Here is a 57,671-nt window from a genome sequence, read left to right on the forward strand (position 1 = left end):
ACTCGGGCCACAAATGAAATTGTGTGCCTGATTGGGATTTAATAAGCAGACCCTATTTATATTCACGTCATCACAGACCGAGTATATAAAAAAGCCCATGCACTTTGTTACCTGATGACCGCTGAGGCTCTCTCCATCTTCTTTCTGATCTCTTCCGTACAGAGATTGCCGACACTGCCGGCGTGGGTATGGTGTATTTCTTTCGGGGCACGGAAAGAACCGGCCTGTACTTCTTTACCTACCTGCTGATAAGCTTCTCTGAACGGAATACCCTGTAATACACGGTTGTTCACTTCTTCTACGGTAAAGAGATATTCATATCGTGGGTCGGAGAGAATGTCTTTGTTAACCGAAATATTTTCCAGCATAAAACATGTCATCTGTAAAAGCCTGTGAAGGGTTTCTAACGCCGGAAAGAGTACTTCCTTCAGCAACTGGTAGTCTCGATGATAGCCGTGCGGCATATTGGTGGTCATCAATGCAATTTCATTGGGCAGGCTCTGCAGTCGGTTACTGTGACCCCGGATCAGTTCCCACACGTCGGGATTCTTTTTGTGTGGCATAATACTCGATCCTGTGGTCAGCTCGTCGGGATAGGAAATAAATCCATAGTTTCCCGAAAGATACATACAGTTATCTGCGGCCAGCTTGTTGAGTGTGGAAGCAATATTCGACATGCTTTGGGCCAGGACCCGTTCAGTCTTGCCACGTCCCATCTGGGCAGCAACGACGTTGTAGCTCATAGTTGCGAATCCCAGTTCGCGGGTGGTCATCTCCCGATCCAATGGGAAAGAACTGCCATAACCGGCGGCCGATCCCAATGGATTCTGATCGGCTACCTGCCATGCTGCCGCAAGCGTATGCATGTCGTCTACCAACGATTCTGCATAGGCACCGAACCACAACCCGAAAGAAGAGGGCATCGCAATCTGTCCGTGCGTGTAACCGGGCAGCAATACCTCTTTATGTTGTTCGCTGAGTGACTGCAGCAAATTGAACAGTTGAATTACCTCCTCCTTGATCTGCAGGATTTCCTCTCTGAGATAAAGCTTGATATCGACCAATACCTGGTCGTTACGGGAACGGCCTGAATGGATCTTTTTGCCCATTTCTCCCAGCCTCTCGGTCAGCATCGCTTCTACCTGCGAGTGGATGTCCTCGGCATCGTTGTCGAGCCTGAAATTTCCCTGTGCCACCTCTGCCAGGATATTTTGCAGTTCGGTTCGTAGTACCTTCTCCTCTTCCGCCTCCAGAAGGCCGACTTTTACCAGCATTTTGATATGCGACATCGAGCCCAGGATATCATATTTTGCCAAACGCAGGTCGAGTTCACGGTCGTTTCCTACGGTAAAATCTTCCACTCTCTGATTGGCATCAAAGCCTTTATCCCATATTTTTGCCATATCTTTTTTATGTTTTGTTACTTCATTAAATTCTTTATAAAACGGATGTATCCTTCGATACCCTGTTTCAGTTCATCTATCAATACGAACTCATCAGGGCGGTGGGAACGTGCTGATTCCCCAGGCCCCATTTTCAGGGCAGGGCAGGTGACCCTCATCCAGTCCGATGTGGTCGGGGAGGTATAGCTTTCAATACCGAGTTGTTGTACGCATTGCATTAACAGGTGATCAGTCGGTGTAGCTGAGCTCCGATTGGTAAGCGAACGTGCTTTCAGTTCGCTTTTTACTTTCGGTTGCAGGATCTCCATGATCTCGCTGTTGGTATACATTTCCGTCGGACGGATATCCACCACAAAACTGCACCGGTCCGGAACCACATTGTGTTGTGTGCCGGCATTGATCTGCGTGACGGTTAGTTTTACCTCTCCCATCGTGGGTGATATTTTGTCGAACTTCATCGATCTTAGGACGGCGATATCGTCCAGTGCAATATAGAGTGCGTTTACTCCCTCGTTACGGGCTGCATGACCGCTTACCCCCTTCGCTTCCCCGTCGATCACCAGTAATCCTCTTTCGGCTATGGCTGCTCTCATACCGGTTGGTTCCCCGATAATAGCCATATCCACTTCGCCCGAGAGTTTCTGCCAAAGCAACGTCATTCCATTCGGACCTGAGTTTTCCTCTTCCGCGGACAAAGCCAGTAAGAGATTAACAGGTAGTTCCCTTTCGTAGAAATATAAGAATGCCTGCAGCAGAGTAACCACACTGGCTCCCGCATCATTGCTTCCCAACCCGTAAACATGTGAATTGGAGTGGGGTGGGCTAAACGGATCGAAAGTATATCCGGTATTCGGTCGAACAGTATCGAGATGCGAATTCATCATCAGCGTCGGTTTCGATACATCGTGATGGGGTTGACGGACAATCAGGTTATTGCCGATACGCTCTGTGGAAATCCCTTTTTCATTGAAATATTCCGTCAGAAAATTGCTCCGCAGATGCTCCTCTCCGGAAAATGATTGGATAGAAACCAGTTTCCTTAACAGTTCAACCGCGTTTTGTGTAAAAGTATCCATAAGAAATTACCAATTACAAATTACCAATTACCAATTAAATCTGACGTTTCAATCTTACTCAATCTTACTCAATCTCATTCAATCTCGTTATCCCGGTATATTGAGATACATCACTACCTGTCACGACTTGACGGAATCAACACATCATCACATCAACACATCATCCTAAGGTCGTCCCTTTTCCGGATAATAAGTTTTTCGCATGTAAAATCACCACTTTCGACACGCCATTCTCTATTGCTCTGAAAGAATTGTCCAGTTTTGGGATCATACCGTCGACGATAATGCCCTTTTGTTTGTATGTTTCATACTCTTCCCGGGTCATCATCGGAATCATACTGGCCGGATCGTTCACATCCATCATTACCCCTTCTTTCTCGAAGCAGTAATAGATCGTAACAAGATACTTTTCTGAAAGTGCTGTTGCTAATGTATAGGCGATGGTATCGGCGTTTGTGTTCAGTAATGAACCGCTACCGTCGTGCGTGATGGCACAAAACACTGGAGTGATGCCACTCTCTATCAGTTGAGAGATAAAATCCGTGTTGGTTTTATCCGGATCAGGATCGCCGGCAAAACCAAAATCAATCGGTACAGGAGAGCGACGTATTGCCGGAATGGTGTTGGCATCGGCACCTGAGAGCCCGATGGCATTGCATCCTGTTTTTTGTAGTAATGCCACTATATTTTTGTTTCCCCATCCTGCATATACCATGGTAACCAATTTCAGCGTTTCTTCGTCGGTGATGCGGCGGCCATGTATCATTTTGGTCTCGATCCCAAGTTGTTTTGCCATCTTAGATGCCATCACCCCCCCGCCGTGTACCAAGAGTTTATGCCCTTCGAGTTGATGAAAGTCATTCAGGAATGATTCCAACGCCTGCGGATTATCTACTATATTTCCCCCGATCTTTACAATTGAAAGGGCTGCTTTTTTGCTCTCTGTCATATTTATATAGATTGATTCAGATTGGATAGGATTGAAGAAGATTGATTAGTGACTTACGGATATGTTTGATTAGCAAATTATAATTACCAATTAATGATTATCATATCATCCTTCCCGCTTTTCCACCGTTCCATTTTACAATCCCAGTAATATCTCTTTCAGTACCACTTGTGCTGAAACCACACGGTTAGCCGCTTCTGGGATCACAATCGATTGTGGGCTTTCGATCACCTCGTCGCTAACGATCATGTTACGGCGTACCGGCAGACAATGCATAAAATAAGCGTTATTAGTCAGGGCCATTTTTTCGGTGTCTACAGTCCATGCACGGTCGGTACTCAAAATTTTTCCATAGTTCGGATCCTGGTATGCCGCCCAGTTTTTGGCATAAATAAAGTCGGCTCCTTTGTAAGCTTTCTCTTTGTCATATTCTACCACGGCCTTACCGACAAACTCGTCGTCCAGTTCATATCCTTTGGGATGGGTGATCACGAATTCATAGCCGGCAGCGTTCATCCACTCGGCAAATGAGTTGGGAACCGCCTGGGGTAACGCGCGTGGATGGGGTGCCCAGGTGAGTACCACTTTCGGCTTCTCTGTTTTTTTATATTCTTCAATAGTGATCAGGTCGGCAAAACTTTGCAATGGATGACGTGTAGCTGCCTCCATACTGAAGACCGGTTTACCCGAATATTGTATAAACTGATTCAGTATGACTTCATTATAATCAGAAGCCTTGTTTTCGAACTGGGCAAAAGAGCGTACCCCGATCACATCGCAGTAAGAGCCCATCACGGGGATCGCTTCCAGGATATGTTCCGGTTTATCTCCATCCATAATGACTCCTTTTTCGGTCTCTAATTTCCAGGCGCCCTGATTAATGTCGAGTACAATTACGTTCATGCCGAGGTTCAATGCCGCTTTCTGCGTACTTAGGCGGGTACGCAGGCTCGAATTGAAAAAGATCATTAACAAGGTTTTATTCTTACCCAGATCCTGATCAGCAAATGGGTTTTCTTTGACCTGTCTGGCCTTAATGAGTGCACTTTTCAGGTCTCCGATGTCATGTACAGATGTGAAGTTTCTCATATCAATTTCTCTTTAAGTTGTGTGATAAAAGTATCGATTTCTGCTTTCGCTATTGAGAGTGGAGGTAACAGACGCATCACATTGTTTTTTGCCCCGCCGGTAAAAATATGGCTTTCAAAAAGAAGCCGGTTGCGAACGGCACCAAATTCCGGAAGGAATTCGATACCGAGCATCAATCCCCGTCCACGGATCTCCGTGATACCATTTATTTCCGATAGCTCCTGTTTCAGATAATTACCCATATCCGCTGCATTTTCCACCAGCGACTCTGCTTTCAATACATCGAGAACCGCAATGGCAGCTGCACAAGCCAAATGATTGCCTCCGAAAGTGGTTCCGAGTATTCCCTTTTTTGCTTCGAATTTGGATGAGATGAGTAAACCTCCGATCGGAAAGCCGTTACCCATCCCTTTGGCCATCGTAATTAAGTCGGGTCGTATGCCGGCTGATTGATGAGCAAAGAATTGTCCACTGCGACCGTAACCCGATTGTATCTCGTCGAGGATCAATATTACGTCGTTTTGCCTACAGAGAAGTGCCAGTTGTTGCAAGAATAAAGTTTCCGGAGTAAAAATACCGGCAACACCGAGGATACCTTCGATAATAACTGCCGCTACATCACCTTTCAGGATTTCAGCTTTCACTGCTTCTATATCATTGAGTGGCACAAAGGTGACCTCATGCCCTGTGTTGAAAGGAGCTTGAATGGCCGGATTCTCCGTAACAGCGACCGCACCGGAGGTGCGTCCGTGGAAAGCCCCGTGGAACGCGATCACACGTTTCTTTCCGGTATGGAACGATGCCAGTTTCAATGCATTTTCATTGGCTTCGGCACCGGAGTTACAGAGAAAAAGCGAATAGTCGGCATAACCGGATTGTTCTCCCAGTTTATCGGCCAGTTCCTGCTGTAAAGAATTTTGTACCGAGTTGGAGTAGAAGCCGATCTTCTCCACCTGATCCTGCACCGCTTTTACATAATGGGGATGGGAGTGTCCGATGGAGATCACTGCATGTCCGCCGTAAAGGTCGAGATACTTCGTTCCTTCATTATCCCATACATGGCAACCCTGTGCCCGTACCGGTTCAATCTCCCATAAACTATATACGTCGAATAGATTCATCTTATAGAACTAAGAATTTAGAACTAACAACTAAGAACTGGGAAGTAATAGGAATTCCTGCCACATTGGTAATTAGTAATTAGTAATTGGTAATTAAAAGAACACATCAAAAAGCGCTTCCTTTCAGTTTCAGTCCTGTCGTTTCATCCAGTCCGAACATCAGGTTCATATTTTGTACTGCCTGTCCTGACGCACCTTTTACGAGGTTATCGGTAATCGAGGTAATGTGGATATAGCCGTTATGAAACTCGATATGTAATAATCCCTTGTTGGTATTCACCACCTCTTTCAGGCTGATGGGCTGTTTGGAAACAAACACGAACGGAGATGACCGGTAATACTCTTCGTAGAGATCGATCACAGCCGATTCCGACATGCTCTTATCCCATCTTGTATATACGCTGGCGAAAATACCTCGTGTGAAATCACCCCGCATTGGTACGAAGTTGATCTGCGGTAGATCGCTGTTACCCGCACTCGTCAATGTGTTGGCGATCTCTTCCAGATGCTGATGTGTGAATGGCTTATATACGGAGATATTATTATCGCGATAACTGAAGTGAGTTGTATCGGCTGGCCGCTTCCCTGCACCCGTTGAACCTGTAATGGCGTGTATATGTATTTCGTCTGTCAATAAATTCCGGGATGCCAGCGGCAATAATGCCAGCATGATGGTCGTGGCAAAACAGCCCGGATTGGCCACACTGTCTGCCGTGCGGATCTGTTCGCGATTTTGTTCGCACAGTCCGAACACAAAATTCCTGTCGTTAAATACCGGATTATTGCGGAAATCATTTCCAAGATCGATGATCTTGCATGAGGTAGGAATATCGTTGTCATTCAGAAATGCACGCGACAGTCCATGTCCCAGGCAAAGGAATAGCACATCGGGTTGACGAAAAGTGTCGCTAAAGACCAGATCGGTCTCACCCAACAGATCACGGTGCATCTCCGCTACGGGCATCCCCACCGAGGTGGTGCTGATGACCGATTCTATATTGACTTCAGGATGGCGGAGCAGGATACGAAGCAGTTCGCCTGCCGTATAGCCGGTTCCGCCTGCTATACTTACGTTAATCATTGTCGTGAATGGTATAATAAATTTTCAACGGGTTAGCGATCACTTTTGTGAATCCTACCACATCCTGTCCGGAGAACGATTTGTTAGTCTCTCCGTATTCGCCGAATTTAGAGTTCATCAGGTCGTATTCGCTGGAACATCCCAATACCGCGAAATGATAGGGGCGCAGTTCAATTTCCACTTCACCGGTGACGAACTGCTGGGTGTCATCGAGGAATGTCTCGATATTACGCATTACCGGTTCAAGGTACTGCGCTTCGTGCATGAGTTGTCCATACCAGTTGGAGAGCTGGTCTTTCCAGTAGAGTTGCTGTTTGGTCAGTACATGTTTTTCCAACAGATGATGTGCCTTGACGATGATCAGTGGAGCAGGCGCTTCAAAAGCAACACGCCCTTTGGTGCCGATGATAGTATCACCTACGTGAACATCACGGCCGATACCGTATTTCGAGGCGATCTTGTGCAACCTATGGATCAGCGCCACGGGTGGCATCTTTTCACCGTTCAGTGAGACCGGTTCACCTTTTTCAAATCCTAAAGTGATCCGCTCAGTACCCCAGTCGGTCACCTGCGATGGATATGCCTCTTCGGGAAGGACACCCGATGATTTCAACGTTTCCACACCGCCTACGCTGGTGCCCCAGATCCCCTGGTTGATAGAATATTTCGATTTCTCCCACGAGAAGTCGAAACCTTTCTCTTTCAGGTAGTCGATCTCCTGCTGACGGGAGAGACTCAGCTCGCGGATCGGTGCAAGGATTTGTACCTCCGGTGCCAGCACTTCAAATACAAGATCGAAACGTACCTGGTCGTTTCCGGCTCCCGTACTCCCATGAGCCACAAAATCGGCGCCGATCTTTTTTACATGATCCAGCACCGCCATTGCCTGAAAAAAACGCTCGGAACTGACCGACAACGGATAGGTGTTGTTCTTTAATATGTTGCCGTAGATCAGGTATCTGATACCTTTCTTATAATAATCTTCAACAGCATTGATACAGGTGTGCGTGGTAGCCCCCAGTTTCAGCGCCCGTTTTTCAATCGATTTTGCTTCTTCATCGGAAAAGCCACCGGTATTCACAATCACGGTGTGTACTTCCAGTCCTTTCTCATTGATCAGCCAGGGTACACAGAAGGAGGTATCGAGGCCGCCACTAAATGCTAATACTACTTTTTTCTTCATCTTTTATGCAATTTATTGGTTTTCTTTATTTTGATGACCGGTTTAACCACCTTCTTCGCGAAGGGACTGGCCTGCTGTACCGGATGAGCTTTGGGGTCGTAAAGCAACCCTGTACATAAGCACATTTTATAATTATTACGTTGCAGTATATCGAAATTCCGGCATCCCTGACATCCTTTCCAGAACTCCTCGTCGTCGGTCAGTTCTGAAAAAGTGACCGGCTTGAATCCCAGTTCCGTGTTCATTTTCATTACGGCCAGACCGGTAGTGATACTGAATATCTTGGCGTTCGGATAGAGTTTGCGGGAGAGATCGAAAATTTTTCGTTTGATTTTCTTGGCTAATCCCTGATTGCGGTAATCAGGATGTACCACCAGTCCCGAGTTAGCCACAAAACGGTTATGACTGAAAGTTTCAATATAGGCAAAGCCCACGAGTTTATCGCCATCTAGGGCGATTACCGCTTTGCCGGCCTCGATCTTTTCAGCAATATACTCAGCACTGCGCTTGGCAATACCAGTACCGCGTGCTTGTGCCGACTCGTAAATCAAATCGCAAATCTCTTGCGCATAACCTACGTAGCCGCTATTGGCTATATGAATAATAACATTCATCCTAAAACAATAAAAAATTAATGGGTTGTTGGTAGAGTGATGCCCGAAGGCGAAAAAAGATAAAAGGGGAAATGATACGGAAACCGGAGCCTCCGTATAAGTCAAAAGCATCGTCGGACTAAAACTGTTGCTTTGGGGTAGTGTGTATGTGAAAAATATATTCTCATCAGGCTGCAAAAGTAATCATTATATTTGTATTTATCGATACTTTGATGAGAAATATTGCTTTTTTCTTCAAAAATAGGCAAACTGATTTTTTATTTCCCCAAAAAATACAAAAATGTATTAATTCGGTTGTCTTTTTGATACTTTTGTCTTATTTTTGTTTATCTCGAACTGCAATCTAAACCCTCATTTCCCGATACTCGGGTTCTTATTCACTTCCTGTAGTTCACCAAATAAAACATAATTCAATTGATATGGAAAATAAAAAGTATAGAAATTTCATTTTGCGTAACTATAATGATCTGCCCCAACTGAGTGCCCTGTCCGATCAGGAACGGGAGGCCATTGGAGTGGTGGGTCGGGTACTGCCTTTTAAGGCAAACAACTATGTGGTGGAAGAGTTGATCGACTGGAGTAATGTACCGGAAGATCCTATCTTCACGCTGACTTTTCCCCGGGAAGAGATGCTATCGAAAACCCATTATGCGCAGGTGAAAAAATTGATCGATGCAAATGATGAGGCAGGATTGAAGCAGAAAGTTTATGATATCAGGATGAAGCTGAATCCCAATCCGGCGGGGCAGGAACATAATGTGCCGATGGTAGATGGGATAAAATTGCATGGTATGCAACATAAATACCGTGAGACGGTACTCTTCTTTCCCAGTCAGGGGCAGACATGTCACGCTTATTGTACTTTCTGTTTCCGCTGGCCGCAGTTCTCCGGCATGAATGAGCTGAAATTTGCGATGAAAGAGGCAGATCTGCTCCATAAATATCTGTTAAAGCATCCCAAGGTGTCGGATGTCCTTTTTACAGGGGGCGATCCGCTTACAGCGAAAGCAAGTATCATGTCGGCCTATATCGAGCCGCTATTGACGAAGGAATTTTCACATATCCGTAATATCCGTATAGGGTCTAAGACATTGGCTTACTGGCCTTACCGGTTCCTGACGGACAAAGATGCGGATGACATGTTACGCTTATTCGAGAAGGTAAAGAAAGCAGGAAAGCACCTTGCTTTTCAGGGACATTTCAATCATCCGGTAGAGCTCTCTACCGATGCGGTGAAACAGGCTATCGAGAGGATACTTAATACCGGTGCGCAGATCAGAACCCAATCACCTTTGTTGCGTCATATTAACGATGATCCGAAGGTGTGGGCAAATATGTGGAAAGAGCAGGTCAGGCAGGGACTGATCCCTTATTATATGTTTGTTGCACGGGATACAGGTTCCAAAACTTTTTTCGAAGTGCCGCTTGAGAAAGCATGGAATGTTTTCAGGAAGGCTTATCGTAATGTAAGCGGTATCTGCCGGACTGTCCGCGGCCCCAGTATGAGCGCTAATCCCGGAAAAATACAGGTGTTGGGTGTGACAGAAGTGAGAGGGGAGAAGGTGTTTGTGCTTCGCTTCCTTCAGTGCCGTAATCCCAATTTAGTGGATATCCCTTTCTTTGCCCAATACGATAAAAAGGCGACCTGGTTCGATGAACTCAAGCCGGCTTTCGGAGAAGAAGAGTTTTTCTTTCAGAAAGATAACCTATTGGGTAAATACGAAAAAGATATCGATTTTATATGGGAATAGATACCCGGTTTCCTGTATGGATTGTCTTGATTTCCCCTATTTATCAACAAAAAAAACAATGTTTTAAATAATTAACATAGAGTTAACTGATTTATTACTTATTTTGTTGCCTGTAAATAGAATAATATGGGAAGAATCATTGCTCTGGCAAATCAGAAGGGAGGGGTGGGCAAGACCACGACCACGATTAATCTTGCGGCATCACTTGCCGCGTTGGAAAAAAAGGTGTTGGTGGTAGATGCCGACCCGCAGGCGAACGCATCCTCCGGTTTGGGTATTGATATTAAAAAAGCTGCAAATACTATTTATGAAGGGTTGATCGGTAAATGTACCCCCGCAGAGGCGGTGCAAAATACTCCATTTGAAAATATCGATATTATCTCATCCCATATCAACCTGGTAGGTGCGGAATTGGAGATGGTGCAGATGGAGAACAGGGAGAAAAGGCTCAGGGATCTTTTGTATCCGGTAAGAGGCCAGTATGATTTTATCCTGATCGATTGCTCGCCTTCGTTGGGTATCATTACGGTCAATGCGCTTGCTGCTGCCGATTCGGTATTGATACCCGTACAATGCGAATATTTTGCCCTTGAAGGGTTGAGTAAACTGCTGAATACGATAAAAATCATCAAATCGAAACTGAATACCAAGCTTGAGATAGAGGGTTTTGTACTCACTATGTATGACTCTCGTCTGCGTCTTCATAATCAGATATATGAAGAAGTGAAACATCATTTCAAAGAGTTGGTGTTTACTACAGTTATTCAGCGCAATATTACACTCAGCGAATCACAGAGCCATGCCAAGCCGGCGCTTATGTACGATGCCGGTTCCCGCGGGGCGACAAATCATATACAACTGGCACAAGAGTTGATCGAAAAAGTTCACTAACTTTGTACCCTTTATGGTATAGACTATGGCGAAAAAGAATGCATTAGGACGAGGACTGGATGCGTTGATCACCTTTAACGACGGTGAAACACAAGGCTCTTCTTCCATTAGTGAGGTGGAACTCGATAAGATTGTCCCCAACCCTGACCAACCGCGTAGGGCATTCGATGAAGAGGGATTGAGGGAGTTGTCCGCCTCCATTAAATCAATTGGTGTTATCCAACCTGTCACATTAAGGAAGCTGGAAGACGACACTTATCAGATTATTGCAGGTGAGCGTCGTTACCGTGCCTCTCAAATGGCGGGATTGTCTACTATCCCGGCTTATATTAAAACGGCTGACAACGATGAGATGATGGAAATGGCGCTGATTGAAAATATTCAGCGTGAAGATCTCAACTCTATAGAAATCGCCCTGGCATACCAGAATCTCATCGATGCCCTTTCCCTAACACAGGAACAGTTGAGCGAAAGAGTGGGTAAGAAGCGTGCGACTGTCACCAATTACCTGCGCCTGTTGAAGCTTCCGGCGGAAGTACAGATGGGAGTGAAAAACAAAAAAATTGACATGGGACATGCGCGTGCATTGATCACCATGAATGATCCGGTAGCGCAACTCTCCCTCTACAACCTGATCCTCGAAGAAGGGCTGTCGGTGCGGAAAGTGGAGTCAATGGTGAAAGATTATGACGAAGGAGCGCCTATCCAGCAACTAAAAGATGGCGGTAGCCGTAAGCCCAAAACTGGGAAATCAACTTCGAGACAACAATCGCCAGACGATTTTGATGCGTTAAAACAACATCTTTCTGCCTATTTCCAGACCGATGTGCAGTTCAGTTATAACAAACGTGGCAAAGGTAAGATTACAATCCCTTTCGATTCTCCGGAAGACCTGGAACGTATTATTGTCATGTTTGATAAAATGCAAAAATAATTGCTGATGATGAATGTGGCTGGAATCCTTACTTGTTTGTCGATCCTTTTTTGCGCAGTGGATGTCCAGGCGCAGAATCATTCACGAGAACAGCCACTGGATAGTGTTCCCGTGTTAGTAGGAGATTCGCTTCTCCAACAGGTACCCGACTCCGTTTCCATTGATCTCAAAAATGGGAAGGAGGTAGCAGGAAAGCAGGATTCCGTCCGGGCAAGAGCAGGCAGCCCACTCATTGAAATAACTTCTGATAAATTTTTCGCACCGTCCTATATGTTTAGCCCTTCTCCACGGAAAGCGGTTATCTATTCGGCTGTCTTTCCGGGTTTGGGACAGATTTATAACCGTAAATACTGGAAATTACCTATCCTGTACGGAGGTTTCGTGGGATTGACGTATGCTATTACCTGGAATAACGGTTACTATCGGGACTATCTGGAAGCGTATCAGCACATTATGGACGATAATCCCGATACCAACCGCTGGCACAATATGCTGCCCTACGCCTACCGGGACAATCCGGAGTCAGTAGATGTGCAGTGGTTTACAAATGTATTGCAGCAACGCAAAGACCATTACCGCTATTACAGGGATTTGAGTATTATCGGTACGGTGGCTGTCTATCTGGTTGCTATTGTAGATGCGTATGTAGATGCGCAGTTGTTTGATTTTGATATGAGTCCCGATTTATCCATGCGTATGACCCCTGTTATCATCAGGGAAGAAAGGGCTCATAGCCTGGGAAGCTCCTCCTACGGAGTACAATGGAGTTTTAATTTTTAACAATTAAAGAACAAGGCTCATCCCTCCCGGATGGGCAATTTATTGGTATGAAGAGGACTATTTTAATTGGATTGATAACTGTATGGACTGTATTGGGGCTTATAGCTCAGAATACTCTGCCGGAAAATTCACCGGAGACTTTGTCTACCAGTGTGGATACCATTCAGGATAATGCAATTGTTTATCCGGAAAGTATGACGGAAAAACTAAGTGACCTGTTACGTAATTGGCAACTCGATCTGTCGAATGCAGAGATTGATTGTAAAAGGGGACAGAATGTGGTCTTTCATGACTCAGTCTATATTAAAAAACTTCATAATTTACCTTCGGAGATGGAGCTCTCATTCAATAGTGTGGTGAAGAATTACATAGAGATGTATGCCGTACGAAAAAGAGAGCAGGTGAGTTATATGCTGGCGCTGGGCGACTACTACTTTCCGATGTTTGAGCAAGCGTTGGACAGACACGGACTTCCGTTGGAACTAAAATATCTTCCTGTAATTGAATCAGCGCTCAATCCTGTGGCTGTGTCCCGTGTCGGGGCCACGGGGTTGTGGCAGTTTATGCTACGCACAGGAAAAGGCTACGGATTGGAGGTAAACAGCCTCGTGGATGAAAGGCGCGATCCTTATAAATCGACTGATGCCGCCGTACGTTACCTCAAAGATCTGTATGCTATTTATGGGGACTGGAATTTAGTAATTGCGGCCTATAACTGCGGGCCGGGGAATGTGAACAAGGCGATTGCCCGGAGCGGAGGTAAACGCGATTATTGGGAGATCTACTATCGTCTGCCGCGAGAAACAAGAGGATATGTACCCGCCTTTATCGCTGCCAACTATATTATGAATTACTATGCAGATCATAACATCTGCCCTGCACACTCTTCATCCCTGACAGCTGCGCTCGATACGGTACAGGTGAATGAGAGGATACATCTGGAGCAAATTGCAGGAGTACTGGATATCCCATTGGGCGAGTTACAGCGGTTGAACCCCCAATTCAAACGGGATGTGATACCGGGTGATTTTAGAGCGCATGCGTTGGTACTGCCTACGGAAAAGATGTATGCATTTATTGATAAAAACGATACCATTATTAATTATGATAAGGAGCGGTATTTTACGCACAGGGCTAATACCGACGGTTTTCTGGATGGTTCGGTTTCATCGGTATCGGGAAATACAACCAATGTCTATTATCGGGTAAAAAAAGGGGATAATCTTTCGACTATTGCCAGAAGGCATGGTACGACCGTTGACTTGATCAAATCCTGGAATGGGCTTAGTTCCAACAGGCTCAATATCGGAAAACAGTTGATCGTGGGGAAAAAAGCAGTGGCACCCCAGGCAACGACAGAGAAACAGCTGGCACAAGCTGTTACTGACAATCCCGATGGAAAAACCCAGACAGTCAATCAGTATTATCGGGTCAGGAAAGGTGATACACTCGGAGATATCGCACGGAAAAACGGTATTCAGGTGGCACAGCTTCAATCATGGAACGGATTGAATTCTTCCCGGATCGGCATCGGAGATCAGTTGATTATCGGAAAAAAAGTAGTACCCATTGTCCAAGAGCCGGAGTCCGAAAAAGAGGATTACAACCGTACCGAAGTATCGGGTGGAAGCAATATTATTTCGTCTTATCTGAAAGATCAGATTGAGAAAAAAGTAGGAGAGAACAAATTGCCGGATGAACCGGAAACTGTTTCCGGAATAGAAGAAGAGATATCTGTGGAATTGGAAGATAAGTAATTAGGTCACCAATACTTTTTTTGCAGAGACAGTCCCATCAACGGTTTTAACCCGCACTATATAAACTCCTTTCGGAAGATGGGTTGACGAATAGGAGCCTCTGTTTATACTGATATCAATGGTCTCATGATGGATTTTTATCCCTGATGAATAGAAAATTTCCCATTCGACCAAATCATAGTTTGATTCGATAAATATCCGTTTCACTTCACTGGAATGGTAGACAACCAATTTGAATTGTTCTTTTTCCGGTTCTACTGAGGTGGAGGTATTACCTATAACATAGGGTGCTATCAGTAAAGTGGTATTGATGGGATTCTCAATGTTTTCCGACGATTTTACCCATCCCGAAGCATTTTTCATCCATGCCGTGGAAACGATCCCGGAACCGACCCTTCTGGCTTCTGCACTAAATGCCGAAAAACCGGCCGGTATCCCGTTGGCATCGGAATAGGAAATATAAAATGTCCTTGAAACAGATACAGGTTCATTAAAGCGGATATAATTCTCTATATTGTAGAGCATATTGCGAGAGCTGACCGGAAAGTCTGTATTATTGAAATATCTGTAGCTATAATTGTAGGGCTGTTCGTAAAGAAGCCGTTCAGGCCCATTCTCTCCGGAGTAAACCTTTATTCTGATGTTCATACTCGAAATACTGCTAACAGGGGGGGATGAGACAAACACTCCCCGCAACTCTACTCCGTCTCCGGCATAGAACTGCTCAGCAAATTCGGTGTATCCAAAAGTATTGTTAGTGGCAAATAGAGGGATCCGTTGAAATAGATAACTTACAGCCTTGTCTTCGGGTTTAAAATTGTGGCTTTTAGTGAAAGGTTGTTGTGAATAGGGAGTGAAACCTTCCAATTGCATAACTTGTGATTCCTCCGGATCAAGATAATGGCTGATCGGGTTCGGGTTGTCGAGTGATCCTTGTACATCCCAGAATTTGAAAAGAGATGCATAAGAATCCGGACCTCTGGGCGATGAACACATCGACGCCCCTCCGGTAAGCGTACCCAATACCCTTTTTTCCCTGTCGATGAGTGGCGAACCCGAGGATCCCCCTTCGGTGGCTCCGGTATCCCATGCCCCTACTTCCCAAAAGGAGTTGGGTTCAGCCTGGTAATTATTGGGAAGAGTAAACGAGCCGAGGCGTGGCCGGTCTTCGTCTATTGCTACTTTCTTGATCCCTCCGTTGGGGTGGTGCAGGCCGTGGAACGGTGCTGAAGGAGAAGAGCCGGCATTCCATCCCAGATAATAGGGTTGGTATTCTGCCGGAGGGATCTCTTTCAATCTGAGCAGGGAGATATCATGCCTTTCGCTGATCAGTACCGAATCGGCCGAAGCCATGGTCATCTGTAACGGGCCGCGGATATCGGTATCGCACAACGGTGAATTGTAATTGAAAAAGGCGACGATACTGCCGGCAACGATGTCATATCTTCTGTTGGCCAGGAAGCCGGGGTTGTAATTGCTATTCAGGCAGTGGGTGGCCGTCAGCAGGTAGGGTGTACCATCTTCTGCCGTATTATTCACAAGAGAGCCGGTACAATAGGTTGTTCCGTTGATGATCAGTCCCACTACGCCACTTCCGGGTTGGATATCCTCCGGGTAGCAAATCAGGTTGGGATGGCAATCCTGCTGCGGGTCTCTCATCTCAGTGGCCCTGAAGAAGATCCCCAGGAAATCGTGATTTACTTCACCTACCTCGACCTCACCGTTGAATACCGCATCCAGCGGTTCCTGATATTCCACGATTAATTCATCGCCCCCGACAGGCTGTACGGGAAGCATGTTTAGTTCTGTATTGTTTTTTTCGGTATATGAACCTAAGATCTCCGACTGGTCGGAGTTATACACGAACAATTGTGCCCCCGGGGGTAACCTGAATTTTGAAAAAAGAATATTCAATGAGTAAGCACCTTTTGAACGAATCCCCACACGCCACACCTTCATTTTGCCGGTAACAAAGCCAATACCTGAATTGTCGGGACGAAGGAACGGATAAAATTTGTGGGCAAACTCTAAGCTTTTGAGGTTTGTCTGATCCTGCTGGGACTGCCGTAATGCTGCCGTCACATCGAATGACGGCATCTCTACGAAGAGATCTGTGGCCGGTTCTATAGATCTTGCCCCCATCCCGGCGTGAAGCGGAAGGGGTTTACCTCCGTAACTGATCTGCCCCGAAACCGTATGGAAGAGGAAACAGAAAACAAATAGAAGACTGCTCTTCAGTATAGGCTGGAAAGAGGAGGGTACACTTCTCATGAATAGGAATTAATTTCAATGTTTTATTTCTTCTTTTGTAATTGAAGAAATAATTGCAAATGTAAGGTTTTTTAAGGAATAGGCGTAATTTTGTACTAAATTATTTGTGTAAGAAAGTGGAGTAAGTAACAGGAATGATATTTAATCGTATGAAGAGTTTTTTGGATGAGAAAGTAGATCGATATAACAATATTTCATTTATTGAAAATGATCCGATATCTGTTCCTCACCTGTTTTCCGGCAGACAAGACCGTGAAATCATGGGTTTCTTTGCTGCTATACTGGCGTGGGGTCAACGAAAAACGATTATCGCCAAATGCGGTGAACTGGTGCAACGGTTCGGAGGCGAGCCTTATCGTTTTATTATGGAGCATGGAGATGATGACCTGAGAGGTTTGTTTGGATTTACGCATCGTACCTTCAACGATACTGATTTACTCTACTTTGTGAATTTTCTGCATCGGCATTATTCACATTATCCTACATTAGAGGAGGCGTTTCTGGACGGAGGCGTTTTTCATTCGGTAGAAGACTCACTGATCCGGTTCGAACGGCTTTTTTTTGATTTTCCTGACGCACCGTATCGTACCCGCAAACATGTGGCAACTCCTCTTCGCAATTCAGCATGCAAGAGGATCAATATGTTTTTGCGTTGGATGGTGAGAAGTGATGGAAAAGGAGTGGATTTCGGTATCTGGAAACGTATTCCTCAAAGTGCGCTGATTTGTCCTATTGATCTCCATGTAGACAGGACGGCACGTCGACTGCAATTAATTACCAGAAAACAGACCGATTGGAAAACTGCGCTGGAACTGACCGAAAACCTCCGCCTCCTGGATCCTGCTGATCCGGTGAAATATGACTTTGCCCTTTTCGGGTTGTCGTTAGAAAATAAATGGGTAAAGCATGGAAACTAAAATAATAAGGATTGTGGCATACTAAAGGATGCAGCTTACTTTGCCGCTCTTTTTCGGAAAAGAATACCCCCTTTCCCGTCTTCTTTTGTAGTAATACGGGGTTGTGCAGTCGAACCGGAAATAAAGTCGTGACGATACATATTAAAGAAAAGCAATAACAAAGAGATCAGCAGCGGACCAAAAATAATCCCCCAGAATCCAAACATGGCAAGCCCCATGATCACACCAAAGAAAGTGATCAACGGATGGATATTAGCCAGCCTTTTTTGCAGTACGAACCGGAGGATGGTATCGGATCCCCCTATGATAAGTAGCCCGTAGCAAAGTAGTAATACCCCTCTTACTATATCACCTTGAGTCAGTGCTGAAATACCGATCGGTACCCATACCAGCGAAGTGCCTACCACAGGGATGATGGTGGTACAAGCTACTAAAACGGCATATACAAGCGGATTGCTTACTCCGAAGGAGAGATACCCTATATAGGCCAGTATCCCTTGTGTGATGGCAACTACCGGTATACCAATGGCATTTGCCTGGATAATAGATTTTGTCTCCTCCCGGAGAATGCGCTTGTTCTTCTCACTGAATGGGAGTATCTCATGGGTAATATTCTCCAATGATTGATAGCTTACCAGCATAAAATAAAGCAGGAAAATGGCGATGACCCCGTTGATGACCATAGCACTTAACCCTGAAACGAGTGACTGCATGATGGAAGACCCTGCACGGGGTACGAACGAAAGATTTTCGGGAGTGAACAAGGTGATCCCAATACGTTCCTCAACGATGTCAGAGAACTCTCTCATGCTTTTTATGATCTGTGCAGGATCAATACTTATTCCTGAGATAGTGTCAACAGCAAGAAACCCGAAGCCAGTGAGCGGGATCAGAATAAATATCGTGGTCCCAAGTACAATGACTGAAGCGCTCACCCCTTTTCTCCAGTTATGTTTCTCCACCAGTCTCACCATCAATCCTCTCAGGAGAATAAAAAGTGTGAAAGCACCGAAAAATCCTCCCAGATAGGGGTGTAGCTCTTTGAAAATAATAATTGACAAGAGCAGGATCAACCCTAAAAGGACAAAACGATGATATCGGTTCTTTCTGTCTGGCATTATGCTTCGTCTCCAAATTGCATTAGATAGGCTTTGATAAACTCATCCAGATCACCGTCCATTACTCCAGTCACATCTGATGTCTGGTAGTTGGTGCGGTGGTCTTTTACACGGCGATCATCGAATACATAACTGCGGATCTGGGATCCCCATTCGATCTTCTTTTTACCAGCTTCAATAGCTGCCTGTGCTGCACGGCGTTTCTCCAGTTCTATTTCGTAAAGCTGCGACTTAAGTAAACGCAGGGCATTCTCCCGATTTCCCATTTGCGAACGGCTCTCGGTATTTTCAATTACAATTTCCTGCTCTTCTCCGGTGTCAGGATCTTTATACTGGTAGTGTAGTCGTACGCCGGTTTCCACCTTATTTACATTTTGTCCACCGGCTCCGGACGAACGGAAAGTGTCCCAACTCAGGTTGGCGGGATTCACCTCTATCTCGATGGAGTCGTCAACCAATGGTACGACAAACACCGAAGCGAATGAGGTCATCCGTTTCCCCTGCGCATTGAAAGGGGATACGCGTACCAGCCTGTGCACCCCGTTCTCACTTTTCAGGAATCCGTAAGCCAGATCGCCCTCCACCTGCAGGGTCGCTGTCTTTATGCCGGCATCATCGCCATCCTGCCAATTGGTAACAGTAGTCTTGTAGTTCTTGCTTTCACACCAGCGCTGATACATACGGAAAAGCATAGAAGCCCAGTCCTGGCTCTCCGTGCCGCCTGCACCTGCATTGATCTTTAATACTGCTCCCAGTTGATCTTCCTCACGACGAAGCATATTTTTCAACTCCAGGTCTTCGATCAGTCGAAGCACATGTTTGTAGTTGGCATCTATCTCCTCTTCCGAAACAATTCCTTCTTTGGCGAAGTCGAATGCCAACTGTAGCTCCTCGGCAGCCGACTTTACCTCCTGGTAGGCATTGATCCAGTATTTCAGTTCACGCACTACCTTCATCTGCTGTTCGGCGGCTTTGGCGTCGTTCCAGAAATCGGGTGATTGAGTCCTTAATTCTTCTTCTTCTAATTGGATACGCTTTGCATCGATGTCAAAGATACCCCCTCAGCGCGTTCTCGCGCTCCAACACATCTTTTAGTTGGTCTGTCGTTATCATAATTATATTTTATTTTATACTTTTTATATTGTTGATTTCCTTGTTTTTCTTACGCTTACTCCGTATAATGGAATAATCGATTCTGTAATGAGCCACAAAAATACATAAAAGATGCCGGAATTCCATTAAGATATGGAAATTCGCACATGGCAGGGTGGCTTTATGGTGTACTGTTCAGGTTAATTGGTATGGACAAGTAGGGACTCTCCAGGTTTTAATACAGTTTTCAGGTGCGGGTTCCATACTTTCAGTTGTTCTACGGTACATCCGTATATCCGGGAGATAGAGTAGAGTGTTTCGCCCATTTGTACCGTATGGTTTTTAGTATTAGTAGGGGCGGAAATTATAGCATTCTCTTCTTCTCTCAGCACCATGTCGCTTTTTGTCCGTTGAACCTTATCTTCTCTTTGCCCTTTTCCGTTTGTTGATGTGAGGGGAGGATTTTTCAGGGGATCAGTCTGTACAAGTATAGATTCGCGGCCGGAATAATTTCCGGTCTGTATGGTCGTTATTGCGGGTTCATCTGTTTCGCGAGGTGTTATCTCCGGGATATTTGGTTGTACCGGTTCTTTATTTGTTGCTGTAAGTTGTTTTTTATTTACTTGTGGATTACGCCGTGTCACATATGATGCATTTTCCTCCAGGATTCTCCCTCCTCGTAAATAGCGCGATGCGTAATATGGTTCTGTAGAGGAGGAGATAATCACTCCGCTGGTGGTGGAAGAATGGATGAATTTAAATTGTCCGTTAGGGAATGCTTCCGTCACTATTCCTACATGTCCGACTCTCCCGTTCTTTCTGTTTCCTTCAAAAAAAACAAGATCACCCTTTCGAAGATCCTCTCGTCTGGCGATAGTGGGGATTTGGCGGTCCTGTCCGGCTGAACTGGGATCTAATCTGTATCCGAATTTTCTGAACACAAAGGAGGTATAACCTGAACAATCGAAGGAATTAGGGCCTTTCCCTGCATACCGGTAAGGTTTACCGAGGTACTGCCTTCCATATTGGATGATATCGTCCTGTAAAGTTGTAGATGTTTTGCTACTGGAGACAGTGGTTCTTCCCGCACCGCAGGAGGCCAGGATAAAAGTTATAATTGCAAGAGAAACGACTTTTAACCAGCCGTTATTCCTGTATGACATAGTAAACACGCTGTATAGTAACATATATAGACCGCAAAAATAGGTAAAATCGTTGTTGTAGCGAGTATACTTCTTATTTTTTAACAACAGGGTGTGCGGCTAGGGATACTCCAGGCAAAATATATTACAGGATAGCTCTCGCTTTCAACACTTCTTCCAAATTTACTCCATCCACTATATGAATCGTTTGGAATCCCAGCTGTTGTGCAGTCTTGATATTCGCATAATTGTCATCGATAAACAGAGATTCCCCGGCTTGTATCCCATAACGTTCCAGCAAAATGCGATAGAGTTGCGGATCGGGCTTTATTATCTTTTCCGCACCTGAAACAACCATCCCATCCAGATCCTTGAAAAAATCGTAGCGTTCCATGGCAATAGGGATCGTTTCAGCCGACCAATTGGTAAGCCCGTATACGTTATATTTCTCTTTCAGCGGTTTAATCAGTTTTACATTCTCTTCGATAATGCCTCCCAGCATCTCATCCCATCGACCGTAATACATCGCTATTTCTTTACGATACTCAGGGTATTGTTCCTGTAAGACCCTGGTGCCCTCTGCCAGGGAGCGCCCGGCATCTTGCAGCACATTCCATTCATAGCGGCACACATGTTCCAGGAAATAATTCATATCCTCTTCTTTATCAAAAATTTCCTGGTAGAGATAGATGGGATTCCAATCGATCAGTACCCCACCGAAGTCAAAGATAATGTTCTTTAATGGTTTCATTATTATTTTTTTTAATAGGATTTTTAAGCAGGGCATCTACCAATTCGGTACGATATGTACCTGTGCTCGGATCAAAAATACCGAAACTTCCATTCCATTCCCAGTATGCCCAACTGAACCCCTGTTGTTCGACCCAACGCGCCAGATATTGTGTCCATCGGATTCGTGAATCCATATCGGCTCGTGAAAACGCCCCGAATTCTCCGATAAGGACGGGAATATTTTTCTCTTTGGCTATCTGTTTTGCTAACCTGAAATCTTCCTGTATCGCCTTACGTTCTTCTTCCGTATCTCTCCAGGTAGTTCCCAGCCACGCTTCGGAGCTTTCTACCCACTCTGCAGCCTGATGGGTAAATTGGAAAGGATTATAATAATGGATAGTAAGGATAAGGTTCGGATCGTCGGGGATGTCGAGCTTTTGTAATGCATTGACTCCGCCCCATTCGGCTACACCCAATAGCACACAGCGTCTGGAATTGCTTTCACGGATCACCTGCAAGGCATCTTTCGAATAATGGTTCCATAGATCGGCTGTCAGATTATCGTGCGGTTCATTCATAATCTCGAAGAGCAAGCTGTCGGGATACTCTTTGAAATAATCGGCAATCTGTTGCCATTGCGACAGGAAACGTTCTTTCTGTCCTGCCGGATCGGCATAGAGCGCGTCATGATGGTGCATGTTGATAATGATATGCAGCCTGTTTTTCAATGCTTCATCCACAACCGATTGAATGGTTTTCATAAACTCTGGATAAATAGTATAAGGGCTGGAAGATATACTTCGGTCTTCCCTTTCCCATCGAATAGGAATTCGTACGTGGCTGAAGCCGAGATCGGCTATGCGTTGCAAATCCTGTGAGTCAAAGGGTGATTGCCATGAAGGCATTGCTTCAAAGGTATTGCCGATATTCATTCCCCGGCCCAACCGTTTGTTTATTTCATGAGCCGTCGCCCACGATGGTTCTTTTTCCGAATCGGGATTCTCCGATCCTTTAGAGTTGGCATTAATACAATTCAACAGCGCAAGTAAAAGCACCGGAAAGAGGGATAGGTAAATCTTTTTCATTTTAAAAAAATAGAATTTTAAGTTTCTTCCTGTCAGTTGTATTTATATTGGTATCCCAAAGATATTTATTTTTTTATTTCAATAATCAGAGGATGATTTGTGAGTAATAAGGACATACTATTTGCTTTATTCAATATTTTAATTGGTGAAACACCTACAGTGGGATTGTATATTTTTACCGTTTTATGTTGTTTACCGAACTTCACGGTAACACTGTCCGTTCCCCCCGCGAATCGTTCACCCCACAACACAAGGTAAAAATGTCCATCGCTTTTTTGTAATAGTAAATCATGTGTGGTCTCAGGTTGATCGGAAATAGTATAATCCAATGCACCTGATTTTGAAACAGATTTATTATCTGCTAAAATCGTTGTAAAATTATGTAAATAATGAGCAGCTTGCTTAGGTTGATTATCCAGCGTATAAAAAGCGAATGCTTCATGATCCGGTTCATTTGCCCGCCCCTTTAATAAGTAAATAGCTGTATGTTTCCAACCTCGTTTATATTGAGATAGATATAAATTTAAATACAAACGAGCTTGAATTTCTTCTGTTACTCCTTCTTTTTCATTCATGGCATATCCTGTTTCTGTAGTAACGCGAGGTAAAGTTTTTAATTTATCTTCCGGATAACCGGGAAATTTTTTTGCCCAGGTCAAACCATAATTGGCATATAATCCGTCAACAGGGCAATCTTTCGTGGGCGAAGCACTTAGCCATGTTTGATTATCGTGTAAGCCGGACCAACTCGGATGCACTATGTAATTGTGACAATTAGCATAATCGGCATATTGCGTTCCGGCAGGCATCAGTGTATTTGCACTTTCGGGAATAATTAAAAATTGTAATCCTGTATTATCCGTTTGCGCACCACTTTCACTGATTGCCCAAACAGGATAATCTTTTAAAATAGAATCTTCTTTCACGGCCTTATAAAGATCCCTGTGCAAATTGGCGATAGGTATCCATGAATTTCTTCCGCCACCTTTTTCACCCTGATAGGTTATTTCCCAATTATTTGGCTCATTCGCGCCTTCGATGGCAAGCAAAGCGCCTGCCTCTGCCAATTGCCTCGACTCTGTAATAAGTCTATCAATATTATTCCCTCCGCTGAGTAATCCAAAACTTAAAAGCACATTTGTTTGGCGGTGCAACCGGATAAAATCTTCAACCGGTACATCGTCTTCATAGCCTACACGCAACCATCTCAGTCCGGTATATTTTACATTTTCAATAGTTTCATTCAAATTTTCGCCTCTACGTGAAACAGATGAACAAGCTCCTAAGCTGTTTAAAAAATCATTGGCGCTTATTGCTTTTGTTCCTTGTGCCTCAACCTCTACACACAAAAGAACAAATAAAGAGAATAAAATGAATATTTTTCGTTTCATATGACCGGCATTATCGTCACTTCTTATTTCCAAAAATAATGGAATTATATTATTTCACAAAATTTTTCACTTTGAAAAGGCTTATGGATAGTTTTTATGAATTTATATTAAAATAACCGCAATTGTTCACATTTAGGCTTTGGAGGTTTCTTTTCTATGGTTTCCCTGAAGGAAGCAGGTATTTCTCCAACGAATCTTGACCGGGTCTTATTTTCTGTCTGGTTGAAATTTTTTCTCATTAAAGAATTTGTAATAAACAAATGGTCTTTGGCACGGGTAAGGGCTACATAAAAAAGTCTTCTTTCTTCTTCGATATCAATATTATTTCTCAGCAAAGGAGTAACCCCTTCTTCGGCTCCTGCAATGAATACAACCGGATACTCGAGCCCTTTGGAAGCGTGAAAGGTCAACAGGCTTACCGCATCGGTTTTCAGGCGTGCCACATCGGTATAGGTATCCAGTAAAATATTATGCAGAAATTGTTCCAGATCTTCTTCGTATTCCCTGGCGATATAAAGAATGGTTTCTTTCCGGATAATTCCCGTATCATCCAAGGTTTCATCAGTGATAAATTTTTCAAAAACAAATGACACAGCGTCGGTTGCTCCTTGCTTTGCGAAAACTTCTTCTCCTTGCTTTCCGAAAAGAGAAGTAAAACGCGCTTCTTCCGGATGCGATAAAAGAAATTCCTGCCTCTCTTTTTTGTGCATGTTGAAACCATGCCTGAGTATACTGTCCAATGCAATAATATCTTTTGGATAAAGATACAGCTTTATCATATCGGTGATGAGATGGAACGGATAGGTTTCCAGAAAAGAAGAAGCGTCACCAAAACGTACCGGTATGCCCGATCGTTTAAATGAGGTAAGCAAAGCCTGGCCTACGGCACGGGTACGGAACAGCACCGCCATATCAGAGAAACCGTATTGACCATCCTGATGGGTGTTATCCCCGATCAGGTTGTGGAATCCCCCGACCAGTTTTTCAATTTCTCCGGCGATAAAGGCCGCTTCTTTATATTCGTCGTCCGCACTGAAGAGGCGGATTTTCCCCTTGTCGGCTTTATGGGCAACCGGCCGGATATCCTTACGCAGCATATTGTTACGAATAAGACTACTGGCCGAATCCACAATAAAACCGGAGGAACGGTAGTTCCGCTGAAGTGAGATTTCCTTTGCACCGAAATCCTCACTGAATTGAAAGAACAATCTTACATCCGACCCACGGAAACCGTAAATGCTTTGGTCCGGATTGCCAATCGCCAGGATATTTTTATCTTTTGCCAATAGCTTTAAAAATTCATATTGCAGGGGATTGATATCCTGCAGTTCATCGACGGCAATAGATTGATAACGGTTCCGGAAGATCTCCAGCCACTCCGGTTCCGTACGCCACAACCTGACGACTGCGCCGATAATATCAGCCAGGTCAATTCCGCCGTTTTCCAGCGTAAAACGTTGATATACCGCAGCAATTTCCTTTAACTCATCGGCATCTTCCGGACAGTTTTCCTCAAAATATTCCTTTAGTTTGGTTGACAGGCTTTTCAGCATCTTTTCTTCCTTGTCGGGGAAAAGCATGCCGAGGATGACTTCACGGCTTTCATCGTCATAGACCGTATGCAGGTTTTCATAACGTTCCTGCAATATGGTAAAACACAGCGAGTGGAAGGTTCCCAGCGTAATCCCTCCTGACGCTTCTTTCAAAAGGACAAACAAGCGGTCTTTCATTTCATCGGCGGCCTTACTGGTGAAAGTAACGGCCAGTATTTCCTCCGGAAGTACCTTTTTCTTTTGGATGCAATGGGCGATCCAATTGACCAGTGTTTTTGTTTTTCCTGTACCGAGCCCAGCCGTAACCAATACGGCCCCTTCTGCTTCGCAGGCAGCCTGTTGTTCTGTGTTTAAAGAGGGAGTATCGGTTAGTTCGGTCAGGTCGGGTAAAGGTGTTTTCTTCGTAATCTCCGTATCCCTGCTTATAAATGGAGCTTATCTCGGAAGTAAGGCAAAACCGTACGTCAATGTCCTTGCATTTGAATCCGTCGACCTCTTTTTTCGGGGGATTTTTCAGGCGGAACAAGCCTGTTCCGTCCGGCACCAGCTTTTCTTTTATCTCTTTAAACCAGAGGGGGTGCGTAAAGTCTCCCGTACCTACCACGTGAATGCCTTTGATACGCGCCCACTGGAAAAGTGATTCAAGATTCAGTTCCTTGCTGGTAGCCCGTGAATAGTGGGAATGAAGATGAAGGTCGGCAATATAAGACATAGACGATAACCGCAATGAGGTTACTGTTTGGACTCTTGTTTACGGGTAAATTCGATCGATAGCTTGCCCATGGAAGTGTCGGCCGTTCCTTTCACTTCTTTCTTTTCCTTCCAGATGACGACTTGTACATTCTCTCCGGCATACACTGTTGTTGTCAGTTTTCCGTCAACTTCTTTCAATTCCTGGTTTTTCACATTCAGTTGAGAACCTGTAATATCCGCCACGCACTTACCTTCTACCTGCTTTATTGTCACCTGGTAATCCTGATAACCATAAGGCGCATCCGCCACTTTAGCTGTCCAAACACCTTGTACTGCTTTGGTAAGGTCACTTGCATAAGCTGTTGTGTACAGGCTTAATAATAATACTGCTGATAATAAAACACCGATTTTTTTCATTTTGCACGTATTTTTGGTTTAATAATGATTTAACATGAGTTCGTCCAAACAAAAATACTGTTTTTGTATGATAATAACAAAGAATCCGGGATGTTCACCGGACCGATTTCTTGTAATCTTCTATAAACGCCTGTGCCATCCAATTGGCCAATGCCTGGCGATTGTTGCTTGAAAGGATACGCCGACGGTCAAATTCGTTTTGGATATTTCCTGTTTCCACTAAAATGGCAGGCGGTTTCAGATGACGCAGCACATAGAGGTTACGTTGTTCTACAAATCCCCCGAATCCTCTACCAGGCTGATGCGTGTCGTATTTTACGCGGAACAGGTCGCGCATGGTAGTCGCAAGTAATTTGGAATGCTTGTCGCCGGAATGGTAGAAAAAGACATCGATACGTTTTCCCTTGTTACGGCTGTCTACATGGATGTCGATGGCGCGGATATATTTAAATTTCCCTTTGTCTCCCTGGTACAACTCGTTTACTTTGTCCACACGTTGTTTTAGCCGGTCGAGTTGATCCCTGGGAATTGGATCACCCATGCATGTCTCATTAGAACTGTTGTCCAGGTACATTTCATCCCGGATTCCGTCGTTTGGATCCTGAATAATCACGTATACTGTGGCGCTTTCCATCATCAAATTACGGGCAAGCCGTAAAGCTATATCGTATGCATACTCGTCTTCATGCAACTGCCTGTTACCCACACGTGCCACTGCTCCCGGATCAGGTCCTCCATGGCCGCTGATGATATAAAAACAAGCATCTTTCAATCGGTCAGACTGCGGTGTGACCTCACTTAGTTTTTTTCCAAAAATAGCAGGACCAGTTCCACCACCTGCTAACTTTTCGGAAGGAGGATACTCATCTCCCGGGTGTAGTGGAGGAATCAGGTAAACCGTTCCCAATTCAAGGCCACCCTGGTCATTGAGCCTGTCACCATTCAGTTCCATAAATTCCTGTACATACGAGTCGCCGATCCTGTTCCAACGGCGCAGGAAAGAGAGTATACCGTCACCCTCCACCGGGTAAGCCATATCTTGTGCCATTGACGGTAGAATTCCCAAAAGCAATATCCCTATGATAATAGTGCGAAAAAAATAGATCTTCATACACAAATTGTCGTTCTACCCCGTGAGGAGAAATAGCAACGGGAAGAATGAAATTAACCTGTCCGGATTGTCGTCAAAAATAGCTATTTTATTTCTGTTTACCCGCTATAGAAAGAACTGATAATACATTTTAACCTTTATTCGAGACTATTCAGCCTATTTTATTGTTATCTTTGCAGTCGACAAAATGAATGTGGACAGATTTGAACTGCTTGCAACCACAGAAAAAAATGCTAAAACGCTTGCTGCATTTTCCCTTCTTCATTGCTTCAGTTCTTCAAATTTTTTATCAGCTTTAAAATGAATTATTTTTTTACCTCCGAGTCGGTGTCGGAAGGGCACCCCGATAAAGTGGCCGATCAGATATCGGATGCTTTGCTTGATGAGTTTTTAGCATACGACCGTGATTCAAAAGTAGCGTGTGAAACCCTTGTGACAACCGGACAGGTTGTATTGGCGGGCGAAGTGAAGTCGAACACCTATGTTGATGTGGCCGAAGTCGCACGTAGTGTTATTGCGGATATTGGTTATACCAAAAGTGAATATCGTTTCGAGGCGCTTTCGTGCGGTGTTTTTTCCAGTATACATGAACAATCTGATGATATTAATCGTGGCGTGGATCAGAAGGCCGATCCTATGGATCAGGGAGCCGGCGACCAAGGGATGATGTTTGGGTATGCTACAGATGAGACGGAAAATTACATGCCTCTGCCTATCGACTTGAGCCATGCCTTATTGCAGGAACTGGCCAATATCAGGAAAAATGAGCCGGAACTGATGCCTTACCTGCGTCCTGATGCCAAGTCGCAAGTAACGATTGAGTATAATGAAGAGGGAGTGCCCCAGCGCATCGATACCATTGTGATCTCAACACAGCATGATGAATTTGAACAACCGAAAGGCAATACGAAGGAAGCGGCGCTTGAAGCTGATAGAAGAATGCAATCACGTATAAGATCGGATGTTAAGTCAATCCTTATACCGAGGGTACAGGCACAATACAGAAAGAGAAAAGATGTACACAAACTGTTTGACGGGGATATTACTTATCATGTGAACCCAACAGGGAAATTTGTGATTGGAGGTCCGCATGGGGATACCGGATTGACAGGCCGGAAAATTATTGTGGATACATACGGAGGAAAAGCCCCTCATGGAGGAGGTGCTTTCTCGGGGAAGGATCCTTCAAAAGTGGATCGTTCTGCTGCCTATGCAGCACGGCATATCGCCAAGAATATGGTGGCGGCAGGTGTCGCCCAGGAGATGCTGATCCAGGTCTCTTACGCCATCGGGGTAGCTGATCCTATGAATATCTACGTGAATACCTTTGGAAAGAGCAATGTCGACCTTTCAGATGCGGAGATTGCGAAAAAGATTGAGATGTTGTTTGATTTGCGTCCGAAAGCTATCGAGCAACGATTAAAACTTCGCAATCCAATTTATAGGGAAACAGCATCATATGGTCATATGGGGCGCGAACCAAAAATAGTGAAAAAGGTGTTCAATTCGCGTTATATGCCAGAGCCTGTACGGCTTGAAGTGGAACTGTTTACCTGGGAGAAACTGGATTATGTAGACAAGATCAAAAAGGAGTTTGGTCTGTAGAAGGACTGGGAGACAAGGAGGTTGGGGAGACGAGGAGACTGGGGAGACTGAAGAGTGAAAAATTAAAAGTGAAAATTTAGGATTTGGAACTTGGGATATGGGACTTGGGTGATTAGGTGACTGGGATGTTGGATTTTACAATTTGGCTTACGCCGATTGTTAATTGACTACGTCGATTTGCAATTCATAATCTTGAATTGAAAATCAGCGTAGCTAAATCCTTGAATCTTGAATCTTGAATTTTGAATTAAAAATATGGAAAACGGAAACAGGGAAGTTGTGGTTTATTGCGCTTCGAGTGCAGAGATCGATCTGCTCTATTTTGATGCTGCATCGAAATTGGGAGAGTTGCTGGCCGAGAATGGGTTTACTTGTGTTAATGGCGCCGGCAGAGAAGGATTGATGGGGGCTTTGAACGATGCTGTGCTGAAAAAGGGCGGCAGGGTAAAAGGGATAATTCCGCGGTTCATGGTGGATGCCGGTTGGGGACATTCTCATCTTACAGAGACTATTGTCACTGAGACCATTCATGAACGGAAAGCGGCTATGGTGAAAACGGCCGATGCAGTAATAGCTCTTCCCGGCGGAGTGGGAACGTTGGAAGAGTTGGCGGAGATTATTACCTGGAGGCAGTTAGGCTTATATCGTAAGCCGATTATTATTTTAAATGTAAACAATTACTACCAGCCATTACTCTCTTTTTTCGAGAAGATGATTAGTGAGAGGTTTATGAGAGAGTCTTACCGGCAGTTATGGCAGGTAGTAACCACCCCGGAAGAGGCTGTCACCCTCATCCGGACTATTCCAGACTGGAATCCCGGGTATACCAAATACGATTAATGGTGGTATTGCACTGAAAAGTATGATACTGGTTTTAGATACTATTTCCGACACCCTCCCTTACTATTTAAAGGTTGAGGGGGAGCAGGTCGTTCCGGAGTCATGGCAAATGAGTTTCGGACAGTATGATTTTTTTCCCACTGACAGTACCCAGGTTTTCTTTAATTTTGATGGGGGAGCCGCCTCATCTATGCAATTATTGCAGAATGGTTCCATTGGTGCTCCTCTCCCTTTTTCTCCATGGATACATTCTGTTTTTTTTCTTCTCTTCCTCTTTAGCTTCATGTTATTTGCTTTTATTTTTCGTTGGGAAGGAACAGCCCTAAAAGGTAATTTTAAAACTGTTTTTTCTTTTGGAAAACCGATTGCATCCGTACATAAAAGCCAGGTAACCAAAACAGAAGCCTGGGGAGAGTTCTATCTGCTTCTTCAGGCTATTCTGCTTTTCTCTATCCTGATTTTTTCATGGTTGTGGAGCAATGGATTTTCCATATATTCCTTAAGAGCACAAATACTTGGCTTTATTGGTGTTTTTATGGGGCTTGCCTTGTTAATCTATCTGAAAATTGCAGGTTATCGACTGATTGGGACTTTCTTTTTACAGAATGAGATGAAAAGTTGGTCGACTTACTATTCCAGAATAATGGAGATTCTTGGAGTGGCTGCTTTTCTTCCTGTAGTTTTTTATGTTTATTTACATGAAGTTAGGAATATTATGCTAATCCTTATTGCAGTACTCTTTTTTATTAGTCGGATGGTCATTTACATTGAGTTATTAAATATTTTTGTTAAAAATAAGATCAGTCCTTTCTATTTTTTTGTCTATCTTTGCGGCACTGAAATCGCTCCTTATTTTCTATTATATAAAGGAGTGCTTTTAGCTATAACTATTGCAGGAGATAACATTATATGAACGCGCGGAAAGTAAAGAAAATTCTCATATCACAACCTAAACCGAGTAGCGAAAAATCGCCTTATTACGAGATAGCGGAAAAGTTCCATCTAGACTTACATTTCTATCCTCTGATCAAAGTAGAAAGGGTCTCATTGAAAGAATTCCGTCAACAGCGTATTAATATACTTGATTTTACGGCGGTCATTTTCACGGCGAGAACAGCGGTTGATAAGTTTTTCTCGATCTGTGAAGAGATGAAGATTGTAATTCCTGAGACAATGAAATATTTCTGTATTTCGGAGACTGTGGCACTTTATCTGCAGAAGTATATTGTTTATAGGAAACGGAAAATATTTTTTAGCCAGACCGGTAAGATTGACGGACTGAATAATGCCTTTACCAAGCACGGGAAAGAAAAATTTCTTTTTCCTGTCCCGGAAGAACATAATGATGAAGTGACTAATTTCCTTGACCAAAAGAAGATAAACTACACCAAAAGTGTAATGTACAGAACGGTGAGCAATGACTTCGATAAGGATGAGAAGTTTGATTACGATATGATTATCTTCTTTAGCCCATTAGGAATACAATCGTTATTGAAAAATTTCCCTGATTTCAAACAGGGAGACAGGGCTATAGGATGTTTTGGTAATGCTACGGCAAAAGCTGTAGTGGATGCTGGACTAAGACTCGATTGTGAAGCTCCTCAGCCTGATTATCCTTCCATGACTGCTGCATTGGAAGCCTTCTTGAAAGAAAACCACAAACATTGGGCTTGATTTTTTTTCGAATCAGTAACAATTGAATCCAAAAACAATTATCTTTGTCGGTGTAATTGCTTTCGGAGGATTGCATATATATGGAACGCTTCAGGTTTACGAAGAAAGAGCGGGTAACAGGTGAAAAAAGAATTGAAGCCCTCTTTACAAAAGGGCGATCCTTTATGTCGTACCCCTTTCGGATAGTGTATCTGGAGACGGCACAATACGGATCGATGCCATTATCGATACTTATCTCCATCCCTAAAAAGAGGGTTAAGTCGGCAGTTGACCGTAACCGGATGAAGCGGCTTGGGAGAGAGGCTTATCGGCTCAATAAGCACCTGTTTCTCCCCAATGGATTGGCGGAAAATGAACATCTTGACGTAGCATTTATTTATGTGGCAGATAAGCTGAGTGATTATGCTACGGTAGAGAAAGGAATACGAAAAGCTATAAAAGAATTGAATCACCGGATTGAGGAGAGAAAACAGTGCTGAAAATAATCAAAAACGTACTGACGTGGATACTACTCCTGCCGGTTTATTTCTACCGGGCTGTCATTTCTCCGCTTATGCCTCCAAGTTGTCGCTATACGCCTACCTGTTCACAATATACGATAGAGGCGCTTAAAAAACATGGCCCTTTCAAAGGTTCTTATCTGTCTGCCAAGCGTATCATAAGTTGTAATCCCTGGGGAGGGTCGGGATATGACCCCGTGCCCGATCCGAAGCCGAAAAAGCGGAAGCCGAAAGCAGAGGCCAATTAAAATATGGAATTTTACGACGTACACACCCATCAGATTTTTATTGAAGATAGCGATGATCCTTATCACTCGTGTATCTTTGATGTTTACCCCCTTGAGTTTGAAGTAGCAAAAGAATCTTATTCACGTCATGCCTTTTCATGCGGAATTCATCCCTGGTACTCAGAAGAGAGCGAGAACCAGATGGCTTACCTGTACGAAATTGCATCCAATTCTCGTATTATCGCTATAGGCGAAACAGGCCTCGATAGATTGAAAGGGCCTTCATTCGACCTGCAAATACCTGTTTTCAAGAAGCATATAGAACTCTCCGAGAAATTGTCAAAACCGGTAATCATCCACTGCGTGAAAGCGTGGGAAGAGGTGATACAGGTTCGAAGAGAGGTGAAGCCTACCCAGCCCTGGATCATTCATGGTTACCGGAGTAAGCCGGAGCTTACCCAACAGCTTGTGAAAGAAGGATTTCTTTTTTCTATTGGGGACAATATCAATGTGGATTCCATGCAATTAATACCCCTTGATTCCTTGTTTTGTGAAACTGATGAAGGTGAAATGTCCATTCGTCAGGTTTACCTGCAAACTTCGAGGGCATTGAATATGAATATAGAGGAGTTTGCCGACAGGGTAGCTGCGAATGTATACCGGATATTTCCTACACTTCAACCACCCAAATCTTATTATCCGGACGAAGAGGAAGAGGAGGACTGGAAGCTTTCCATTTAATATGCAACTATTAAACGAAACCGGCGATGTTCATACGATAGCAGCGGTGAATCTATCTCTATCATTTCCTCCCAAAATCGGCGGGGATTTCACCCCACAGTTTGGTCTCCCATTTCAGGATCGGGTTGGAGTAACTGTTGTTTTGGAGCCAGTTCTCGGCCCGTTCAATTAACTCGAAGATCGGTTTGTTTACATCAGTCTGTGCCAGTTTGGTTTTACACTTTTTATTTGTCACCCATTTCATGGCATTCACACTATCGGAATAGATAGGGATTGTACTGTTTTTCTTTTTGAGTAATGCCAGGGCGTGTACAATGGCAAGGAATTCACCGATATTGTTTGTCCCATCGGCCATTGGCCCCACATGAAAGATTTCGGCCCCGTCCGCTACAAATACGCCCCGGTATTCCATCAAGCCGGGATTACCACTACAGGCGGCATCTACAGCGATGCTCCCGGCCAATATTTTTGCAGAGGATTCCGATGCTGATGCAGATCCCGATGATGGGGCGGATTTCACTTTTTTACCCTGCTGGTTGTTCAGGGATTTCCATGGATTGGAGGAAAATGCTTTTTCTGCCTCCTCCCGGGTTGAAAAAGATTTGTATAGGGCATTCTCAAAACCGGAAACCTGTGCTTTACAATCATCCCAGGAACTATAGATCCCCGGTTTTATCCCTTTCCAAACAACGTAAAATTTCTTTTTTGCCATCAATTTTTCCCCTTACATCGATTCAAGGATATAAGGAGTTAAATCCTCTTCCAGATCTTTCCGGATGGGTTTCTCCTCTATCATGATGATGCTGTCCACGATAAATTTGGTATACCCTCGCCAGGGTAGCGTACCGAAATATTCTTTGTAATGTAATTGCACATTTTTGCCACTCGATATCATCAATTGTTCTGCAATTTTCTTGTCTACTACTGAAAAATCGAACTGATTCGACTGTAATCCTCCGGGTTTATCAGCACGAAAACCTGACTGGATCAGTTTCCCTTCGTAGGTTTTAAAGACAACTCCTTTATAAACAAGATAGTTCAACTCCCCCGATTTTACCCCTGTTCCAAATACATAATAGAAACGTACATAGATAAAAATTCCGAGGGCAAGTATCAATATTCCGAGGAACCATAACAGTCCCTTACGCATTCTTTTTTTGGCAGGCCTTAAATCATCCATATCGCAATAATTTATTTGTAGAATATAAGATGCGTCTCGGATAAGCTTAAGCAAGCTTAGCTTACCTCTCGACTTTCTTTATATTTGAAGCCGTAAATATACCGCTTTTTTGACTTTTTACGGAAATAGTAGTCTGAAAACAGAAAAAATTCCCCGATTTATGGTACATTTGTGCTTCGCACGAATAACAATTGAATAACTATCGACTAACTATTAAATAACAATACAGGTATCATTATGAACAAATTGATTACGGTCTTTATTCTTCTTTTAACGACTTTAACCATTTCGGCACAGGGTATTTATAACTTCTCGGTAGTAAAACAAAATCCCATTACATCGGTAAAGAATCAGGCCAGTTCGGGAACTTGCTGGAGTTTCTCTGGCGTAGGATTGCTAGAATCGGAACTGATCCGTATGGGGAAAGGGGAATTCGATCTCTCTGAAATGTATATAGTCCGTAGAAATTATGAGGATAAAGCGCAAAAATATGCTCGTCTGCATGGCAATCTCAATTTTGCCGCAGGCGGATCTTTTGCCGATGTGATAGAGACTATAGATGAATATGGAATAATGCCGGAAGATGCTTACCGGGGACTTAATTACGGTTCCGAAACACATAATCACGGTGAACTGGATAAGGTCCTGAAAGGATATATGGACGGAATTATCGGTGCCAGGAACCTTTCTCCGGTATGGTCTAACGCATTCTCAGCAATATTGGATACTTATCTGGGATCTTTACCGGAAACATTTACCTATCAAGGCAAGCAGTATACGCCACATACCTTTAAGGAATTTCTTGGGCTCAAGCAAGAGGATTATGTCTCTTTGACCTCTTTTACCCATCATCCTTTCTATAAACCATTTGCTATTGAAGTGCCTGATAACTGGCGTTGGGCCAATTCATACAACCTCCCTATTGAAGAATTGATGGAAGTGATGGAAAATGCCATTATGGGAGGATATACCATTGCCTGGGCTTCGGATGTGAGTGAAGCCGGCTTTTCACGTGAAGGAATTGCTATCATGCCTGATGAAAATGCGGCCGAAAATGCAGGTTCTGATCAAGCCAAGTGGCTTGACCTCTCCACACGTGAGCGGGATGCAAATCTGAGAGCACGCGTCGGAACAGAGGTGCTTGCAGAAAAGCATATTACCCAGGAGATGAGACAACAATCTTTTGATAATTACCAGACTACCGACGACCATGGTATGCAGATTTATGGTATTGCTAAAGACCAGAATGGGAACAAATTTTATATGGTGAAAAATTCATGGGGTGAAACCGGTCCTTATAAAGGATTGTGGTATGCCTCAGATCCGTTTGTACGCTACAAGACTTTAAGTATCGTCTTGCACAGGGATGCCATCCCCGCACAGATTGCTGCAAAATTGGGTTTGTAAATCATTTAGCTTAAGCTATATGGAAACCGCTGCACTATATAATCTATTTCTTCAATATCCTTCTGTTACCACCGACTCACGGATATGTCCCAAAGATTCTATCTTCTTTGCTTTGAAAGGAGATAGATTTAATGGTAATCTGTTTGCGGAAAAAGCGATTGAGGCAGGATGCGCCTACGCTGTGGTGGATGAAGAGCCGGAGAAAGAAAATGACAGGATCATTTTGGTAAAAGATGCATTGCATTCGCTTCAGAAACTCGCCAACTGGCACCGTAAGAAGTTGAAAATACCTATTATCGGCATCACGGGAACAAACGGAAAAACTACTACGAAAGAGTTGGTAGCCGTCGCTTTGTCGAAAGAGTTTAAGGTGGCCTATACACAGGGAAACCTGAATAACCATATTGGTGTCCCACTCACATTGTTGTCTATGAATAGATCGCATGAGATAGGTGTAGTGGAGATGGGGGCAAGTCATCCGGGAGATATCAAAGAACTATGTGAGATTGCAGAACCCAATTATGGTATCGTTACCAATGTGGGTAAGGCGCATATGGAAGGATTTGGGAGTTTTGAGAATCTGGTTGCTACCAAATGCGAATTATATGATTTTATCCGGGAAGGCAAAGGAAAGGTATTTGTCAATAAAGACAATCCGATCCTGTATGAACAGACGGAAGGCATGGACCGGATCCTTTATGGCAAAAATGATCCTTCACTCTTTGCTTCCGGTTCGATTGCCAATGCTACTCCTTTTCTGGAATTCGACTGGAGCTTTTTCGATAATTCTTATCGTGTCAAAACCCGACTGGTAGGTGAATTCAACTTTGATAATGCAATTGCTGCGGTTGCCGTCTCTAAATTTTTTGGGATTAATGCTGAACAAATCAGTGCTGCACTGGAAGAATATGAACCCACAAACCTCCGCTCCCAGTTTAAACGCACCGAAAAAAATGACCTGATTATCGATGCTTATAATGCAAATCCTACCAGCATGAAGGCTGCATTGGAATTTTTCTCATCCATTCCTTCATCGTTATCTAAAATGGTAATCCTGGGGGAAATGAAAGAGTTAGGGGAAAGCAGTGATGAAGAGCATGAAAAGATAGTTCAGCTTCTAAAGCAACAACCTTATGACAAGGTTTATCTGGTAGGTTCGGCTTTTAATAAATGCACCAGTGAGAATGAATCTTTCCGGTTGTTTGATGATGTGGACCTATTGATAGAGACACTGAAAAAGAAGCCTGTTTCAAATCACTATATCCTTTTGAAAGGGTCTCATTCTGTACATCTGGAGAAGGCCGTCGATAGCCTATGAGGTTAGTGGCTGAATTTTACGTTCAGCATCACCATTTCCGAGACTGTGCCGATACGGTATTGGGGGCCTACCAAACCGATCCCTGAGGTGACATAAACATGTGTGTCGCCTTTCTTTTTATAGCCATGTGCCACCTCGAACGTCATCTCTGTGGCAATATTGCCCGGAAAAGCCTGTCCGTGGTGTGTATGTCCGTATAAGGCAATATCTGCTCCGGCATCTGCCTCTTCAGCCAGGTTGTCGGGAGTGTGATTCAATACGATCACCGGTTTTGACATTTCTACCGACTGTTCGGAAAGTATCTTCCGTAGCGGTTTCCGGGTAGGCATAACCTTGTCTTCACGCCCTATCACGTAGAAACTACTATCGATCAATACGGCAGAATCACGTAATATGGTGATCCCTGCGTTATTCAACAGTGATATCTTTTCCTCCGCGTCATAGCGGTACTCGTGATTCCCTGTACACGAAAATACTCCTAAGGGTGCATGCAGGTGTGCCAACTCTTCATCCATCCGCTGTTGCAGTATCGGTTCGATATGCCCGTCAATAATATCTCCCACAAATAGGATCAGGTCAGGCTGTTGCGCCATGATCAGGTCAACAAACCGTTTTGTGTGTTTTCTGTTGATCATATATCCCAGATGCAGGTCCCCAATCATGGCGATACGCACTGAGTCCATTTTTTCTGCCGTTTTGTGGGTTGTTATTGACACCTGTTGTACCACAGGGTGCATAAACCTGTATCTTCCGTGAATCATAATGCCTATGACAATCACCATTGGAACGAGGTATGAGATGATTTTGAACCTCCTGGATTGATCTCTTATACGCCATGGTCTGCGTGATATTTTTTGACGAATCGCATTGACCAGATCGATGACCAGCCATAATCCCCCACAGTATAAGAGAAAGAGCATCCAACTGGTGCCCATTACCCGGATGAATTGGGTGACAGATTCCGGAAGGTAATGGTAGAAAATAAAACCGATGGAGTAGATGATCAATTCCGTTCCGAAAATGACAATCATGATGATACGTATTATTTTCTTCTCCTCAAAGGCATTCCAACCCTTCAGGAAAACCAAAATATTGAGGGTGAGGTGTATGATGAGTGCATTGATCAACGCGCGCATGGCCGAAAAGTTTTATAATCAAAGTAAGAAACGATTGAATGGTTACTTTTGTTTGTTCCTTATATTTTTTTTGATTTGACTACGTCGATTTGCAATTCATAATTTTTGAATCTTGAAATCCCAAATCCTAAATCCCCATCTGATGTTTAAATATGCAAAAATCGAAACTAAACAAAAAGGTGATTACTAAATTTTCGTAACAACCGGAGTTTTATTCGATACCCTTCCAATTAAATGCTTACTTTAGCGCTTTAGAAATGAAACCACAAGAGGAATAGAGGAGACGTGCGTGATTAAACATTCCATACACCGAAATTGAAAAATAAAATAATCGTATGAGACAAACATTTATTTTACTGTTGAGCGTTCTATTTTCAACAACATTATGGGCCGAGTCCGTTACAGTGAGAGGAAAATTGGTATCGGCATCCGATCAGAACGGATTGCCTTACGCAACTATTTCCGTTGCACGGGAGGCTGCTCCCGCCGCTGCCATAAAAAAGCTGGCCACACAGGAGAATGGAACATTCTCCACGGCACTCGATCCCGGGAAATATATCTTTACTTTCTATTTTGTGGGAATGGATCAGTTGGAAAAGCCGGTAGAAATCGGCGCCTCGCAAAAATCAGTTGATATGGGTGAAATTAAAATGACAGAGAGTTCCACAGAGCTTGACGAAATTAGTGTTACCGCCCAGGCTCCTTTAGTGAAAGTGGAGATCGATAAGCTCACCTATAATGCCAAGGATGATCCGGAGTCATCCACATCCAGTGTGTTGGATCTGTTGCGCAAGGTACCTCTTGTTACAGTGGATGGTGAGGATGAGATTCAACTGAAAGGCTCTACCAATTTTAACCCACATTGCAGCTAACCGGAGCTAATTCCCTGTATCCCTGCGTATATATTTTTTTTAAGGTTCAATTGGGGGACTACAGATTTTTTCCTGATGAATGGTTTTTCATCGTATCCCAACACCTTATATATGATCCTTACTTTGGATTCAGGGAGTGAACATTTTCTGATTGACACACACTCTTCATCGGTATTTACCATGTGGGTTGTCACCATTTTCTGCGTGTTCATGATCCGGACAATTTCTTTCCACTCATGGGTAATCCCAAATTGTTTCAGTTTGTAACGGATCGTGCTTACCAGTTGGTAGGCTAACAACCCAAGGTGAAGATGAGCCATTGTCGCCTCATCCGTTTTATGAAACACGGGACGCAGGTTCAGATCAGTCTTCAGGCAACGAAACGTCGACTCTACTTCTCTTATAGTGTTGTAAATCAGCCAGGTGATCTCCTCTCCATGAACCGACAGGGAAGTACGCAGGAAGTATTCCCCATGTCTTGATTCGCTCTTTGCCTCGATTCTCTCCCAGGATATGGATGTGGCATGAATCCCCCTTTCGTCGGGCTCGACATGGATCTGATACAGGCGGTGTACCGAAGGATATTTTTCCTTTAGCCGGCCGATGCGTTCCCACACCTTTTCAAGCTTTTTGGTGCCTCCTTTCTTTTTCAGGGCTTCGGCTGCCTGGCTCAGTCCACATTCAAAGGCCCGCGTGAAACGGTTTTCCATGGACGCTTCCTTGAGACCCTTGCTATAGCTCTTCACCTTGTAGAAGCTGTCACTTTCGCCATCCACTTCTACCTGACTGATCTCGATGAGCTGGTTGGATTTATCCCGTATTTCCACTGGGGAAAGGCTTGTTGCACGGTATTCTTTGAGTTTACCCCGTGAGACACAGATGTAGTCGAAGGATTCCTCTTTCAACATCTTCAGGTTATCATTCGTGGCGATGCCGGCATCCATGACCACCACCTGCTTTTTATCGGATCTCCCCCTATGGGATTTCATCTTGTCAAGAATATATTGCAGGCTTTCAGGATCAGTCATGTTGCCTTCAAAGATTTGTGACTCCTTCAGGAAACCTTCCGGGTTGACCACCACAGCCAGCACCACCAGTCTGGTATCGTTACGCTTTTCCTTGCTGCGCCCGAACTTAGCTATCCGACTCTCTCGCATGGTTCCCTCAAAATAGGTATTTGTTAAATCATAGATGATAATCTTGTCATCCAAGGAAAAAAGATCGTTCGTGCGGTTAGAAAAATGACGTTCCAAGCCATCCTTCTCACCATAAAGCCGGTGAGCCATCTGGTAAAGCTTATCTTTGGTGATGGCCGAAGGATCAACCCCGGTCAGTTCACAAAGCGCCGAGTTCTCCTGCAACCAACGGCTTGTTTTATACTCCGATGCGGGGTAAACAGCCCGGGCGATGATCTGGGTTAAAGCAAGGGCGATATCTTGTTTCTCCCAGCCGAAAGTCTCTAAATACTCCGGCAGGAGCAATTGGCGGCAAGCTTGAAGACAAAGCCATTCGCCACCAACCTCCCGGATATCACTGTTCGTTGTCCTGTCAATGTACACTTGCTCGATACCAGCCGCCTTCTTCTTTGCCTTTTCTATCTTTTGCGCTTCATGGAGTAGTCCCACGTATTTCGTGCACAGGGCTTCCACCTTGTCATCACGAAGCGATGAGATGATGAATGTTTTGCCCTCGAAGTAAACCTGGTTGATGCGTTGACAGAGAAAGGGAATCTTTTCAGGTGGAAGAACTGATTCCAGGTCACCCAAAGAGAGCAGCGTGCGATTACGGATGAAGCGGCCTTCCCGGTAGCTCTCACACAACCGGTAATGGGTATACTCATGGCCCCCATCCTTTTGCTTTATGCTTGTCTTGAAAAACATACAACGCAAAAGTAATCAAGGGATACGTTTTTTTCAACATCAAATGGGGGACTACATTCGTGTTTTAAAATAAACCGACATTGAATATCAGCCTGATACAAAAATTTATGGTCAGCAAACAGACGTAAAACAAGCGGATTTAACGTAAATAGAGGGTAAGTTTAACTTCTATTTATAATCGTGCTGCAATGTGGGTTAAAATCTACCTGAACGGTAAACCTTCCAATATGATCTCCTCCAATCCATCGCAGGTATTGAAAAGTATGCCGGCCAACAGTGTGAAAGATGTGGAAGTGATCACCGATCCGGGGGCCAAGTACGATGCAGAAGGGATAGGAGGGATCATCAATATTGTCACCGACAAACGTGCCGATGATGGTTATTCCGGCTCCGTGGGTGCCAATGGCGATACCTTTGGCGGTTATGGAGGAAATGCTTACCTGGCTACCAAGTATGGTAAAGTCGGGTTTACCGGAAATGCCGGATATTACAATTTCAGGCGTCCGGCATCCGAATCCTCTTTCTTCCGGGAAGAGACCGATCCGGCCAATACCTTATCGCTCGACGGAACCAATAAAGGCAAAGGTGGGGGGCTCTATCTGAGTGGCGCACTCAGTTACGAACCCGATACGTTGAACCTCTTCAACCTGTCGGTATCCCGGTTTGGGGGAGAATATAATTCCATTGGTGCCCAGAGTGCGATTTCCCGGGGCGTACGTCCACACTCCTATGATACCCGTACAAACAGTACTTCGCAATATGGAGGGATGAACCTGTCGGCCGATTATCAGCGTAACTTCAAAAGAAAGGGGGAGATGTTGACGGTTTCTTATCGTTTCGAACGTAATCCCAACGACAGCGAATATGAAAGTGAATACAATAATGTGATAGATGACCAAAACACTTTCCACTTCCCCGACGGATACAAGCAAAAAAGTGTGAATAATGCCGGAGGTAATGAACATACCGGACAGGTGGATTATGTGAATCCGCTTAACGGAAAACATAGTATTGAAGCCGGATTGAAATATATCTTCAGGGATAATTCCAGTGAAGGAGACCACACTTTCTTTGATGTGGTTGATAAAGTGTGGAAGCCCGATTTGACCCGGAAAAACGATCTCGATCACCAGCAGAATATCACTTCGGCATACGCCGGTTATGGCTATAAAACAGGTAAGGTGGGAATGAAAGTTGGTTTACGTGCCGAGCATACCCAACAGGATATCCATTTTATGAATATGGCCCAGGATACGATTATCAAGACCAATTTCTTTGATCTTGTTCCATCGGCTACCATCTCCTACCAGTTGGGAATGACCCGTACATTGCGTGGAGGATATAATATGCGTATTTCCCGCCCGGGCATCTGGGTGTTGAATCCTTATGTCAATGATATAGACCCGAACAATATCAGTTATGGGAATCCCAATCTCGATGCCGAACAACAACATAACTTCAACATCAACTACGGCTCCTTCTCACAAAAACTCAATTTCAATGCCACAGTAAGCTATTCATTTGCACAGAATGCGGTGACGAGTTATAGTTTTATACAGAGAACTCAGGATGAGGAGACGGGAGCTGAAAGAGCTGTAACTCATAATACCTATGACAATATCGGCCGCAATCATACGGTGGGAACCAACGTGTATGTGAGTTGGACTCCTACCCAGATGATCCGTACCTATCTCAATGGGGGTATAAACTATACAGATATCCAGAGTACGGAGAACAGTGAATTAAGGAACAGCGGCTTTTCGGGGCGTGCATTCGGGGGGCTTACTTTTACCTTTCCCAAAGATCTTCGGGTAGGGGTTAACGGAGGAGTGTTTACCAGCCGGGTGCAGTTGCAGACCAAGCAATCGCCTTTCTATCATTACAATTTCAATGTGATGAAAAGTCTTCTTAATAAAAAACTGGATGTCTCCCTTTATGCACAGAGTCTTTTCTCCAAATACAGGGAATTTTCTTCCACAACCACCGGAGACGGATTCACTCAAAAGAACAAATTCCTGAACCCCATGCGTAGCATTAACCTGAGTGTTACTTACCGCTTTGGCGATTTGAAATCTTCGATGAAAAGGGTACAGCGCACCATCAGTAATGATGATGTCATGCAGAATCAGGATGGCGGCTCTCAAGGAGGCGGCACTCCGGCACAAGGGGGGAGCCAATAGGTTTTGTACCTTGTCATTTCTTTTTCCTGTCTCGATTGATTATCTTTGCTCAATGATAGCAAAAGTGTATGAGAATTGATATTATTACCGTACTTCCCGGAATAATTGAAGGGGCGCTCCATACCAGTATTCTGAAGCGGGCTCAGGAAAAAGGACTGGTCGAGTTCGGACTGCATAACCTACGGGACTACACGCTTGATAAACATAAGCGTGTGGATGATTATCCGTTTGGCGGAGAGGCCGGCATGGTTATGCAGATAGAGCCTATCGACAGGGTTATCAGTTATCTGAAATCGCAACGGGACTATGATGAGGTGATCTTCACTACCCCCGATGGGGAACAATTTACCCAGTCCGCCGCCAATGAACTTTCCCTGAAAGAAAATATTATTATTCTTTGCGGGCATTATAAGGGAGTTGATTACCGGGTAAGGGAACACCTTGTCACGAGGGAGATCTCCATTGGTGATTTTGTGCTTACAGGAGGAGAACTGGTCGCCGCCATGATTGCAGATGCCGTTGTCCGCGTTATTCCCGGAGCTATCGGTGATGAACAGTCCGCTTTATCCGACTCATTCCAGGATGGACTCCTGGCGCCACCGGTGTATACCCGTCCCGCTGAGTACAAGGGCTGGAAAGTGCCTGATGTCTTGTTGTCGGGGCATGAACGGAAAATAGAGGAATGGCGTTACGAACAGGCGGTGGAACGCACCCGGAGATTGAGACCGGACTTACTTCGATAGTTGTTCAGTTGTTATTCGTGAAAATTTGGGATGTCGGATATCGGATTTAGGACGTAAATAATTCCCAAATCCCAAATCCCAAAATATTCGGTAGTTATTCTGTGTAAGCCAAATATTTTTATACCTTTCGATAAGATAGGATGCGCTTCGGAAATCTTTTGATAATAAACTCTCACGATTTCTCTCAGCTTTCACTATCTTTGTAGAAAAACCGGATTAAGTATGAAGGGAATCGTTCTAGCCGGAGGATCCGGCACAAGGTTATACCCCATTACGAAAGGGATATCGAAGCAACTACTTCCCATTTTCGATAAACCTATGATCTATTATCCTATTTCTGCGCTGATGTTAGCGGGGATCAGGGATATTCTTATTATCTCCACTCCGGTCGACCTGCCAGGATTCGAACGGTTGCTCGGTGATGGTTCTGACTATGGTGTCCATTTCAGTTATGCCGAACAACCTTCTCCGGACGGATTGGCACAGGCTTTTATTATCGGAGAAAATTTTATTGGCGATGATGCTGTATGTTTGGTGCTGGGTGATAATATTTTCTACGGACAGGGATTTCCCGCCATGTTGCAAAAAGCCGTAAAGGATGCTGAAAAGGAAGGGATAGCAACCATCTTCGGTTATAATGTGACTAATCCACAACGTTACGGTGTGGCTGAAATAGATCCTGCGGGGAGGGTCTTGAGTATAGAAGAGAAGCCTGTTGAACCAAAATCGAATTGGGCGGTTACAGGGCTTTATTTTTATCCTAACCGGGTTGTAGAGATTGCGAAACAGGTCAAACCATCGGCACGTGGAGAGTTGGAAATTACTTCCGTCAATCAGGCTTTTCTTGAAGAGAGACAGTTACAGATGCAACTCTTTGGGCGAGGTTTTGCCTGGCTTGATACAGGAACTCACGATTCCCTCTCGGAAGCATCTACCTTTATCGAGGTATTGGAGAAACGGCAAGGGTTAAAGATATCCTGCCTTGAAGAGATTTCCTGGAGGAACGGTTGGATTACCAATGAGCAATTGACGGAAATCGGGATGTCGATGAAGAATAACCCATACGGGCAATATCTGCTTCGATTGGTGTAAGAAAGGTGGGAAAGTGCCTGGGTAGTGAGATGAATAAGAGATGGAAGATTGTAGGTTATAGGAGAAAAGAATTAGTAATTAGTAATTACTAATTAGTAATTTACTAAAGTGTTCGTATGAATATTATACAAACAGATATAGAAGGGGTCGTAATTATTGATCCGGACGTGTATAGTGATGAGCGCGGTTATTTTTTTGAATCGTTTTCTCAGAGAGAGTTTGAAGAGAAAGTGTGTAAAACCGTTTTTGTACAGGACAATGAGAGTTTGTCGGGATATGGAGTTGTGAGAGGATTGCATTTTCAGAGACCACCCTATGAACAGGCTAAGTTGGTACGTGTGGTGAAAGGTAAGGTGCTGGATGTAGCGGTGGATATTCGTAAGGATTCTCCTACATACGGGAAACATATATCGATAGAACTTTCCGAAGAGAATAAGCGACAGGTCTTTATTCCCCGGGGTTTTGCCCATGGTTATGCCGTGCTGGCCGGAGAGACTATTTTCCAGTATAAATGCGATAATTATTATGCGCCGGATTATGAAGATGCAATCCTTTGGAATGATCCGAAGTTAGGTATCGACTGGTGTTTACCCTTTGAAGATATCATTCTTTCGGAAAAAGATCGTCGAAACCCACCTTTCTAATTACTAATTTCCAATTACAAATTACTAATTGTTTATTACCGGTTACATATGGGCGGCTTCCAATTGCTAATTACCAATTTTCAATTTTCAACATAGTACGTAAATAACCCGAGGGAGGAATAATTCAATCATGGCAAAAAAAAATATACTAATCACTGGAGGAGCCGGCTTTATCGGATCCCATGTAGTACGATTGTTTGTTAATCAATATCCCGATTATCAGATCATCAACCTTGATAAACTCACTTATGCAGGGAATCTGGCTAATCTGAAAGATATAGAAGGGAAACCCAATTACAGGTTTCTGAAAGCAGATATCTGCGATTTCGAAAAGATGAAAGAGGTTTTCACTGGTTTTGGAATTACCGATGTGATCCATCTGGCAGCCGAAAGCCATGTAGATCGTTCTATTACCGATCCCTTTTCCTTTGCCAAGACGAATGTGTTGGGAACTCTTAATTTATTGCAGGCGGCAAAAGAAAGTTGGGAAGGTGCATACTCAGACAGGCTCTTTTATCATGTTTCCACCGATGAGGTGTATGGAGCCCTGAAGTTCGATGGAACCCTTTTCACCGAGGAGACCCGATATGATCCGCATAGCCCCTATTCGGCATCAAAGGCCGCATCTGATCACTTCGTCAGGGCTTATCACGACACATACGGTTTGCAGACCATTATTTCCAATTGTTCTAATAATTATGGTCCTAATCAGTTCCCTGAGAAATTGATCCCGTTGTTTATCCATAATATCCGTCAAAATAAGCCGTTACCTGTCTACGGAAAGGGAGAGAACGTGAGAGATTGGCTTTACGTAGAGGACCATGCACGTGCCATCGATCTTATCTTTCACAAAGGAAAGGTGGGAGATACCTATAATATTGGTGGTTTTAACGAGTGGAAGAATATCGATCTGATTCATGTAATCATTAAAACGGTCGATCGTCTTCTTGGCCGTGAGGAAGGTGACTCGGAGAAGTTGATAACCTATGTCACTGACCGTGCCGGACATGACCTGCGGTACGCTATCGATGCCACAAAAATCAAGAATGAACTCGGGTGGGAACCCTCTCTCCAGTTTGAGGAAGGTATCGAAAAGACTGTCAAATGGTATATCGAGAATCAGGAATGGCTTGATGATATTGCCAGTGGTGCCTATCAGGACGTTTGCGGTGATTAATCTATCTCTTCGAACCTGGCGGTAAAGAACCGTAGTTGTTTGGGTTCATATACAAAGCGGAGCCCTTTGATGCTTTCTTTTTTCTGATAGAGTGATTGAACGGCTTCTGCTACCAGATCCATATGGCGGTAAGTGTAGACACGGCGGGGAATAGTGAGTCGTACCGTCTCTAGTTTAGGTCGGTGATGTTCACCCGTATCTTTATTACGTCCGGCGGAGACTATACCCCGCTCCATGCTACGTACGCCCGATTCCACATAAAGGTTGGCTGCGAGGCTCTGCGCCGGGAACTGATCCTGGGTGAGGTGCGGGCAGAAACGCCCGGCATCCAGAAACACAGCATGCCCGCCGGTGGGCTCGATCATCGGGATACCTGCCTCCCGCAGCTTTTCACCCAGGTATCGCACCTGTTTTACACGGTGTTCTATATATTCATACTGCAGCGACTCCTTCAAGCCGATCGCCATTGCTTCCATATCGCGTCCGGCCATTCCTCCGTATGAGGGCATCCCTTCATATACTACCACCAACTCCTTTGCCTCCGCGAAAAGATCGTCGTCATTCAAACATAAAAATCCGCCGATGTTCACCAGACAATCCTTTTTACCACTCATGGTGCATCCGTCAGCATAGCTGAACATCTCCCTTACAATCTCTTTTATGGATTTGTTGCCGTAACCTTCCTCCTGCTCTTTAATGAAAAAGGCGTTCTCCACACAACGGGTAGCATCATAAAACAGTTTGATGCCATGGCGGGAGGTTAACTCCCTTACCTCCTTCATGTTTTTCATAGAAACCGGTTGGCCACCGGCCAGGTTGACTGTTACGGCAAGACATACATAGGCGATATTTTCAGCCCCTTTTTCGTCGATCAGCTTTTGCAGTTTAGTCAGGTCGATATCTCCTTTAAACGGGATGTTCAGCGAAGCATCATGTGCTTCGTCGCGGATGATATCGATAAAGATCCCGCCGTTGCGTTCCTGATGATAACGGGTAGTGGTGAAGTACATGTTACCAGGCACGTATTGTCCCGGTTTGATGGTGATCTGCGATAGCAGGTTTTCCGCTCCTCTTCCCTGGTGAGTCGGGACTACGTACTTGAATCCGAATATATCCTGTACCGTCTCTTCGAGATGACGGAAATTACGACTACCGGCATAGGCTTCATCACCCATCATCATGCCTGCCCATTGACGATCGCTCATCGCATTGGTTCCACTGTCGGTCAGCAGGTCGATATATACATCGTCACTCGGGATAAGGAAGGTATTGAATCCCGCTTCTCTGATCACTCTTTCCCGTTCTTCACGTGGGATCATTTTGACAGGCTCTATCGATTTGATACGGAAAGGCTCTGCCGGATAGCTGGTTAGATTCATATTTGTGTCTTTTTAATGGTTTTTCCTTTACAAATATAATGAAAGCCGAGAGAAAAACCAAGCTTGCTTGAGTTTTTTTGAGGCGCATCTTATATTCTTTAAATGTAGTGAAAATAAATTTAAGGTGAAAAAACTACTGCCCGGCGCTACCTGGCACGAAAATATTTTAACCCTGAATGTACCATTCATACATCCTCTTCACACCTTCATCAACATCGACAGTATGTTTCCATCCTAATGTGTTTAATCTGGAAACATCAGTCAACTTTCTCATGGTGCCGTCGGGTTTTGAAGTATCGAAAGTTATCTCTCCCGTATAACCGATGGTTTTTCTGATCAATGCGGCCAGATCGCGGATGCTGATTTCTTTTCCGGTGCCGATATTGATATGACAATTCCGTATCTCGGTTTTCCCCTTCGCCAGATCCGGAAAATCCACATTCTCCATAATATAGACAGAGGCGTCGGCCATATCTTCACTCCAGAGGAATTCCCGCAATGGTTTTCCACTTCCCCATAATTCGACCCGTTCCTTATTGATGCCGTACTTCCGGAGTTTACTTTCCATATCCTGCTGCGTGCTGTTACCCGAAATTCCCTCTACCGGGCGCCGGGTAAGATCCTGCCTGACAGTGTTCCAGTCATCGTTCATCAACGCTTTTGCCAGATGGATCTTGCGGATCATTGCAGGCAATACATGGCTCTTTTCAAGGTCGAAATTATCGTTCGGCCCGTAGAGGTTTGTAGGCATCACCGCGATATAGTTGGTGCCATATTGGATATTAAAGCTCTCGCACATTTTTAATCCTGCGATTTTGGCGATGGCGTAAGGTTCATTAGTATATTCCAGCGGCCCGGTAAGCAACGCCTCCTCAGATATAGGTTGTGGTGCTTCCCGGGGATAAATGCAGGTGCTGCCAAGGAAGAGGAGTTTCCTGACATTATGCCGGAAACTCTCTCCTATGACATTATTCTGGATTTGCAGATTGCGATATATAAAATCGGCCCGGTAAGTGTTGTTGGCGACAATACCACCCACGTAGGCCGCAGCAAGGATTACATACTCGGGTTTTTCCCTGTCAAAAAAAGATTTTACAGCTCCGGCATCCAGCAGGTCTAATTCCTGATGGGATTGACCTATTAGGTGGGTATATCCTTTCGATTGCAGGTTTCGCCAAATGGCCGATCCCACCAATCCGCGATGGCCGGCGACATATATCTTACTGTTTTTATCCATGATCAGTTTCTTTCATTTACTTATTACGAAGTCAGGTCTCAATCTACGGGGAGAGTTTTCTCACAGTCTCCATGTCGTTTTTCACCATTCGTCTGACCAGTTCTTCGAATGATGTTTTTCGTGGATTCCATCCCAACAGGGTTTTGGCTTTGGTAGGGTCTCCCAATAATTTCTCTACTTCCGCCGGACGGTAATATCTTGGATCGACTTCCACCAATATACGCCCTGTAGCCATATCTATTCCTTTTTCGGCGGCGCCTTCCCCTTCCCATCGCAGCGCTATTCCCGCTTCGGCGAATGCAAGCGTACAGAATTCCCGTACGCTGTGCATCTCACCCGTGGCGATCACGAAATCTTCCGGCACCTCATGTTGCAGCATCAACCACATACATTCCACATAATCGGGCGCATAACCCCAGTCGCGTTTCGCATCCAGATTCCCCATGTACAGTTTATCCTGAAGATTTTGTGCGATACGGGCGGCCGCCAGTGAAATTTTCCGGGTGACAAATGTTTCTCCCCTTCGTTCGCTCTCGTGATTGAACAAAATGCCGTTCACCGCGAACATTCCGTATGACTCCCGGTAATTCTTTGTGATCCAGTATCCATACAGTTTTGCTACCCCGTAAGGGCTGCGGGGGTAGAACGGTGTAGTCTCTTTCTGGGGCACTTCCTGTACGAGTCCGAACAGTTCGGAGGTAGATGCCTGGTATATCCGTGTCGTTTTTTCCAGTCCCAGTATCCTCACGGCCTCCAACAGTCGGAGGGTTCCCACGGCATCGGTTTCAGCCGTATATTCGGGTACGTCGAAACTCACCTTTACATGGCTCTGTGCGGCCAGGTTGTAGATTTCATCGGGTTGGATGTGCTGTATGATACGGATAAGCGAACTGGAGTCGGTCATATCGGCATAATGCAGGTCGATGAGCCGTCTCTGTTTCATATCGCGGATCCACTCATCAAGGTAGAGGTGCTCTATCCTGCCGGTATTGAAGGAGGATGAACGCCTCAGGGTACCGTGTACTTCGTATCCCTTTTCCAGAAGTAATTCTGCAAGATAAGAACCGTCTTGGCCGGTAATTCCGGTGACCAGCGCTTTCTTCATACGAGACCTAATTTAGACTGATATTATATGCGACACTGATACCCGGCGTGAAGAAACTCTTTTTGCGGATAGCACTCTCTTTACCAGCGAATCCCATATCGCAGTATATGGAAAAATTGAACTGTTGCACGGCATAACCGGCTATGGGTGAGAAAGCCAATCCGGCATAGCTGGCGCCGAATACCGCCCCGATACGCGGTTCCACGAAAAAACCGTCCGAGATACCCTCTTGGGTGAAACGATAGCCCGCCAGCGGCATGATATAGTTGAATGCATCGTCGGCATCATTCTTGATGCTGGAAAGAATTTTACCTTCCCCGTAAGGATTGTTGAAAGCCTTCACATTCAAAGAAATGTAATTATTGGGGTTGAGGGAAAGCAGATTGTCCTGGGTAAGCCAACCGAGAGTCCCGCCCAAACCGAATTTCTTGTCGCGGTTTGTGTTGGCTACTAAACCGGCATCCACCGAAACATGAATATAGTTAGATTGCTGTGCTTCTGCCGACCCGATAGTCAGTGCGGCAAGCAGAATGATAATAAAAATTGTTTGTTTCATTTTATTCTAATTTATAAGGTGACTAATCGAATTATGGTTGCATCCATAAAATGCAAATATAGTGAGTTAATTCTGTTCCGGCTCCATTCTGTGCCGTAAAAATCACTATATTTGCACTCAATTCTTTTAAAAAATATTCGAATGAACCAAGACAGGCAGATCGCAGAGATCATAGGGAAAGAGCGTGAGCGGCAGTTGAAAGGTATAGAACTGATTGCCTCCGAAAATTTTGTGAGTGACCAGGTGATGCAGGCCATGGGGTCGGTGCTGACCAATAAATATGCCGAAGGCTATCCGGGCAGACGCTATTACGGCGGCTGTGAAGTGGTGGATATGAGTGAGCAACTGGCTATTGACAGGCTGAAGGAGTTGTTCGGTGCTGAATGGGCTAATGTCCAACCTCATTCCGGTGCACAGGCAAATGCCGCTGTGTTCCTGGCTTGTTTGAAGGCCGGTGATAAATTCCTTGGATTGAACCTATCGCATGGCGGCCACCTGACGCATGGATCGCCGGTTAACTTCTCCGGACTGATGTTTCAACCGGTGGAATACAATGTGCGTGAAGACAATCAACAGATCGACTATGACCAACTGGAAGACGTTGCCCGTACGGAAAGGCCTAAACTGATCATTGCCGGCGCATCTGCTTATTCCCGCGAGTGGGATTATGCCCGCATCCGTAGGGTAGCCGATGAGATCGGCGCCATCTTTATGGTCGATATGGCGCATCCTGCCGGTTTGATCGCCGCCGGATTACTCGATAACCCGTTGAAATATGCCCATATCGTTACCTCTACAACCCATAAGACCCTGCGTGGCCCGCGTGGGGGAGTGATCCTGTTGGGGAAGGATTTTGAGAATCCGTGGGGTATCACCACGCCGAAAGGAGAGGTGAAGATGATGTCAACCCTTTTGGATTCTGCCGTATTCCCCGGTATGCAGGGAGGCCCGTTGGAACACGTGATTGCCGCGAAAGCGGTTTCGTTCTACGAAGCGTTGCAACCCGAATACAAAACTTATCAGGCACAGGTGAAGAAGAATGCCGCCCGGATGGCGCAGGCGTTCGTCGACAAGGGGTATAAAGTAGTCTCCGGGGGAACGGACAACCACATTATCCTGGTGGACCTGCGCACCAAATTCCCCGGCCTTACCGGTAAAGTGGGAGAGAAAGTATTGGTGGAAGCCGATATCACCGTTAACAAAAACATGGTGCCCTTCGACAGCCGTTCTCCTTTTCAGACGTCGGGATTGCGTTTCGGGACACCTGCCATCACCACCCGTGGGGCAAAGGAAGACTTAATGGGTGAGATCGTGGAGATGATCGATACCGTGCTTTCGGATCCGGAAAACGACAGGACAATTGCGTTGGTGCGTGAAAAGGTGAATGCCACCATGCGGCAATATCCGCTCTTCGCCTGGTAATTTTTTAGAGTGACGAGTGTGATTCGATCAGGCTGATTGAGAAATGAGCGATGAGGAATAGTTTGAACTGTTCCTCATTTTTGTTTACATTTGCGAAAAACTTGCAACTTGGAAGGTGATAAAAATTTGCAATAAAAATACTATACTGCATAAAAAGAGTATGTTAAATCAATTATATTGCAGCGGAAAGAAGAGCGTGATCTGGAACGTATAGTACGTAACAATAATGAGTATTCTTCAGACTGACATAAAATTCGTTCCCGGTGTTGGACCCAAAAGGGCAGAGATCCTCAATAAGGAGATCAATCTCTTCACGGTCGGTGACCTGCTGAGGTGGTATCCCTACCGCTATATTGACAGGAGCAGGATTTATTATATCCACGAGATCGATAACTCGATGGCCTATATTCAGTTGAAAGGGAGGATCACTGCGTTCGAATCCTTTGGCGAGGGACGTCGCAGACGGTTGGTAGCACACTTTACCGACGGTACCGGTTTTGTGGATCTGGTCTGGTTCCAGGGGATACGGTTTATAGAAGGGAAGTACAAACTCAATCAGGAATATGTAGTTTTTGGTAAGCCCACCCTGTTCAATGGCAAGTGGAATATCGCCCATCCCGATATCGATCCTTTTATGAATGAGTCGGATCGCCCTGAAGGGTTGATGGCAATGTATAACACCACGGAGAAGATGAAGAACCACTATCTTAACTCCAGGGCGATGCAGAAGATCATCGACAATGCTTTCGGGTTGATTAAAGAGCGGCTACCGGAAACACTTTCGTCCGATGTAGTGAAAGAGGTCAAGCTGATGCCGTTCCATGACGCGTTGGAGAATATTCATTTTCCGAAATCAGCTCCTTTATTACGTGATGCGGAGTATCGCCTGAAATTTGAAGAGCTCTTCTATATCCAGCTTAATATTGTTCGTTATGCCTCGGAAAGGAAAGGGAAGTTGAACGGTTTTATCTTCAGGAGAGTGGGGGATCATCTCAATTCGTTTTATAAGCAAAAACTTCCGTTCCCTTTGACCAACGCACAGAAAAGGGTAATTAAAGAGATCAGGAAAGATACCGCATCAGGGAAACAGATGAACCGTCTGCTGCAGGGAGATGTAGGTAGCGGTAAGACGTTGGTGGCGATCATGTGCATGCTGATTGCGCTTGATAACGGTTACCAGTCCTGCCTGATGGCGCCGACCGAGATCCTGGCGTCGCAGCATCTTGAAACGTTTAGCGAGATGCTCTCGGGAATGGACTTGAGGGTGGAGTTGCTGACCGGTTCCACGAAGAAGAAGGAACGGGACGAGATCCATGCCGGCCTCCAATCGGGTGAGGTTGACATCCTTATCGGAACGCATGCCTTGATTGAAGATACCGTGCAGTTCAATAATCTCGGGTTTGTAGTGATCGATGAGCAGCATCGTTTCGGGGTGGCGCAACGGGCAAAATTATGGACAAAAAACAATCAGCCGCCACATGTGCTGGTGATGACCGCCACTCCTATTCCCCGTACGCTGGCAATGACGGTTTACGGCGATTTGGATGTGTCGGTGATCGACGAACTACCGCCGGGCAGGAAGCCGGTACAAACGCTTCACCGGTACGATAAGAAACGGGGTGCACTTTATGAGTTTATCCGTGAGCAGATCCGTGTGGGCCGGCAGGCATATATCGTTTATCCATTGATTGAAGAGAGTGAAAAGCTCGACCTGAAGAATCTGGAGGAAGGATACCTGCATGTCAAGGAAGCTTTCCCCGAGTTCAACGTCTGTAAGATGCACGGACGAATGAAGCCTGCCGAAAAAGATGAAGTAATGCGGCGGTTCGTGGTCAATGAAGCGCAGATCATGGTGTCTACAACTGTAATTGAAGTTGGTGTGAATGTACCTAATGCCAGTGTAATGGTGATCGAAAGTGCGCAGCGATTCGGTCTCTCGCAATTGCATCAGTTGCGGGGGCGGGTAGGGCGGGGAGCCGACCAGTCCTATTGTGTACTGATAACACCTTATGAAATATCATCCGATACCCGTAAGCGGATGGAGATCATGACCGAAAGTAATGATGGATTTGTCATTGCCGAAGCCGACCTGAAGCTGCGGGGCCCGGGCGATCTGGAAGGAACCCAGCAGAGCGGTATCCCTTTCGACCTCAGGATTGCTGATCTGGTAAAAGACAGTAATATTCTATATCGTACCCGGGAGATTGCAGAAGACCTTATTGAAAAGGATCCTAAACTGGAACAACCGGAGCATCTGGTATTAAAGCAACAATTGGGCCGTTTGGGTGGAAACCGCTACGAATGGGGAAGGATCAGTTGAAATATTTCATGATAATAATCGGATCTAAAGTATTATGATGCCGACCGCTATGTAATTGATACGAGAGGTCAGAAAATAAAATAGGAAGAATTAAAAAATTCCTCCTATTTTCAATCAATTAAACTACCAGTTAGTGTTTAGCCCACCAAAGCGGTGTTAACACAGCATCGGGACCACCCAGCAATTCCACGGCTTTTTTATATCCTTCAGGATTGCTGTTCTCAAGCGAAGCCGGATATTTAAGACGCTGTGGGAAAAAAGTGGGTTGTTGCGTAGTTCTCACATTATCCTTAGTTAATGCGGGTAAATCAGTCAACGCATTTTCAACTACCATGTTTTCAAAGAACGGAAGACCCAAACGGCGATAGTCGTTCCATGTTTCAAGTGGCAACCACGGGTTCTGAGCAATGAATTTTTGGGTGATGATTTTAGTCATATGATCGTTCAGTGCTTTACCGTAGGATGTTTGACTGGCCACCGGATATCTATAAGCGTATTTGGCAGGTTGCTTGGTGTAACCGTTTATAATATCCACCTCAACCGTCGAGGGTGGTTCTGTAGTATGATCCCATTTTACAGAAGTTCCAACGCGGTTATAATCGGTAGATGCGATATACGAATCATAGAACTTATCAATCCCGTGGTATTCCAAACTTGCTTTTATGCCTCTTTCGTAAGCATCTTTGGCTGCAACCGGAGTTGACCAACCTCTAAGAGATGCTTCAGCTATCAAGAAATAAGTTTCCCAATTGGCAAAGAATACACGTCTTTGTGAATGGTTCCTGTACTTCTTCACAAGGATTGGGTTGTAAAGGGAACCGATTACCTGATTCATAGCAGACATATCACCCCAACTTCCTCCGGGCATCGTATTCCAGGTAAACGCAAGATTTATTTTGGCTATTTCCTCTTTCTGGTCTCTGTCGGCGAAAATAGATCTTTCAATAGGGCCTAAGTCATCTTCTGATGTAAATTGAGCGTTAGAGTTACTGAAATCACCCGGGATAGAGTAAAGTTGATATGCCCTGGGATCAATAGAGTAATGGAGTCCATCGAAAACAAAACCGATTGAAGGATCGTTCGTGTAGGTGGAAAATTGGTTTTGATATCTAACACCCATATATCCCTGGGGTTTAATGTAAGAGGAATAGGAAGCATCCAACTGGTCTGCTGATTTTATACCTCCCAAGTTAATCATAAGGTTATTAAGCGTATTACTCATCAATAAAGCGTTCCACGGTCTGGACATAACTCCTGCAAGAGGATCCCATCCATCACGTTCCTGTACAGAAAACATATCTCCTGCTTCAAGGATAAGTGCACCTTGTGCAGCATCTTCAAACTCAGTTTTTGCCTTTGCTTCATCTACTTCCGATAAACGCATCGCAAGACGCATACGTAGAGAATTGGCATATTTTACCCATTTTGAGAAATTGAATTCATATGCACGGTCAAATTTTTTATCCACGTCCTGGGGTGTTACATTCACATCTATATTGGCTGCCGCGTCTTTCAGTTCGTCAAGCAGGAAATAATACACATCCTTAACGCTTGAAAATTCCGGATTGGTTCCTTTGAAAGCTTCAATGGGAAGTGGACCAAAGTTATCGGAAAACTCACTCATTAGATATGCTCTCCAAATACGAGCCACCTCTTTGAGGTTTTTAGCCATCTGACGGTCATATTCTACCGCAAAATCATCTTTTTCAATTTGCTTTTCGGCCAAATCCACTGCTTGTGTGGCCGATCTCATCCATTCGGATACATAACGATAGTAATCGGAACTCCAATCGTTGTTGTATGTTCCCAGGTTGATGCCGCCCGAACGATCTTGCCGTCCGGCCCGTCTCCAGTACAATACGAAAGCCCGTTCCGCAATGTGCGGATCTTGTTGGGCATCGGTGATCGCTTTATTTAATATGTATTGCACCTTAATGTCATCCTCATTCGCTGCATTGGGATCTTTGTTTATGTCCTCAAAATCGGAACAAGCACCCAATAACATGATTGCAGCTAAAAACGTATATAATATTTGCCTTTTTTTCATTGTTGTTGTCATTTTAATTTATTAGAAACCGAATGTTACGTTAAAAAGGAATGTCCGTGAAGTAGGAGGAGCCGTATTTTCAAAACCTACGGCGTTAGTGCCAATGGCAAATACCGACTCGGGATCTACTCCTTTGAGATGACTCTTAAGCATTAACGCGTTGTTTACGGAAACTCCCATTCTTAATCTGGTAAATGGAGTGTTGGTCAATAACGAACGGTTAAAGTCGTAATTTAAC

Annotated in this window: 52 protein-coding genes (1 of these 52 running past the window's edge); 23 read left to right on the forward strand and 29 right to left on the reverse strand. The window is 44.6% G+C overall.

Features of this window, described 5'->3' with window-relative positions:
- Positions 1-107 precede the first annotated feature (107 nt).
- The 8 genes from argH to U2P89_RS09820 all read right to left on the reverse strand — a co-directional run bounded on the left by argH (position 108) and on the right by U2P89_RS09820 (position 8,516).
- Positions 108-1,403, reverse strand: coding sequence for an argininosuccinate lyase (argH, locus tag U2P89_RS09785; RefSeq protein WP_322191286.1), 1,296 nt, complete (start codon positions 1,401-1,403; stop codon positions 108-110).
- 17 nt (positions 1,404-1,420) lie between these two features.
- On the reverse strand, positions 1,421-2,479 hold the full coding sequence (locus tag U2P89_RS09790; RefSeq protein ID WP_322191287.1) for a M20/M25/M40 family metallo-hydrolase: 1,059 nt from the start codon (positions 2,477-2,479) through the stop codon (positions 1,421-1,423).
- 160 nt (positions 2,480-2,639) lie between these two features.
- Complete coding sequence (argB, locus tag U2P89_RS09795; RefSeq protein WP_091906158.1) at positions 2,640-3,428, reverse strand: acetylglutamate kinase; 789 nt, start codon at positions 3,426-3,428, stop codon at positions 2,640-2,642.
- 135 nt (positions 3,429-3,563) lie between these two features.
- Positions 3,564-4,517 (reverse strand): N-acetylornithine carbamoyltransferase, encoded by a 954-nt coding sequence (locus U2P89_RS09800; RefSeq protein ID WP_091906156.1) that lies wholly within the window; start codon positions 4,515-4,517, stop codon positions 3,564-3,566.
- Entirely contained in the window at positions 4,514-5,638 is a 1,125-nt protein-coding gene (locus U2P89_RS09805; RefSeq protein WP_092026964.1) for an aspartate aminotransferase family protein, read from the reverse strand. Before U2P89_RS09805 ends, U2P89_RS09800 begins: the two co-directional genes overlap by 4 nt.
- A gap of 106 nt (positions 5,639-5,744) precedes the next feature.
- Positions 5,745-6,719 (reverse strand): N-acetyl-gamma-glutamyl-phosphate reductase, encoded by a 975-nt coding sequence (argC, locus tag U2P89_RS09810; protein WP_322191288.1) that lies wholly within the window; start codon positions 6,717-6,719, stop codon positions 5,745-5,747.
- Complete coding sequence (gene argG, locus U2P89_RS09815; protein ID WP_322191289.1) at positions 6,712-7,902, reverse strand: argininosuccinate synthase; 1,191 nt, start codon at positions 7,900-7,902, stop codon at positions 6,712-6,714. Before argG ends, argC begins: the two co-directional genes overlap by 8 nt.
- A complete protein-coding gene (locus U2P89_RS09820) occupies positions 7,899-8,516 on the reverse strand; it encodes a GNAT family N-acetyltransferase (protein WP_076931358.1) in 618 nt (205 codons plus the stop codon). Before U2P89_RS09820 ends, argG begins: the two co-directional genes overlap by 4 nt.
- A gap of 419 nt (positions 8,517-8,935) precedes the next feature.
- Between U2P89_RS09820 and U2P89_RS09825 the strand changes: the two genes are divergently transcribed.
- The 5 genes from U2P89_RS09825 to U2P89_RS09845 all read left to right on the forward strand — a co-directional run bounded on the left by U2P89_RS09825 (position 8,936) and on the right by U2P89_RS09845 (position 14,629).
- A complete protein-coding gene (locus tag U2P89_RS09825) occupies positions 8,936-10,267 on the forward strand; it encodes a KamA family radical SAM protein (protein WP_091906146.1) in 1,332 nt (443 codons plus the stop codon).
- A 126-nt stretch (positions 10,268-10,393) separates the two neighbouring features.
- Positions 10,394-11,158, forward strand: coding sequence for a ParA family protein (locus U2P89_RS09830; protein ID WP_091906145.1), 765 nt, complete (start codon positions 10,394-10,396; stop codon positions 11,156-11,158).
- A gap of 25 nt (positions 11,159-11,183) precedes the next feature.
- Positions 11,184-12,092 carry a ParB/RepB/Spo0J family partition protein gene (locus tag U2P89_RS09835; RefSeq protein WP_322191290.1) on the forward strand — a complete coding sequence of 303 codons (909 nt, stop codon included), beginning with the start codon at positions 11,184-11,186 and terminating at the stop codon, positions 12,090-12,092.
- Positions 12,093-12,098: 6 nt separating this feature from the next.
- Positions 12,099-12,872, forward strand: a complete 774-nt coding sequence (locus tag U2P89_RS09840; RefSeq protein ID WP_322191291.1) for a DUF5683 domain-containing protein — start codon at positions 12,099-12,101, stop codon at positions 12,870-12,872.
- Between the two features lie 47 nt (positions 12,873-12,919).
- Positions 12,920-14,629, forward strand: coding sequence for a lytic transglycosylase domain-containing protein (locus tag U2P89_RS09845; RefSeq protein WP_322191292.1), 1,710 nt, complete (start codon positions 12,920-12,922; stop codon positions 14,627-14,629).
- Here the strand turns inward: U2P89_RS09845 and U2P89_RS09850 are convergent, their stop codons facing one another.
- Positions 14,630-16,900 carry a trypsin-like serine protease gene (locus U2P89_RS09850; RefSeq protein WP_322191293.1) on the reverse strand — a complete coding sequence of 757 codons (2,271 nt, stop codon included), beginning with the start codon at positions 16,898-16,900 and terminating at the stop codon, positions 14,630-14,632.
- Positions 16,901-17,049: 149 nt separating this feature from the next.
- Between U2P89_RS09850 and U2P89_RS09855 the strand changes: the two genes are divergently transcribed.
- Entirely contained in the window at positions 17,050-17,817 is a 768-nt protein-coding gene (locus tag U2P89_RS09855; protein ID WP_091906176.1) for a TIGR02757 family protein, read from the forward strand.
- Positions 17,818-17,852: 35 nt separating this feature from the next.
- Here the strand turns inward: U2P89_RS09855 and U2P89_RS09860 are convergent, their stop codons facing one another.
- The 10 genes from U2P89_RS09860 to U2P89_RS09905 all read right to left on the reverse strand — a co-directional run bounded on the left by U2P89_RS09860 (position 17,853) and on the right by U2P89_RS09905 (position 28,151).
- Positions 17,853-18,935, reverse strand: a complete 1,083-nt coding sequence (locus U2P89_RS09860; RefSeq protein WP_092026978.1) for an AI-2E family transporter — start codon at positions 18,933-18,935, stop codon at positions 17,853-17,855.
- A protein-coding gene (gene prfB, locus U2P89_RS09865) for a peptide chain release factor 2 (protein ID WP_322191294.1) occupies positions 18,935-20,048 on the reverse strand; the annotation gives its coding sequence in 2 pieces (ribosomal slippage) (positions 18,935-19,984 and positions 19,986-20,048; 1,113 coding nt in all). Before prfB ends, U2P89_RS09860 begins: the two co-directional genes overlap by 1 nt.
- Before the next feature lie 179 nt (positions 20,049-20,227).
- Positions 20,228-21,190 carry a C40 family peptidase gene (locus tag U2P89_RS09870; protein WP_322191295.1) on the reverse strand — a complete coding sequence of 321 codons (963 nt, stop codon included), beginning with the start codon at positions 21,188-21,190 and terminating at the stop codon, positions 20,228-20,230.
- A 124-nt stretch (positions 21,191-21,314) separates the two neighbouring features.
- A complete protein-coding gene (locus tag U2P89_RS09875; protein ID WP_322191296.1) occupies positions 21,315-21,920 on the reverse strand; it encodes an HAD family phosphatase in 606 nt (201 codons plus the stop codon).
- The gene (locus U2P89_RS09880; protein WP_322191297.1) at positions 21,892-22,986 is read right to left on the reverse strand and encodes a glycoside hydrolase family 5 protein; all 1,095 of its coding nucleotides are present in this window, start codon (positions 22,984-22,986) and stop codon (positions 21,892-21,894) included. Before U2P89_RS09880 ends, U2P89_RS09875 begins: the two co-directional genes overlap by 29 nt.
- 65 nt (positions 22,987-23,051) lie before the next feature.
- Entirely contained in the window at positions 23,052-24,377 is a 1,326-nt protein-coding gene (locus U2P89_RS09885; protein WP_322191298.1) for a glycosyl hydrolase, read from the reverse strand.
- Positions 24,378-24,484: 107 nt separating this feature from the next.
- The gene (locus tag U2P89_RS09890) at positions 24,485-26,239 is read right to left on the reverse strand and encodes an ATP-dependent helicase (protein WP_322191299.1); all 1,755 of its coding nucleotides are present in this window, start codon (positions 26,237-26,239) and stop codon (positions 24,485-24,487) included.
- Positions 26,121-26,657, reverse strand: a complete 537-nt coding sequence (locus U2P89_RS09895) for a hypothetical protein (protein ID WP_322191300.1) — start codon at positions 26,655-26,657, stop codon at positions 26,121-26,123. Before U2P89_RS09895 ends, U2P89_RS09890 begins: the two co-directional genes overlap by 119 nt.
- 5 nt (positions 26,658-26,662) lie before the next feature.
- On the reverse strand, positions 26,663-27,040 hold the full coding sequence (locus tag U2P89_RS09900; RefSeq protein WP_322191301.1) for a hypothetical protein: 378 nt from the start codon (positions 27,038-27,040) through the stop codon (positions 26,663-26,665).
- 94 nt (positions 27,041-27,134) lie between these two features.
- Positions 27,135-28,151, reverse strand: coding sequence for an N-acetylmuramoyl-L-alanine amidase (locus tag U2P89_RS09905; protein ID WP_322191302.1), 1,017 nt, complete (start codon positions 28,149-28,151; stop codon positions 27,135-27,137).
- 300 nt (positions 28,152-28,451) lie between these two features.
- Here U2P89_RS09905 and metK point away from each other — a divergent pair, with 300 nt between their 5' ends.
- From metK to U2P89_RS09940, 7 genes are all read left to right on the forward strand, one after another.
- Positions 28,452-29,756: a methionine adenosyltransferase gene (metK, locus tag U2P89_RS09910; RefSeq protein WP_322191303.1), complete on the forward strand. Its 1,305-nt coding sequence runs from the start codon at positions 28,452-28,454 to the stop codon at positions 29,754-29,756.
- Positions 29,757-30,011: 255 nt separating this feature from the next.
- Positions 30,012-30,596, forward strand: a complete 585-nt coding sequence (locus U2P89_RS09915) for a TIGR00730 family Rossman fold protein (RefSeq protein WP_313380047.1) — start codon at positions 30,012-30,014, stop codon at positions 30,594-30,596.
- A gap of 22 nt (positions 30,597-30,618) precedes the next feature.
- Complete coding sequence (locus U2P89_RS09920) at positions 30,619-31,509, forward strand: DUF4271 domain-containing protein (protein WP_322191304.1); 891 nt, start codon at positions 30,619-30,621, stop codon at positions 31,507-31,509.
- A complete protein-coding gene (locus tag U2P89_RS09925) occupies positions 31,506-32,270 on the forward strand; it encodes a uroporphyrinogen-III synthase (RefSeq protein ID WP_091906106.1) in 765 nt (254 codons plus the stop codon). Before U2P89_RS09920 ends, U2P89_RS09925 begins: the two co-directional genes overlap by 4 nt.
- 80 nt (positions 32,271-32,350) lie before the next feature.
- On the forward strand, positions 32,351-32,749 hold the full coding sequence (locus tag U2P89_RS09930; RefSeq protein ID WP_139233452.1) for a ribonuclease P protein component: 399 nt from the start codon (positions 32,351-32,353) through the stop codon (positions 32,747-32,749).
- A gap of 5 nt (positions 32,750-32,754) precedes the next feature.
- Entirely contained in the window at positions 32,755-33,018 is a 264-nt protein-coding gene (yidD, locus tag U2P89_RS09935; protein ID WP_091906163.1) for a membrane protein insertion efficiency factor YidD, read from the forward strand.
- Between the two features lie 3 nt (positions 33,019-33,021).
- Entirely contained in the window at positions 33,022-33,738 is a 717-nt protein-coding gene (locus tag U2P89_RS09940; protein WP_322191305.1) for a TatD family hydrolase, read from the forward strand.
- A gap of 61 nt (positions 33,739-33,799) precedes the next feature.
- Here U2P89_RS09940 and U2P89_RS09945 read toward each other — a convergent pair whose 3' ends face one another.
- Positions 33,800-34,450, reverse strand: a complete 651-nt coding sequence (locus U2P89_RS09945) for a viroplasmin family protein (protein ID WP_076931307.1) — start codon at positions 34,448-34,450, stop codon at positions 33,800-33,802.
- A 12-nt stretch (positions 34,451-34,462) separates the two neighbouring features.
- A complete protein-coding gene (locus tag U2P89_RS09950; protein ID WP_083711057.1) occupies positions 34,463-34,918 on the reverse strand; it encodes a hypothetical protein in 456 nt (151 codons plus the stop codon).
- Positions 34,919-35,155: 237 nt separating this feature from the next.
- Here U2P89_RS09950 and U2P89_RS09955 point away from each other — a divergent pair, with 237 nt between their 5' ends.
- Positions 35,156-36,325: an aminopeptidase C gene (locus U2P89_RS09955; RefSeq protein WP_322191306.1), complete on the forward strand. Its 1,170-nt coding sequence runs from the start codon at positions 35,156-35,158 to the stop codon at positions 36,323-36,325.
- A gap of 19 nt (positions 36,326-36,344) precedes the next feature.
- Complete coding sequence (locus U2P89_RS09960) at positions 36,345-37,643, forward strand: UDP-N-acetylmuramoyl-tripeptide--D-alanyl-D-alanine ligase (protein WP_076931304.1); 1,299 nt, start codon at positions 36,345-36,347, stop codon at positions 37,641-37,643.
- 2 nt (positions 37,644-37,645) lie between these two features.
- Here U2P89_RS09960 and U2P89_RS09965 read toward each other — a convergent pair whose 3' ends face one another.
- Positions 37,646-38,779, reverse strand: coding sequence for a metallophosphoesterase (locus U2P89_RS09965; protein ID WP_322191307.1), 1,134 nt, complete (start codon positions 38,777-38,779; stop codon positions 37,646-37,648).
- A 335-nt stretch (positions 38,780-39,114) separates the two neighbouring features.
- Between U2P89_RS09965 and U2P89_RS09970 the strand changes: the two genes are divergently transcribed.
- Positions 39,115-39,651 (forward strand): carboxypeptidase-like regulatory domain-containing protein, encoded by a 537-nt coding sequence (locus U2P89_RS09970; protein WP_322191308.1) that lies wholly within the window; start codon positions 39,115-39,117, stop codon positions 39,649-39,651.
- On the opposite strand, the gene U2P89_RS09975 is transcribed toward U2P89_RS09970, so the two are convergent.
- Entirely contained in the window at positions 39,648-41,531 is a 1,884-nt protein-coding gene (locus tag U2P89_RS09975) for an IS1634 family transposase (protein WP_045090503.1), read from the reverse strand. The two genes, U2P89_RS09970 and U2P89_RS09975, sit on opposite strands and share 4 nt — an antisense overlap.
- A gap of 188 nt (positions 41,532-41,719) precedes the next feature.
- Here U2P89_RS09975 and U2P89_RS09980 point away from each other — a divergent pair, with 188 nt between their 5' ends.
- From U2P89_RS09980 to rfbB, 5 genes are all read left to right on the forward strand, one after another.
- Positions 41,720-43,711 carry a TonB-dependent receptor domain-containing protein gene (locus U2P89_RS09980; RefSeq protein ID WP_322191309.1) on the forward strand — a complete coding sequence of 664 codons (1,992 nt, stop codon included), beginning with the start codon at positions 41,720-41,722 and terminating at the stop codon, positions 43,709-43,711.
- 68 nt (positions 43,712-43,779) lie between these two features.
- Positions 43,780-44,454, forward strand: a complete 675-nt coding sequence (gene trmD, locus U2P89_RS09985) for a tRNA (guanosine(37)-N1)-methyltransferase TrmD (protein WP_076931301.1) — start codon at positions 43,780-43,782, stop codon at positions 44,452-44,454.
- Between the two features lie 222 nt (positions 44,455-44,676).
- The gene (gene rfbA, locus U2P89_RS09990; protein WP_322191310.1) at positions 44,677-45,546 is read left to right on the forward strand and encodes a glucose-1-phosphate thymidylyltransferase RfbA; all 870 of its coding nucleotides are present in this window, start codon (positions 44,677-44,679) and stop codon (positions 45,544-45,546) included.
- 116 nt (positions 45,547-45,662) lie between these two features.
- On the forward strand, positions 45,663-46,190 hold the full coding sequence (gene rfbC / locus U2P89_RS09995; RefSeq protein WP_322191311.1) for a dTDP-4-dehydrorhamnose 3,5-epimerase: 528 nt from the start codon (positions 45,663-45,665) through the stop codon (positions 46,188-46,190).
- Positions 46,191-46,320: 130 nt separating this feature from the next.
- On the forward strand, positions 46,321-47,367 hold the full coding sequence (rfbB, locus tag U2P89_RS10000; RefSeq protein ID WP_416188634.1) for a dTDP-glucose 4,6-dehydratase: 1,047 nt from the start codon (positions 46,321-46,323) through the stop codon (positions 47,365-47,367).
- On the opposite strand, the gene U2P89_RS10005 is transcribed toward rfbB, so the two are convergent.
- The 4 genes from U2P89_RS10005 to U2P89_RS10020 form a co-directional block, all read right to left on the reverse strand.
- On the reverse strand, positions 47,364-48,746 hold the full coding sequence (locus tag U2P89_RS10005; protein WP_322191312.1) for a tyrosine phenol-lyase: 1,383 nt from the start codon (positions 48,744-48,746) through the stop codon (positions 47,364-47,366). The genes rfbB and U2P89_RS10005 overlap by 4 nt on opposite strands.
- Positions 48,747-48,912: 166 nt before the next feature.
- Positions 48,913-49,983, reverse strand: a complete 1,071-nt coding sequence (locus U2P89_RS10010) for a GDP-L-fucose synthase family protein (RefSeq protein WP_091906092.1) — start codon at positions 49,981-49,983, stop codon at positions 48,913-48,915.
- A 43-nt stretch (positions 49,984-50,026) separates the two neighbouring features.
- Positions 50,027-51,088, reverse strand: a complete 1,062-nt coding sequence (gene gmd, locus U2P89_RS10015) for a GDP-mannose 4,6-dehydratase (RefSeq protein ID WP_091906091.1) — start codon at positions 51,086-51,088, stop codon at positions 50,027-50,029.
- Between the two features lie 7 nt (positions 51,089-51,095).
- A complete protein-coding gene (locus tag U2P89_RS10020; RefSeq protein WP_322191313.1) occupies positions 51,096-51,644 on the reverse strand; it encodes a hypothetical protein in 549 nt (182 codons plus the stop codon).
- A gap of 141 nt (positions 51,645-51,785) precedes the next feature.
- Between U2P89_RS10020 and glyA the strand changes: the two genes are divergently transcribed.
- Both glyA and recG read left to right on the forward strand, forming a co-directional pair.
- Complete coding sequence (gene glyA / locus U2P89_RS10025) at positions 51,786-53,066, forward strand: serine hydroxymethyltransferase (protein WP_313380081.1); 1,281 nt, start codon at positions 51,786-51,788, stop codon at positions 53,064-53,066.
- A gap of 223 nt (positions 53,067-53,289) precedes the next feature.
- A complete protein-coding gene (gene recG / locus U2P89_RS10030) occupies positions 53,290-55,386 on the forward strand; it encodes an ATP-dependent DNA helicase RecG (protein ID WP_409568029.1) in 2,097 nt (698 codons plus the stop codon).
- 130 nt (positions 55,387-55,516) lie between these two features.
- Here recG and U2P89_RS10035 read toward each other — a convergent pair whose 3' ends face one another.
- The gene (locus U2P89_RS10035) at positions 55,517-57,433 is read right to left on the reverse strand and encodes a SusD/RagB family nutrient-binding outer membrane lipoprotein (RefSeq protein ID WP_322191314.1); all 1,917 of its coding nucleotides are present in this window, start codon (positions 57,431-57,433) and stop codon (positions 55,517-55,519) included.
- A 21-nt stretch (positions 57,434-57,454) separates the two neighbouring features.
- On the reverse strand, positions 57,455-57,671 hold the 3' end of the coding sequence (locus U2P89_RS10040) for a SusC/RagA family TonB-linked outer membrane protein (protein ID WP_083711056.1). Its footprint extends 2,924 nt past the window's final position; only the last 217 of its 3,141 coding nucleotides appear in the window; the start codon falls outside the window, past its right edge; its stop codon occupies positions 57,455-57,457.

Origin of the sequence: Proteiniphilum sp. (assembly GCF_034331125.1) — a bacterium.
GTDB lineage: Bacteria > Bacteroidota > Bacteroidia > Bacteroidales > Dysgonomonadaceae > Proteiniphilum > Proteiniphilum saccharofermentans.

Excerpts from the sequence above, each read along its gene's own strand:
- argH (WP_322191286.1), bottom strand. The coding sequence starts at position 1,403 with ATGGCAAAAATATGGGATAAAGGCTTTGATGCCAATCAGAGAGTGGAA.
- U2P89_RS09790 (WP_322191287.1), bottom strand. The coding sequence starts at position 2,479 with ATGGATACTTTTACACAAAACGCGGTTGAACTGTTAAGGAAACTGGTT.
- argB (WP_091906158.1), bottom strand. The coding sequence starts at position 3,428 with ATGACAGAGAGCAAAAAAGCAGCCCTTTCAATTGTAAAGATCGGGGGA.
- U2P89_RS09800 (WP_091906156.1), bottom strand. The coding sequence starts at position 4,517 with ATGAGAAACTTCACATCTGTACATGACATCGGAGACCTGAAAAGTGCA.
- U2P89_RS09805 (WP_092026964.1), bottom strand. The coding sequence starts at position 5,638 with ATGAATCTATTCGACGTATATAGTTTATGGGAGATTGAACCGGTACGG.
- argC (WP_322191288.1), bottom strand. The coding sequence starts at position 6,719 with ATGATTAACGTAAGTATAGCAGGCGGAACCGGCTATACGGCAGGCGAA.
- argG (WP_322191289.1), bottom strand. The coding sequence starts at position 7,902 with ATGAAGAAAAAAGTAGTATTAGCATTTAGTGGCGGCCTCGATACCTCC.
- U2P89_RS09820 (WP_076931358.1), bottom strand. The coding sequence starts at position 8,516 with ATGAATGTTATTATTCATATAGCCAATAGCGGCTACGTAGGTTATGCG.
- U2P89_RS09825 (WP_091906146.1), top strand. The coding sequence starts at position 8,936 with ATGGAAAATAAAAAGTATAGAAATTTCATTTTGCGTAACTATAATGAT.
- U2P89_RS09830 (WP_091906145.1), top strand. The coding sequence starts at position 10,394 with ATGGGAAGAATCATTGCTCTGGCAAATCAGAAGGGAGGGGTGGGCAAG.
- U2P89_RS09835 (WP_322191290.1), top strand. The coding sequence starts at position 11,184 with ATGGCGAAAAAGAATGCATTAGGACGAGGACTGGATGCGTTGATCACC.
- U2P89_RS09840 (WP_322191291.1), top strand. The coding sequence starts at position 12,099 with ATGATGAATGTGGCTGGAATCCTTACTTGTTTGTCGATCCTTTTTTGC.
- U2P89_RS09845 (WP_322191292.1), top strand. The coding sequence starts at position 12,920 with ATGAAGAGGACTATTTTAATTGGATTGATAACTGTATGGACTGTATTG.
- U2P89_RS09850 (WP_322191293.1), bottom strand. The coding sequence starts at position 16,900 with ATGAGAAGTGTACCCTCCTCTTTCCAGCCTATACTGAAGAGCAGTCTT.
- U2P89_RS09855 (WP_091906176.1), top strand. The coding sequence starts at position 17,050 with ATGAAGAGTTTTTTGGATGAGAAAGTAGATCGATATAACAATATTTCA.
- U2P89_RS09860 (WP_092026978.1), bottom strand. The coding sequence starts at position 18,935 with ATGCCAGACAGAAAGAACCGATATCATCGTTTTGTCCTTTTAGGGTTG.
- U2P89_RS09870 (WP_322191295.1), bottom strand. The coding sequence starts at position 21,190 with ATGTCATACAGGAATAACGGCTGGTTAAAAGTCGTTTCTCTTGCAATT.
- U2P89_RS09875 (WP_322191296.1), bottom strand. The coding sequence starts at position 21,920 with ATGAAACCATTAAAGAACATTATCTTTGACTTCGGTGGGGTACTGATC.
- U2P89_RS09880 (WP_322191297.1), bottom strand. The coding sequence starts at position 22,986 with ATGAAAAAGATTTACCTATCCCTCTTTCCGGTGCTTTTACTTGCGCTG.
- U2P89_RS09885 (WP_322191298.1), bottom strand. The coding sequence starts at position 24,377 with ATGAAACGAAAAATATTCATTTTATTCTCTTTATTTGTTCTTTTGTGT.
- U2P89_RS09900 (WP_322191301.1), bottom strand. The coding sequence starts at position 27,040 with ATGAAAAAAATCGGTGTTTTATTATCAGCAGTATTATTATTAAGCCTG.
- U2P89_RS09905 (WP_322191302.1), bottom strand. The coding sequence starts at position 28,151 with ATGAAGATCTATTTTTTTCGCACTATTATCATAGGGATATTGCTTTTG.
- metK (WP_322191303.1), top strand. The coding sequence starts at position 28,452 with ATGAATTATTTTTTTACCTCCGAGTCGGTGTCGGAAGGGCACCCCGAT.
- U2P89_RS09915 (WP_313380047.1), top strand. The coding sequence starts at position 30,012 with ATGGAAAACGGAAACAGGGAAGTTGTGGTTTATTGCGCTTCGAGTGCA.
- U2P89_RS09920 (WP_322191304.1), top strand. The coding sequence starts at position 30,619 with ATGATACTGGTTTTAGATACTATTTCCGACACCCTCCCTTACTATTTA.
- U2P89_RS09925 (WP_091906106.1), top strand. The coding sequence starts at position 31,506 with ATGAACGCGCGGAAAGTAAAGAAAATTCTCATATCACAACCTAAACCG.
- U2P89_RS09930 (WP_139233452.1), top strand. The coding sequence starts at position 32,351 with ATGGAACGCTTCAGGTTTACGAAGAAAGAGCGGGTAACAGGTGAAAAA.
- U2P89_RS09940 (WP_322191305.1), top strand. The coding sequence starts at position 33,022 with ATGGAATTTTACGACGTACACACCCATCAGATTTTTATTGAAGATAGC.
- U2P89_RS09945 (WP_076931307.1), bottom strand. The coding sequence starts at position 34,450 with ATGGCAAAAAAGAAATTTTACGTTGTTTGGAAAGGGATAAAACCGGGG.
- U2P89_RS09950 (WP_083711057.1), bottom strand. The coding sequence starts at position 34,918 with ATGGATGATTTAAGGCCTGCCAAAAAAAGAATGCGTAAGGGACTGTTA.
- U2P89_RS09955 (WP_322191306.1), top strand. The coding sequence starts at position 35,156 with ATGAACAAATTGATTACGGTCTTTATTCTTCTTTTAACGACTTTAACC.
- U2P89_RS09960 (WP_076931304.1), top strand. The coding sequence starts at position 36,345 with ATGGAAACCGCTGCACTATATAATCTATTTCTTCAATATCCTTCTGTT.
- U2P89_RS09965 (WP_322191307.1), bottom strand. The coding sequence starts at position 38,779 with ATGCGCGCGTTGATCAATGCACTCATCATACACCTCACCCTCAATATT.
- U2P89_RS09970 (WP_322191308.1), top strand. The coding sequence starts at position 39,115 with ATGAGACAAACATTTATTTTACTGTTGAGCGTTCTATTTTCAACAACA.
- U2P89_RS09975 (WP_045090503.1), bottom strand. The coding sequence starts at position 41,531 with ATGTTTTTCAAGACAAGCATAAAGCAAAAGGATGGGGGCCATGAGTAT.
- U2P89_RS09980 (WP_322191309.1), top strand. The coding sequence starts at position 41,720 with ATGTGGGTTAAAATCTACCTGAACGGTAAACCTTCCAATATGATCTCC.
- trmD (WP_076931301.1), top strand. The coding sequence starts at position 43,780 with ATGAGAATTGATATTATTACCGTACTTCCCGGAATAATTGAAGGGGCG.
- rfbA (WP_322191310.1), top strand. The coding sequence starts at position 44,677 with ATGAAGGGAATCGTTCTAGCCGGAGGATCCGGCACAAGGTTATACCCC.
- rfbC (WP_322191311.1), top strand. The coding sequence starts at position 45,663 with ATGAATATTATACAAACAGATATAGAAGGGGTCGTAATTATTGATCCG.
- rfbB (WP_416188634.1), top strand. The coding sequence starts at position 46,321 with ATGGCAAAAAAAAATATACTAATCACTGGAGGAGCCGGCTTTATCGGA.
- U2P89_RS10005 (WP_322191312.1), bottom strand. The coding sequence starts at position 48,746 with ATGAATCTAACCAGCTATCCGGCAGAGCCTTTCCGTATCAAATCGATA.
- U2P89_RS10010 (WP_091906092.1), bottom strand. The coding sequence starts at position 49,983 with ATGGATAAAAACAGTAAGATATATGTCGCCGGCCATCGCGGATTGGTG.
- gmd (WP_091906091.1), bottom strand. The coding sequence starts at position 51,088 with ATGAAGAAAGCGCTGGTCACCGGAATTACCGGCCAAGACGGTTCTTAT.
- U2P89_RS10020 (WP_322191313.1), bottom strand. The coding sequence starts at position 51,644 with ATGAAACAAACAATTTTTATTATCATTCTGCTTGCCGCACTGACTATC.
- glyA (WP_313380081.1), top strand. The coding sequence starts at position 51,786 with ATGAACCAAGACAGGCAGATCGCAGAGATCATAGGGAAAGAGCGTGAG.
- U2P89_RS10035 (WP_322191314.1), bottom strand. The coding sequence starts at position 57,433 with ATGAAAAAAAGGCAAATATTATATACGTTTTTAGCTGCAATCATGTTA.